Annotated in this window: 42 protein-coding genes; 21 read left to right on the plus strand and 21 right to left on the minus strand. The window is 71.5% G+C overall.

Features of this window, described 5'->3' with window-relative positions; translation table 11 throughout:
- Positions 1-137: 137 nt before the first annotated feature.
- The gene (locus tag ACFQO7_RS34620; RefSeq protein WP_376810345.1) at positions 138-371 is read right to left on the minus strand and encodes a hypothetical protein; all 234 of its coding nucleotides are present in this window, start codon (positions 369-371) and stop codon (positions 138-140) included.
- Between the two features lie 266 nt (positions 372-637).
- On the opposite strand from ACFQO7_RS34620, the gene ACFQO7_RS34625 reads away from it, so the two are divergent.
- Together ACFQO7_RS34625 and ACFQO7_RS34630 are read left to right on the plus strand one after the other, a co-directional pair.
- Positions 638-1,369: an XRE family transcriptional regulator gene (locus tag ACFQO7_RS34625; protein WP_376810346.1), complete on the plus strand. Its 732-nt coding sequence runs from the start codon at positions 638-640 to the stop codon at positions 1,367-1,369.
- 107 nt (positions 1,370-1,476) lie between these two features.
- Positions 1,477-2,226: a MerR family transcriptional regulator gene (locus tag ACFQO7_RS34630; protein WP_376810347.1), complete on the plus strand. Its 750-nt coding sequence runs from the start codon at positions 1,477-1,479 to the stop codon at positions 2,224-2,226.
- Positions 2,227-2,279: 53 nt separating this feature from the next.
- Here ACFQO7_RS34630 and ACFQO7_RS34635 read toward each other — a convergent pair whose 3' ends face one another.
- Complete coding sequence (locus ACFQO7_RS34635) at positions 2,280-2,624, minus strand: hypothetical protein (protein ID WP_376810348.1); 345 nt, start codon at positions 2,622-2,624, stop codon at positions 2,280-2,282.
- Between the two features lie 212 nt (positions 2,625-2,836).
- Between ACFQO7_RS34635 and ACFQO7_RS34640 the strand changes: the two genes are divergently transcribed.
- A complete protein-coding gene (locus ACFQO7_RS34640; protein WP_376810349.1) occupies positions 2,837-3,472 on the plus strand; it encodes a hypothetical protein in 636 nt (211 codons plus the stop codon).
- Between the two features lie 12 nt (positions 3,473-3,484).
- Here ACFQO7_RS34640 and ACFQO7_RS34645 read toward each other — a convergent pair whose 3' ends face one another.
- Complete coding sequence (locus tag ACFQO7_RS34645) at positions 3,485-4,249, minus strand: GNAT family N-acetyltransferase (protein WP_376810350.1); 765 nt, start codon at positions 4,247-4,249, stop codon at positions 3,485-3,487.
- Positions 4,250-4,286: 37 nt separating this feature from the next.
- A complete protein-coding gene (locus ACFQO7_RS34650) occupies positions 4,287-4,775 on the minus strand; it encodes an RrF2 family transcriptional regulator (RefSeq protein WP_376810351.1) in 489 nt (162 codons plus the stop codon).
- Between the two features lie 86 nt (positions 4,776-4,861).
- Here ACFQO7_RS34650 and ACFQO7_RS34655 point away from each other — a divergent pair, with 86 nt between their 5' ends.
- From ACFQO7_RS34655 to ACFQO7_RS34670, 4 genes are all read left to right on the plus strand, one after another.
- The gene (locus ACFQO7_RS34655; RefSeq protein ID WP_376810352.1) at positions 4,862-5,614 is read left to right on the plus strand and encodes an SDR family oxidoreductase; all 753 of its coding nucleotides are present in this window, start codon (positions 4,862-4,864) and stop codon (positions 5,612-5,614) included.
- Positions 5,615-5,694: 80 nt separating this feature from the next.
- A complete protein-coding gene (locus tag ACFQO7_RS34660; protein ID WP_376810353.1) occupies positions 5,695-6,456 on the plus strand; it encodes an SDR family NAD(P)-dependent oxidoreductase in 762 nt (253 codons plus the stop codon).
- A 17-nt stretch (positions 6,457-6,473) separates the two neighbouring features.
- A complete protein-coding gene (locus ACFQO7_RS34665) occupies positions 6,474-7,103 on the plus strand; it encodes a cysteine hydrolase family protein (protein WP_376810354.1) in 630 nt (209 codons plus the stop codon).
- Between the two features lie 77 nt (positions 7,104-7,180).
- Positions 7,181-8,425, plus strand: a complete 1,245-nt coding sequence (locus ACFQO7_RS34670; protein WP_376810355.1) for a WD40 repeat domain-containing protein — start codon at positions 7,181-7,183, stop codon at positions 8,423-8,425.
- A 121-nt stretch (positions 8,426-8,546) separates the two neighbouring features.
- On the opposite strand, the gene ACFQO7_RS34675 is transcribed toward ACFQO7_RS34670, so the two are convergent.
- On the minus strand, positions 8,547-10,691 hold the full coding sequence (locus tag ACFQO7_RS34675; protein ID WP_376810356.1) for a hypothetical protein: 2,145 nt from the start codon (positions 10,689-10,691) through the stop codon (positions 8,547-8,549).
- A 265-nt stretch (positions 10,692-10,956) separates the two neighbouring features.
- Positions 10,957-11,226 carry a GlsB/YeaQ/YmgE family stress response membrane protein gene (locus ACFQO7_RS34680; RefSeq protein WP_360541151.1) on the minus strand — a complete coding sequence of 90 codons (270 nt, stop codon included), beginning with the start codon at positions 11,224-11,226 and terminating at the stop codon, positions 10,957-10,959.
- Positions 11,227-11,482: 256 nt separating this feature from the next.
- On the opposite strand from ACFQO7_RS34680, the gene ACFQO7_RS34685 reads away from it, so the two are divergent.
- A complete protein-coding gene (locus ACFQO7_RS34685) occupies positions 11,483-12,304 on the plus strand; it encodes a hemerythrin domain-containing protein (RefSeq protein WP_376810357.1) in 822 nt (273 codons plus the stop codon).
- A 115-nt stretch (positions 12,305-12,419) separates the two neighbouring features.
- Here ACFQO7_RS34685 and ykgO read toward each other — a convergent pair whose 3' ends face one another.
- Entirely contained in the window at positions 12,420-12,542 is a 123-nt protein-coding gene (gene ykgO / locus ACFQO7_RS34690) for a type B 50S ribosomal protein L36 (RefSeq protein WP_203692278.1), read from the minus strand.
- Positions 12,543-12,719: 177 nt separating this feature from the next.
- Between ykgO and ACFQO7_RS34695 the strand changes: the two genes are divergently transcribed.
- Positions 12,720-13,247 (plus strand): general stress protein, encoded by a 528-nt coding sequence (locus ACFQO7_RS34695; protein ID WP_376810358.1) that lies wholly within the window; start codon positions 12,720-12,722, stop codon positions 13,245-13,247.
- An 8-nt stretch (positions 13,248-13,255) separates the two neighbouring features.
- Here the strand turns inward: ACFQO7_RS34695 and ACFQO7_RS34700 are convergent, their stop codons facing one another.
- The 3 genes from ACFQO7_RS34700 to ACFQO7_RS34710 all read right to left on the minus strand — a co-directional run bounded on the left by ACFQO7_RS34700 (position 13,256) and on the right by ACFQO7_RS34710 (position 18,874).
- A complete protein-coding gene (locus tag ACFQO7_RS34700) occupies positions 13,256-13,768 on the minus strand; it encodes a methylated-DNA--[protein]-cysteine S-methyltransferase (protein ID WP_376810359.1) in 513 nt (170 codons plus the stop codon).
- A 96-nt stretch (positions 13,769-13,864) separates the two neighbouring features.
- Positions 13,865-14,509, minus strand: coding sequence for a pyridoxine/pyridoxamine 5'-phosphate oxidase (locus ACFQO7_RS34705; RefSeq protein ID WP_376810360.1), 645 nt, complete (start codon positions 14,507-14,509; stop codon positions 13,865-13,867).
- A 66-nt stretch (positions 14,510-14,575) separates the two neighbouring features.
- Entirely contained in the window at positions 14,576-18,874 is a 4,299-nt protein-coding gene (locus ACFQO7_RS34710; protein ID WP_376810361.1) for a molybdopterin-dependent oxidoreductase, read from the minus strand.
- A gap of 330 nt (positions 18,875-19,204) precedes the next feature.
- Between ACFQO7_RS34710 and ACFQO7_RS34715 the strand changes: the two genes are divergently transcribed.
- From ACFQO7_RS34715 to ACFQO7_RS34725, 3 genes are all read left to right on the plus strand, one after another.
- Positions 19,205-21,343 (plus strand): cellulase family glycosylhydrolase, encoded by a 2,139-nt coding sequence (locus ACFQO7_RS34715; RefSeq protein ID WP_376810362.1) that lies wholly within the window; start codon positions 19,205-19,207, stop codon positions 21,341-21,343.
- Positions 21,344-21,459: 116 nt separating this feature from the next.
- Positions 21,460-23,289 (plus strand): choice-of-anchor B family protein, encoded by a 1,830-nt coding sequence (locus tag ACFQO7_RS34720; protein ID WP_376810363.1) that lies wholly within the window; start codon positions 21,460-21,462, stop codon positions 23,287-23,289.
- Positions 23,290-23,365: 76 nt separating this feature from the next.
- Complete coding sequence (locus ACFQO7_RS34725) at positions 23,366-24,220, plus strand: hypothetical protein (RefSeq protein ID WP_376810364.1); 855 nt, start codon at positions 23,366-23,368, stop codon at positions 24,218-24,220.
- A gap of 2 nt (positions 24,221-24,222) precedes the next feature.
- On the opposite strand, the gene ACFQO7_RS34730 is transcribed toward ACFQO7_RS34725, so the two are convergent.
- From ACFQO7_RS34730 to ACFQO7_RS34745, 4 genes are all read right to left on the minus strand, one after another.
- Positions 24,223-25,218: an Acg family FMN-binding oxidoreductase gene (locus ACFQO7_RS34730; protein WP_376810365.1), complete on the minus strand. Its 996-nt coding sequence runs from the start codon at positions 25,216-25,218 to the stop codon at positions 24,223-24,225.
- 228 nt (positions 25,219-25,446) lie between these two features.
- Positions 25,447-26,118: a cation efflux transmembrane domain-containing protein gene (locus ACFQO7_RS34735; RefSeq protein ID WP_376810366.1), complete on the minus strand. Its 672-nt coding sequence runs from the start codon at positions 26,116-26,118 to the stop codon at positions 25,447-25,449.
- The gene (locus ACFQO7_RS34740; protein ID WP_376810384.1) at positions 26,118-26,450 is read right to left on the minus strand and encodes an ArsR/SmtB family transcription factor; all 333 of its coding nucleotides are present in this window, start codon (positions 26,448-26,450) and stop codon (positions 26,118-26,120) included. Before ACFQO7_RS34740 ends, ACFQO7_RS34735 begins: the two co-directional genes overlap by 1 nt.
- 43 nt (positions 26,451-26,493) lie before the next feature.
- Entirely contained in the window at positions 26,494-27,444 is a 951-nt protein-coding gene (locus ACFQO7_RS34745; protein ID WP_376810367.1) for a cation diffusion facilitator family transporter, read from the minus strand.
- A 215-nt stretch (positions 27,445-27,659) separates the two neighbouring features.
- Between ACFQO7_RS34745 and ACFQO7_RS34750 the strand changes: the two genes are divergently transcribed.
- On the plus strand, positions 27,660-29,453 hold the full coding sequence (locus ACFQO7_RS34750; RefSeq protein WP_376810368.1) for an SIR2 family protein: 1,794 nt from the start codon (positions 27,660-27,662) through the stop codon (positions 29,451-29,453).
- Between the two features lie 18 nt (positions 29,454-29,471).
- Here the strand turns inward: ACFQO7_RS34750 and ACFQO7_RS34755 are convergent, their stop codons facing one another.
- The 3 genes from ACFQO7_RS34755 to ACFQO7_RS34765 form a co-directional block, all read right to left on the minus strand.
- Positions 29,472-30,227 carry a toll/interleukin-1 receptor domain-containing protein gene (locus ACFQO7_RS34755; RefSeq protein ID WP_376810369.1) on the minus strand — a complete coding sequence of 252 codons (756 nt, stop codon included), beginning with the start codon at positions 30,225-30,227 and terminating at the stop codon, positions 29,472-29,474.
- Positions 30,228-30,254: 27 nt separating this feature from the next.
- A complete protein-coding gene (locus ACFQO7_RS34760) occupies positions 30,255-31,526 on the minus strand; it encodes an MFS transporter (protein WP_376810370.1) in 1,272 nt (423 codons plus the stop codon).
- Positions 31,527-31,625: 99 nt separating this feature from the next.
- The gene (locus ACFQO7_RS34765; RefSeq protein ID WP_376810371.1) at positions 31,626-32,297 is read right to left on the minus strand and encodes a hypothetical protein; all 672 of its coding nucleotides are present in this window, start codon (positions 32,295-32,297) and stop codon (positions 31,626-31,628) included.
- 212 nt (positions 32,298-32,509) lie between these two features.
- Between ACFQO7_RS34765 and ACFQO7_RS34770 the strand changes: the two genes are divergently transcribed.
- Positions 32,510-33,409 (plus strand): aminotransferase class IV, encoded by a 900-nt coding sequence (locus ACFQO7_RS34770; RefSeq protein WP_376810372.1) that lies wholly within the window; start codon positions 32,510-32,512, stop codon positions 33,407-33,409.
- Positions 33,410-33,422: 13 nt separating this feature from the next.
- Here ACFQO7_RS34770 and ACFQO7_RS34775 read toward each other — a convergent pair whose 3' ends face one another.
- Positions 33,423-34,139 carry a sulfotransferase-like domain-containing protein gene (locus ACFQO7_RS34775; protein ID WP_376810373.1) on the minus strand — a complete coding sequence of 239 codons (717 nt, stop codon included), beginning with the start codon at positions 34,137-34,139 and terminating at the stop codon, positions 33,423-33,425.
- A 221-nt stretch (positions 34,140-34,360) separates the two neighbouring features.
- Between ACFQO7_RS34775 and ACFQO7_RS34780 the strand changes: the two genes are divergently transcribed.
- The 3 genes from ACFQO7_RS34780 to ACFQO7_RS34790 all read left to right on the plus strand — a co-directional run bounded on the left by ACFQO7_RS34780 (position 34,361) and on the right by ACFQO7_RS34790 (position 38,577).
- Positions 34,361-36,841 (plus strand): DUF7617 domain-containing protein, encoded by a 2,481-nt coding sequence (locus ACFQO7_RS34780; RefSeq protein WP_376810374.1) that lies wholly within the window; start codon positions 34,361-34,363, stop codon positions 36,839-36,841.
- Positions 36,842-37,171: 330 nt separating this feature from the next.
- The gene (locus tag ACFQO7_RS34785; protein ID WP_376810375.1) at positions 37,172-37,693 is read left to right on the plus strand and encodes a GNAT family N-acetyltransferase; all 522 of its coding nucleotides are present in this window, start codon (positions 37,172-37,174) and stop codon (positions 37,691-37,693) included.
- Between the two features lie 95 nt (positions 37,694-37,788).
- On the plus strand, positions 37,789-38,577 hold the full coding sequence (locus tag ACFQO7_RS34790) for a hypothetical protein (protein WP_376810376.1): 789 nt from the start codon (positions 37,789-37,791) through the stop codon (positions 38,575-38,577).
- Positions 38,578-38,667: 90 nt separating this feature from the next.
- On the opposite strand, the gene ACFQO7_RS34795 is transcribed toward ACFQO7_RS34790, so the two are convergent.
- Together ACFQO7_RS34795 and ACFQO7_RS34800 are read right to left on the minus strand one after the other, a co-directional pair.
- Positions 38,668-39,153: a hypothetical protein gene (locus ACFQO7_RS34795; RefSeq protein WP_376810377.1), complete on the minus strand. Its 486-nt coding sequence runs from the start codon at positions 39,151-39,153 to the stop codon at positions 38,668-38,670.
- A 69-nt stretch (positions 39,154-39,222) separates the two neighbouring features.
- Positions 39,223-40,512 carry an aldehyde dehydrogenase family protein gene (locus ACFQO7_RS34800; RefSeq protein WP_376810378.1) on the minus strand — a complete coding sequence of 430 codons (1,290 nt, stop codon included), beginning with the start codon at positions 40,510-40,512 and terminating at the stop codon, positions 39,223-39,225.
- A 62-nt stretch (positions 40,513-40,574) separates the two neighbouring features.
- Here ACFQO7_RS34800 and ACFQO7_RS34805 point away from each other — a divergent pair, with 62 nt between their 5' ends.
- The 3 genes from ACFQO7_RS34805 to ACFQO7_RS34815 all read left to right on the plus strand — a co-directional run bounded on the left by ACFQO7_RS34805 (position 40,575) and on the right by ACFQO7_RS34815 (position 43,275).
- Positions 40,575-41,027, plus strand: coding sequence for a Cif family virulence factor (locus tag ACFQO7_RS34805; RefSeq protein ID WP_376810379.1), 453 nt, complete (start codon positions 40,575-40,577; stop codon positions 41,025-41,027).
- Between the two features lie 106 nt (positions 41,028-41,133).
- Entirely contained in the window at positions 41,134-42,423 is a 1,290-nt protein-coding gene (locus tag ACFQO7_RS34810; RefSeq protein WP_376810380.1) for a S1 family peptidase, read from the plus strand.
- Between the two features lie 99 nt (positions 42,424-42,522).
- Entirely contained in the window at positions 42,523-43,275 is a 753-nt protein-coding gene (locus tag ACFQO7_RS34815; RefSeq protein ID WP_376810381.1) for a class I SAM-dependent DNA methyltransferase, read from the plus strand.
- Between the two features lie 88 nt (positions 43,276-43,363).
- Here ACFQO7_RS34815 and ACFQO7_RS34820 read toward each other — a convergent pair whose 3' ends face one another.
- Positions 43,364-43,534, minus strand: a complete 171-nt coding sequence (locus ACFQO7_RS34820) for a hypothetical protein (RefSeq protein ID WP_376810382.1) — start codon at positions 43,532-43,534, stop codon at positions 43,364-43,366.
- 224 nt (positions 43,535-43,758) lie between these two features.
- Here ACFQO7_RS34820 and ACFQO7_RS34825 point away from each other — a divergent pair, with 224 nt between their 5' ends.
- Entirely contained in the window at positions 43,759-45,024 is a 1,266-nt protein-coding gene (locus tag ACFQO7_RS34825; RefSeq protein WP_376810383.1) for an AI-2E family transporter, read from the plus strand.
- Positions 45,025-45,089 lie beyond the last annotated feature (65 nt).

A 45,089-nucleotide genomic window follows, 5' to 3' on the forward strand; every position in this document is an offset into this window, starting at 1 on the left:
GGCACTTTCGCTTTCAAGATCTACTATGCGGGCGAACCTTCGCGAAAGAGCGAGGTTAGCCCGCCGACCTCAAATGGGTGTGTCGTTTGGGACAGCCGACAATCGTGAGCAACGTGCTTATCTGGCACGGCGAGAAGTCACTGGCGCGCCGACCGAACGAGCAGCAGCACGTGGACGGGCCGAACGCCGATTCGAGTCCCCGCGTGCCTGCCCGCGGTCACCTCGACCACCGGCCAGCCGAGCGCGGTCACACCCACGATCGGACCAGCAGCGTCACGATCCAGCTCCAACGCAATCGGGTCCAGGGCCACGACATCGCCGAGCCGAACAGCACTCCCGTCCGCGGCGACCCAGAAGGTAGGGCTGCTCATCGGTCCCCTCCGAGATCTTGGCGCAGGAAGTCGGCAACGGTACACAGCACCCCCGTCGAGGCCGTCCACGCGTGTGCAGCGTTGAACTCGGCGACGTCGTACCTCAGCCGTTCAGCAAGGGTGAATTCGGCGGTGTCCTCGTCAGCCCATGTCGACCGACCTGACACCTCGCTCCATCGACTCATGGAAGAAATGCTGTGTCGCAAATGGAGACGTTCACGCCTCCGACGTGCCACGATCCAGGGACGTCTACGAAAGGTCCCCTCGTGGCTCGCAACGAAGCGCTCCGCACCGCGCTGGGCTCGGCCGGCCTCACAACGGTCGACCTTGCGACGACGCTCGCCGTCGATCCGAAGACCGTCGAACGGTGGGTGAGCAAGGGCAGGCTCCCCCATCCCCGGCACCGTGTTAAGACGGCCGAGGTCTTGAGGGAAGATGTAGGCATGTTGTGGCCCGAAGCGGTCCGCCGCTCGGTGAAGCTCGGCGCGGATCGGGAAATGATCGCGGTGTACCCGCGCCGCTTGGACCTGCCCCGATCGCTGTTCGGCGACCTCATCGGCTCCGCCACCAGCCGACTGTGGTTCGGCGGGTACACCTCCTACTTCGTCTGGCTCGATGTCGAGGGCGCAGGCCACGTGCTGGCAAGCAAGACCGCATCCGGCGCAGACGTACGCTTCCTCCTCGGCGACCCGAACAGCGTCGTCACCCGGCACCGCGAAGAGATCGAAGCCACTCCCCTGACGATCTCCACCCGCATCGCCATGACCCGCGCCGAGCTGACCAAGCACGAGGTGGGAGCAGCCGTCCGGCTCTCCGACCGCCACATCGCGATGTCGGTATGGGTATTCGACGACGACATGCTCGTCTCGACGCACATCGGCGACGGCCTGGGACAGGACTCCGTCACCATGCACCTGCGCCGACGCCAGACCGGCGGCGCATTCGACCGCTACGCCGACCACTTCGAGCAACTCTGGGCCGTCGCACCCGACGAATGACCCCAGGTTCCACAGCCACGCTCGTACCCAGTCACAAAAGCCGTTGACCTTGACGTTACGTCAACTTCTACCGTGGGCTCACCGACGAGATACGGGAGGCGCGGGCGATGGAGTGGTCGATCCAGGACGTGGCACGGCTGGCCGGAACGACGAGCCGGACCCTGCGCCACTATGGCGACCTGGGCCTGCTCACACCCAGCCGGGTCGGCGGCAACGGCTACCGCTACTTCGACCAGGACTGCCTGGTACGCCTGCAGCGCATCCTGCTGCTCCGCGAACTGGGCCTGAGCCTCCCGGTGATCGCCGAAGTGATCAACGGGGCGCAGCGGGACACCGTAGCCGCCCTCCGCACCCACCTGGACCTGCTCGAACAGGAACGCGAGCGGATCGGCCGCCAGATCGAGTCGGTGAAGACCACGCTGCGCAAGACAGAGGAAGGCGAGCAGCTCATGGCAGAGGAAGTATTCGACGGCTTCGACCACACGCAGTACGAGCAGGAGGTGACGCAGCGCTGGGGCCGCGAGGCCTACGAGCAGGGCGACCGCTGGTGGCGCTCGCTCAGCGACGCCGAGAAGGCCGCGTTCAAGCAGCAGCAGGTCTACATCGCGAAGGCCTTCGCAGCAGCCCACCTGGCCGGTTTGGCTGCCGACGGCGACGTGGTGCAGGCGATCACTCGGCGCCATTACGACTGGCTGTCGATCTCCCCGAGCCCCACCAAGGGCCACTTCATCGCGCTGGGCGAGATGTACGTCGACGACCCGCGCTTCACCGACGCGTACGACCGGCACGGCGCCGGCACGGCGATCCTGGTCCGTGACGCGATGAAGGTCTTCGCCGAGCGGAACCTCGACGACTGACAAAGACGCCGCCTGGCGGGACAGGGTCCAACCCTGGCCCGCCAGGCACAGCTTCAAACGCCGCCGTCGCGTTCGGTGTCGGCCCGGGTGAAGAACCAGGTCGGCAGGCGGGTGACTCCGGCGAAGGCGGCCGAGGCCGCGACCATGGCCACGCCCAGTCCGAAATGCAACGGAACGTCACACAAGTGGATCACCGCCAGCGCGACGACAAGTCCCACCAGCGCACCGCCGGCGGCCTGCCGATGATGCCGCACACGGGCGTTGAAGGACGGCAGCAACAGCCCGACCAGGACGAGCATCTGCCCGAAGCCGGTGTACCACTGCCATCGACCGTCGAACAACGACTGGATACCGCTGACCAGAACAGTCATGACCAGGTACAGCAGAGCGGTCTGCACCAGCAGCGGGTGAAATCCGACCGTCCCGGAGGGCGTCCTGCCGGAGCCGGCGAGTACCGAACGAAACCGCGTCCCCCGCGGCGTTGGCTGCATTCGCGCGAGAGTAGCCGACGTCGGCCACCCGGCGAAGGCCGTCAGGGCCACCGACGGTCTACGCGGCGGGGTAGGGTGCGTTCCCGCCCGCACAGCGATACCGGATAGGCACGCATACCTTGAACGAGCAGAGCAGCGACATCACAGCGGCGCGCCCGCCAAGGACTCGCCGCAAGATCTGGTACTTCGCGGCATTCGCGGTGCTCGTCGCGGTGGGGGTCGTCGCGGCGGTGTACGCCGGCCAAAGGCCCCTGGGTGAGGAACTCGCGACGGGCGCGGCGTCCGGCTGGTATGCCGCCAAGGATGTCGGCACGACGTTCACCGACGGCCTCAACATCATCACGGTGACTCCGCAGGCTCACGGGCCGCTGCGCCTCATCTCGGCCAAGCCGCTCATGGACGACGGCAAGACCCTGCGGGTGGTGGGGGTCCTGGCGCGTGTCATCCCACGCATGCTGCCGCCGAACTCCACGAGCGGCGGGCTTCAACAGTCCCCCGGCTTCCCTCCGACGCTGCCCGACGCGGCGGGCGGCGTACCCGTCGAAGGCCTCGTCGTGCAGCCACCCGAGCAGGGCGAAGACCTCTGGATCGAAATCCAGATCGGGTACGAGGTGATGGCGCCCGGCCGTTCCACGCGCCACGGCGTCGAGCTGGTCTACGAGTACGAGGGCGCCGAGCGCAAGGCGGTCATCCCCAGCTACCTCGCGATCTGCGCGCCCGCCACGGTCGCGTGCGACCCGGAGTACGACGAGTAGCCGCCGACCGCTTCAGTCGAGCGGCGGCAGGTCCACGGAGAGCACCCGGGCGCGCACCTGGAAACCGACGCTGTCGTACATCCTGCGGGCGGGGTTGCTGTCGGCGACCTCCAGCCCGAGCCGCCGCAGCCCCGCCGCGCGCGAACCGTGCATCGCGTGCACCAGCAGCGCCCGCCCGAGCCCCAGGCCCTGGGCCCGTGGCGCGACACCCAGGTTGAGGATCCAGGCGCATTCGTCCTCGGTCCACGGCACCGGCCCCGCGCACAGCACGTGGCCGGCGCTGCGACCGTCCGGCCCGACGACCCGCGCGCAGGCCTCGGCCAGCGGCGGCACCGGCTCACCGCGCTCGAACATGCCCCGGATCTCCTTGGTGTCACTGTCCTGCCACCGGCCGTCGGGATGCTCCGGGCCGTATGCGGCCGCGAGGCCTTCGGCCAGGTCGTCGTCCCAGCCGCCCTCCCGCAGCGACCAGCCCTCGGGCAGAGCCGGAAGAGGCGGGAGCACGGCGAGGTCGTGGCGCATGTCGGTGGCGGCCCGGCGCAGCCGCAACCCGCCGTCGACCAGCGCACGGGCGAGCGCGTCGTCGGGTGTGGTCAGCCGGCGTCCGGCCAGCTCACGGCGTGCCTGCGCGGCGACCTGGGCGAGGTCCGCGCCGGGCAGGGGCCGCACCCGCTCCGCGAGCAGGGTGCCGTCGTCGTCGCGCAAGCTCAGGTAAGCGAGCGGGGTGCCGTCGTCGGCGTGCAGCAGGGTGGCGTCGGTCTCGGTGCGCAGTGGCATCCGGGCACCCTATCCGGTTGATCTTCAGCGGTGCAGCTCAGTTTCGGCCGTCGGGGGCCGTCAGCCAGGCGCGGATGCCGTCGAAGGCGGTCGGGCCGTTGTCGTCGACGACGTCGCGGGCGAGGTCGGCGACGGTCGTCTCGCGCAGCGCGGCGCGCCAGGCGCGGTCGGCGACGCCCATGGCGCGGGAGATCGGGCAGGGCTTGGTGCAGGCCTCGGCGGGGGTGGCGAGCGGTCCGCGCTGGCGGATCTCGGTGCACAGGAAGGTGGGCTGCGCGCCGTCGACCGCTTCGACGATGTCGAGCAGCGTGATGTCCTCGGGTGCCCTGGTCAGGACGTATCCGCCCGATTTGCCCTGGACCGACCGCACCAGACCGGCCCGCGAAAGTCCCTGGAGCTGCTTCGCTAGATACGTGCCGGACACGTCGTGCAGCTCGGCCAGGCGCGCGGCGGGCACCGGGCGGTCTGCGGCGGTGAGCACGACGCAGCAGTGCAGGGCCCATTCGACGCCTGAGGACAATTTCACAACTCCCAGTGTACTTGACCCGGACACGTTTTATCCGAGTAGAGTCTCGGACAAGAATCATCCGAGTTTGCGAACGGAGAAGCACCATGAAGATCGTCATCATCGGCGGCACCGGCCTCATCGGCAGCAAGGTGGCCGAGCGGCTGCGCGCGGCAGGTCACGACGTGCTGGCCGCCTCGCCCAGCAGCGGCGTGGACACCATCACCGGCGCCGGTCTGGACGACGCGCTCAAGGGCGCGGACGTGGTCGTCGACGTGGCCAACGGGCCGAACTTCGAGGACAACGCGATCATGGAGTTCTTCCGGACCTCCACCGGCAACGTGATGGCCGCCGAGAAGGCCGCCGGGGTCGGGCAGCACGTGGCACTGTCGATCGTCGGCGCGGACCGCATCCCGGACAGCGGCTACATGCGCGCGAAGGTCGCCCAGGAGGACCTGGTAAAGGCCGCGGGCGTGCCGTACACCATCGTGCGGGCGACCCAGTTCTTCGAGTTCACCAGCGCGATCGCGCACGGCGGCAGCCGCGGCGAGGCGATCCACCTGCCCTCGGCGATGATGCAGTCGATCGCGGCCGACGACGTCGCCGCCGCCGTGGCCGACGCCGCGATGGCCGCCCCGGCCAACGGCACGTACGACATCGCCGGGCCGGACAAGATCCGCCAGGACGACATGGTGCGCCAGATGCTGGCCGCCGACGGCGATGCGCGCGAGGTGATCACCGACCCCTCGGCGACCTACTTCGGCGCGGCCGTGACCGACACGTCCCTGGTGCCGCTCGGCGACGCCCGCATCGGAAAGATCAACTACGCGGACTGGCTGGCCGCCCGCCCCGCCGCCTGAGAGCCCGCGCCGTGCGCACGCCGGTCCACCGGGCGTGCGCACGGCGGCTCATGAGAACACCGCAAGGAGCTGACATCGTCATGCCATCCACCGACCTCTCCTTCGCCGACCGGGTCGTCATCGTGACCGGGGCGGGATCGGGCATCGGCCGCGCCACGGCGCTCGCGTTCGCCGAGCACGGCGCGCACGTGCTCGGCGTTGGACGGCGCGCGCAGGCCCTGGAAGAGACGGCCCGCCAACATCCCGGCGTCGTGCCGCTGGCGATCGACGTGCGCGCCCCGCACGCCGCCGACACCGTCGCCGCGGCCGCCGCCGACCGGTGGGGACGGATCGACGTGCTGGTCAACAACGCGGGCATCACCGCGCTGATGCCGCTGGCGCAGGCGACCGCGGAGAGCATCACCGACCTGTTCGAGGTCAACGTCACCGCGCCGAGCCTGCTCGCCCGTGCCGCCCTGCCGCACCTGCGGGAACACCGCGGGTCGATCGTCAACGTCTCCAGCACGTACGGGCGGCGGCCGCTGGCGGGCGCGTCCCACTACGCCGCGACCAAGGCAGCCGTGGAGCAGCTCACCCGCAGCTGGGCGCTGGAGCTGGCGGCCGACGGCATCCGCGTCAACGCCGTCGCCCCCGGGCCCACCGAGAGCGAGGCGCTCGGCGCGGCCGGGCTGTCCCCCGAGATGCTCGCCCGGATCAAGCAGCAGGAGGCCGACACCATCCCGCTCGGCCGCCGGGGCGAGCCGCACGAGGTCGCCACGTGGATCCTGCGACTGGCCGACCCGAACGCGGTCTGGCTCACCGGTCAGATCCTGGCCGTCGACGGCGGCCTGGAACTCGTCTGAGCGCACCTGGAGGGATCATGCCTGGCGACGACTACACACCGGGACGCTGCGGGCTGCTGCTCATCGACACCGTCAACGAGGTGTTCGACCCCGGCGGCAAGGGCTACCCGCTGTACCAGGCCGAGTTCGAGCGGATCGGCACCTTCGGCAACCTGCGCCGGCTGCTGGCCGGGGCCCGGGAGCGGGACGTGCCGGTGTTCTTCTCGGGGATGTCCTACACCGAGCAGGAGTACGCGAGCTGGGGCCGCCTGACCGGCATCCACCGGGCGATGTTCGACAACCGGCTGTTCGAGGCCGGCAGCTGGAACACCGAGTTTCATCCCGACCTGTCGCCGGGGCCCGGTGAGGTCGCGCTCGCGCCGCACAAGAACATCGACGTGTTCGCCAGCACCGACCTGGACGCGCAGCTGCGCCACCACGGTGTGGAGTTCTTCGCCGTCGCCGGGATGATCGGCTCGATGTGCGTCGAGTCGACCGCCCGCAGCGCGATGGAACGCGGCTACCACGTGACGACCATTCCCGACGCCACCGCCTCCGACGCCGGGCCGGCCGCGTACGACGCCATGGTGGCGCGGTACCCGCTGTTCTCGCACGCGACGCTCACGGTTGACGAGTACCTGCGGGCGCTCGACGCGGCCCGCCGCTGACCCGGGCCCGTCCGGGCGCGGTGATACGGTCCGTGCCGCAGCGCGGCGGCAGTCCCGCGCCGGACGGCGGAGGCGGCATGGACGACGCGACCACACTGGACACGTTGCTGTCCGGTGAACCCTCGACCGAGGCATGGGCGCGGGCCGTGCCGCTGCTCGAACGCGCGTCCGCCGACGTCCTGGCTGAGGTGGCCGGGCGGTTGCTCGACTGGCCCGCGCGGTGCCGGCCGATGCCCGATCACTGGTGGGACGAGCAGCGCGCCGGGCGGCATCGGCCCTGGCATCGAACGGCGGCCTGGCGTGAACTCGGCGACCTCGACCATGTGCAGACCGGCGGTTCCCCGCGATTCCCTGCCGAAGTCGACGACTTCGCGAGCTTCGGCGAGGGGGCTGTGTCGGTGGCCTGCCCACCCGACCCGGCCTGGCTGGTGCTGGGCGCGGCAGCCGAGTGGCACCACAACGGCGGCGACATCGTGGTCTGGGGAACCGGCCCACAGGTTCCCAGCCGGATGCTCCTCGACGGCAGCGCTTTCCATGACGAGGCGCTGGACGTGCAGGTGAGCCCGGACGGCTCGGTCGCGGTCGCGTCGGTCGAGGGCCGCCTGCACGCCTGGCGGACCCCCGCCGGCGACGAGCTGTGGCAGCTCGACCTCGGTCCGGCACAGGAGTCGGTCGACAGCTTCGACATGGTCGGCATGACGACCCGGATCGGCTTCAGCGGCGACGGCCGCCGCGTCGCGGCCGGATCCGTGGCCCGCGGGCTGCGCGTGATCGACACCGCGACCGGGCACGTCCTGCTCACGCAGGAGGTCGCCGACTGCGGCCCGGTGGCCCTCGACCACGCGGGACGGCTGCTGGCCCATGCCGGCGAAGCCGGCGCGATCGTGGTACGCGACACCGCCTCCGGCGCGTTCACCAGCCACGACACGGGACTGTCGACGGTGAACGCGGTGGCGTTTGCGGTGGACGGCAGCGGACTGCTCGCCGCAGGCAGCGACGCGGCAGCGGACGCCGTGGCCGCGGTGCTGCTCACCCTCGACGGAGACCGGGTCGTCGAGAGCCGGCTCATCCGGCCGGAAGGCCTGCCGGCGGACATGTCCGCGCGGTCGCCGCTGGCCGCGATATGCACCCGGTGCGTGTGGGGCGGGCACGGCCCCCTGGTCCTCGCCGTCGACGACGGCTCCGCGGTGCTGTTCGACAACCGCGGCCGTCTCCTGTGGACCGAGCCCGGCCAGGTCGCCGGGGGCTTCTCCCCCACCGGCGAAGTGCTGACGCTCGTCGGTGACACCGTGACCGCGGTGTTCCTCGACGGGCTCCGGTGACGCGAGGCGGCCACGGTCCGGATCGACAGCGAGCTGTCGAGCACTCCGAACCGTGGCCGCCTGCCGGGGGTGGCGGGACACCCGCGCCACCCCCGGTCACCGACCGGCCGTCAGCCGATCGTCAGTTCTTCTTCCACACGAAAAACCGGATGGTGCTGGTGTTGTTGTCCGGGTTCGGGTCCGGCGTGGTGCTGGACACCGTGGCGGTGTTGACCAGCTCGCCCTCGGCGCGCACCTTCAGCTTGATCGGGAGGACGAGCGTGCTGCCCGCCGCCAGGCTGTCGGCCGTACACGTGATGACGTGGTCCTGGCCCGAGTCGTAGGTGCAGGCGGACGGCAGCGACTCCACCCCGACCTTGTCGGGGCGCAGCGGCAGCGAGTCGAGCACCGTGATGTTCTGCGCGTCCGACGGGCCGAGGTTGCGGACCGTCAGCGTGAGCAGCACGATGGTGCCCTTGTCCTTCTTGTCGCCGCTGAGCGCGGCCGCCTCCTGCTGCCAGGTCTGCGTCGCCGCGGCCTCGATGGCGAGGTCCGCGGAGGTCTCCACCGCGGTCGTCGTGGTGAAAGTGTTGTTGTCGGTGTTCGGGTCTGGGGTCGGCGAGGACACCACCACCGTGTTGGTCAGCGTGCCGTCCGGCACGTCCGCGCCGACCGCCACGGTCAGCGTGAACTGCCGCTCGCCCTGCGGGAACGTGCCGAGCGCGCAGACCACCTCACCGGGCTCGTCCGCGGTGCACACGGCGTCGCCGCTGCTGCTCACGAACGTCGTGCCGGCCGGCAGCGTGTCGGTCACCACGACCGCCTGCGCGTCCGACGGGCCCGCGTTGGCGACGGTGACGGTGTACTTCAGCTCGTCGCCTGCGGTCACCGGGTCCGGCGTGCCGGACTTGGTCACCGACAGGTCGGCCGAGGCGGTCACCTCGGTGGGCACGCTCGCCCGCACGTCGCTGTTGTCCGGATCGGCGGTCGCCCCGGACACGATGGCCTCGTTGAACAGGATCGTGCCCGGCACCAGGTCCGCGGCGACGTGGCCGACGACGGTGATGGTCGCGCTCGCGCCGCTGGCGAGGTTGCCCAGGCCGCACTCCAGCCGGCCGCCGTTGGGCTGGCCGTTGGTGCAGGAGCCGACCGAGGGCGACACCGAGACGAAGGTGACCCCGGCGGGCATGGTGTCCCGCACGACCACGTCACGAGCCGTCGACGGGCCGCTGTTGGTCACCGTGATGAGGTAGGTGAGGTCGGTGCCCGCGTCGGCGGTCGCGTCGCCGGTCTTGGTCAGGCTCAGGTCCGCCGAGCCGACGAAGTCGACGCGGCCGGTCGCCTGGTTGTTGCCCTTCTCCGGGTCTGCGGTCGTGCTGCGTACCGTGGCGACGTCGTTGATCTGGGCCACGTCCGCCGCCGTCACGACGACCCGCACGACGCCCCGCGTGCCGGCCGGGACCGTGCCCAGCGTGCAGTTGAGGGTGAGGTCGCGGATCGGCCCCGTCGGCGTCGCCGAGCAGGTCCCCGGGCTCACTCGCACCCGGGACACCTCGAACGGCGCGGCGGAGGTGAGCACGTCGGTCAGCGTCACGTTCTGGGCGTCCGACGGGCCCAGGTTGTCGACGTAGATGTCGCAGTAGCCCTCGGTGTTCGCCGGGGCGGGCACGTCGGGCTTGCAGATCTTGGTGACCGACAGGTCGGCGGCAGTGGCGACCCGCGTCGTGACGGTCGCGGTGCTGTCCGTCTCGTCCTGCGGGCTGGTGACCGTCGCCGTATTGGTGAGGGTGAGACCGGTGAAGCTCGCGGGGACGCGGACCTGGATGACGAGCTGGATCGTCTGGCCGGTGGCCATCGGGCCCAGGCCGCAGGTCAGCGTGCCCGCGTTGTTCTGGCACGGGATCGAGCTGGCCAGGAACTCCACGCCCGTGGGCAGCACGTCCGTGACGCCTACCCGGAGCGCGGGGGCCCCGCTGTTGGTGACGGTGATCGTGTAGGTGATCTCCTCACCGGCGAGGACCGTTTCCGGCGTACCCACCTTCGTGATGGCCAGGTCGGCCAGTTGCGCCCGGGCGACGGCGCGCGTGGTGCCCGCGCCCTTGCTGATGATGGTCATCGCGTGCGGCAGGCCGCGTACCGGCACGGACCGGTCGACTCCCGCCTGCTGGTTCGCGACCGCGCGACCGGTCGGGCCGGCGCCCGACGCGGCCGCTGGTGCGGCGAGCACCGCGAGTCCGCCGGCCATGGCCAGCGCGACGTGCGCGGTGATGAGACGTCTACGAGACAACGGTGTCCCCCTGTCCTGGTTGATCTGGGTGCGTCACCCAATTCATCAACGCGCCAGGGTTACTTTGCGTAAGGGGTTAACTACTTTATGAAGCCGAATGGCGGGCGCGTACCAGCCTGTCGGCCCTATGCCGACGGTCGTTGCCTGCGGCCGGCTTCGAGCAGCTCGATCATCTCGGCGATCCGCTGCGGGCGCTGCTCCGGCCGGCGCAGAGGAAGCGGGCCCCGGACGATCGCCGTCCGGGGCCCGCTTCACGCCGTGGCGGTCACACCGTGCCGCGGCCTCGCACGCCGGCGATCAGCGCGACGCCGAGGGCGGCCAGGCCGACCTGGAAGACGAGTTCGATCCAGTCGATGCCGTCCGTGACGGCGACGCCGACGGCCTGCGCGATCGCGGTGCCGATGATGGCGGCGACGATGCCGACCACAATGGTCAGCCAGATCGGCAGGCTCTGCCGGCCGGGCACGACCAGGCGGCCGAGCGCGCCGATGACGAGGCCGACGATGATGGCCGAGATGATACCGGCGACGGTCATGGTGTGCTCCTCTATGCGCGAGTCGGGGGTTGCTCCGCGTCACTTGGCTGCCCCGATCTCCGCCGCGCCAAACCTCGCCCCGCCCGGCGGGCTCCGGGGTGCCGAGGTTCGCCAACCCGGCCCGCGGCCATGCCGTTTCCATCAGGATGGGGGGTGGCTCCACGGGGGTGGGGGTCGAGCTGGAGGAAGGGACGACACGATGGCGGAGCACATGAGCAGCGGGAGCCCGGCCGGCCGAGGGCACGACCACTCGGACATGGCCGGCGATATCGACACGATGACCGTCAACCAGCTCCGCGGCTGGCTCAAGGACCACGGCGTGACCGGGACCTCGGGCATGCGCAAGGAGGAGCTGGTCAAGGCGGCGGTGAAGACCATGCGTTCCGACCAGGGCACCATGTCGGCGAGCATCGCCACCGGCAAGAAGAGCACCGGTGCGAGCCCGGCGAGCGGCGCGGCCCACAAGACCGGCGGCAAGAAGACGGCCCAGCCCGGCACGACGGCGCGCGCCGAAAGCTCCGGCCGGGCGGGCGAGACGGCCTGGGAAGGCCGCCACGACGACGTGATCGACCTGCTGCTGAGCCACCACGAGCAGATCAAGCAGCTGTTCGGGCAGGTCGGCCGTACGCAGGGCGAGCAGAAGCAGCAGGCCTGGCAGCAGCTGGTGCGCCTGCTGGTGATCCACGAGAACATCGAGCAGCAGCTGGTGCACCCGCTGGCCGCTCGGCGGCTGCCCGACGGCGAGGACCTGATCGAGTCGCGGCTGCAGGAGGAGCAGCAGGCCACCGAGGACCTGTCCCAGCTGTACGAGATGGGCGTCGACCACCCGCAGTTCGACGACCGCCTGATCGAGCTGCGCGACGCGGTCATCGAGCACGCCGAGCTCGAAGAGGACGAGGAGTTCGGCTACCTGCGCGAGAACATGCCCGTCGAGCAGCTGATCGGGATCGCCGCCACGGCCCGCGCGGCCGAGCGGGTCGGACCGGCGTCGCCGGACGCGCACCCGTCGCGCCAGAACGGCTCACCGGCCGCCATCGCCAACCGGGTGCGCGACGCCCTGCGCGACGCCGCGAAGTGACCCGTTCCACCTCGATCGTCTGAATTGCCAGGCACCTGTGCGTATCTTGAGACCTCGTACGCCCAGGTGCCTGGCAAGTCTGCTGATCCTGCGTGGCACGCGCAGGGGGCGGGACTCAGCCCTGGCGGGCCTTCTGGCGCGGGTCGGACTTGTTGATCACAAAGACTGCGCCGTGGCGACGCACCACGATCGAGTTCTGCCGGTTCTTGAGACTGCGCAGTGAGCTTCTGACCTTCATCTGGCACCTGCCCTTTCTGTTCGCCCCATCGACAACCGCCACGATCCGCTCGGCATTCCCGCAGTTCAGGTGGGTACATCGGCTGCTGCGGACGACAAAAGCGGCAAAACGGCATGTTCGGCCGGCGTGGCGCGCGATGATCAGGACTGACGAGACAAAACCGAACGAGGGAGCATCATGAGCACATCGTCCGCGGCGGCAGGCGGCTTCGCCGGACAGCCGGTGCCCGTACAGCCCGTCGACCCCAGCCGGGCGATGGTCGCCGTCACCACCTACCCGGAGTACGGCGACGCCCAGCGCGCCGTGGACTTCCTGTCCGACAACAAGTTCCCCGTCGAGCACGCCGCCATCGTGGGCACCAACCTGCGCATGGTGGAGCAGGTGCTCGGCCGCATGACCACCGGCCGGGCCACGCTGTACGGCGCGGCCGGCGGCGCCTGGTTCGGCCTGTTCATCGGCCTGCTGTTCGGCATCTTCGTGCCGACGAACTGGCTGGCCGTCGTGCTGACCGCGGTGGTGATCGCCGCGATCTGGGGCGCCATCTTCGGCGCGATCGCGCACGCCATGACCCGCGGCAAGCGCGACTTCACGTCCAGCCGTTCACTGCAGGCGAGCGAGTACGCGGTCAGCGTCTCGGCGGAGTACGCCGACCAGGCCCGCCAGGTGCTCGCCCGGCTCACCCCGCCGACGGCCACGGCGGCCTGAGCCGGAGATCAGAACAGCCTGCCCGCCTTGACCTCGGCCGGCTCCTCCAGTTCGAGGAGGAACTGCTTGCGCCGCAGGCCGCCCGCGAATCCGGTGAGGCTGCCGTCGCTGCCGACGACCCGGTGACAGGGCACGATCACCGAGACCGGGTTGCGGCCGACGGCCTGCCCGACCCGCTGCGCCAGGGCCGGGTTGCCCAGCTGCGCGGCGAGCGCGCCGTACGTCGTGGTCTCCCCGTGCGGGATCTCGCGCAGCAGCGCCCACACCCGCTGCTGGAAGTCGTCGCCGTGCAGGGCCACGGGCACGTCGAACGTAGTGCGCCGCCCGTCGAGGTACTCGGCCAGCTCCTCGGCCGTCCTGGCGAAGACCGGATCAGCGGCCGCCTCGACGAACGGGCCGATGGCATCCGCCTTCGGCGGGTACCAGTGCCCGGGGAAGTACAACCCGATCAGGGTGTCGCCGTCGGCGACCACCGTCAGCTCGCCGAGCGCAGTGCCGATCCGGGTGTGCCGTGCGGTCATCGCTCCTGCCTCCGTCCTCGCTCGCCTCAGCCGATCATGTCACCGGGACCGGACGGCAGGCTGGCGGGAAAACGACATCGCGTCCACCCGGCCAGGTCACGGCCACAGGCGATCGGTGCGCCAGCCGTCGTCGGTGCGGCGGTACCGCAGGCGGATGTGCCGCCGCTCGGGGTCGGCCTGCCAGAACTCCACACTCATCGGCTTGAGCAGGTACACGGTGTGGTGCTCGGCGACCAGCCCCGGGTCGGCCTCCAGCCGGGCCTGCGCGGCGGCCAGCTCCGCGGCGAGGTCGGCGGGGTCGTGCAGCACGGTGCTCTGCCGTCCGATCAGGCTCGCCGTACGCGATCCGATCGGCCTGGCCAGGAAGTCCTGGGCGCTGACCTCGGGAACCGCGGGCTGCACCGGCCCCCGGACCCGGATCTGGCGACCCTGCTCGCGCCAGTAGAAGCCGAGCGCGGCCTGCGGGTTGACGCCGAGCTGGGCGCCCTTGGCGCTGATCGACTCGGTGGCGAAGTACAGGCCCTCGGCGTCGAGGTCCTTGAGGATCAGCACCCGCACGTCCGGCAGGCCGTCCGGCCCCGCGGTGGCCAGGGTCATCGCGTGGGGCTCGGACACCCCGGCCGTGATGGCCTCCTGCAGCCAGGCGGCGAGCAGGTCGGCCGGGTCCGGCGCGGCGGCGGCCGGGTCGAAGACGGGCAGCGGACGGGCGAAGACCGGCAGTCCCCGCAGAAGATCACGCATGGACACGAGGTCATTGTCGCGGATCACCCCCGCCGACCAGGGCCCGGGTTCGACGCGGCCACCCGGTCAGTACACGTCCCGCAGGTAGCGCCGGTCCGCCGCCAGCTGCTTGACGTACGCGGCGGCCGCGGCCGGATCGAGCCGGCCGTGCAGTCCGGCGATCTCCCGCAGCGCCGCGTCGACGTCCTTGGCCATCCGGGCGGCGTCACCGCAGACGTAGAAGTGCGCGCCCTCCTGCAGCCACGCCCACAGCTGGGCGCCGTGCTCGCGCATGCGGTCCTGGACGTACACCTTGCTCCGCTGATCCCGCGAAAATGCCAGGTCGAGCCGGGTGAGCACGCCGTCCTCGACGAGTTCGGCCAGCTCGTCGGCGTAGTAGAAGTCGGTGGCCCGGCGCTGCTCGCCGAAGAACAGCCAATTGCGTCCGCGTGCGCCCGTCGCCCGCCGCTGCTGCAGGAACGCCACGAACGGGGCGACGCCGGTGCCCGGACCCACCATGATCATGGGGGTGGCTCCGTCGGCCGGGGGCCGGAAGTGCGGCGTACGCTGCAGGAACACCGGCACGGGCGTGTCCGGCGCGGCATCTGCCAGATAAGACGAGCAGACGCCCTTGCGTGGCTGCCCGCGGTGGTTGCCGAAGCGCACCACCGACACGGTGAGGCTGACCCGGGCCGGGTCCAGCAGCGGCGACGAGGAGATCGAATAGAGCCGGGGCTGCAGGCGCGGCAGGACCGCGACCCAGTCCGCCGCCGCGGCCCGCACGGCGTGCCCGGCCACGACGTCGACGGCCTGCCGGTCCCACGTCCACTTCGCCAGCTCGCCCTTGTTGTCGGGGCGCAGCAGGGTCTTCAGGTGGGCGTCGTGGCTGCGCTCGGCGACGAAGCGCAGCAGGCCGGGCGTGACCCGGGTGATGTCCAACCGCCGCAGCAGCGCCTCGGCCAGCGGCACCGGCCCGCCCACGTCGACGGCCTCGTCCGGGTGCAGCCCGGTCACCGCCAGCCACTCGGTGACCAGGTCGGCGCAGTTGGTCGGCCACACCCCCAGAGCGTCGCCCGCTTCGTAGGCCAGCGCGCCCGCGCTCGTGTCGAAAGTGAAACGGCGCACTTCCTTGGCCGAACCGGCCAGGCTGAGCAGCCGGTTGCCGACCAGCACCGCGGTCAGCGGCTTGGCCTTGCTCGGCGCGGCGTCCGGTCGCGGCGGCGCGTCCAGCACCCCCACCGCCGACCTCCCGGCACGACTGTCCGGCTGCGCGGCCCGAACCGGGCCGCGACGGCTCGTGCCACGCCCGCCCGGCCGGGTGCCGCCAGCGTGGTGGCCCGGTGCCGGACCAGTGCCCGGTGCCGGACCAGTGCCCGGTGTCAGGCCCGTGCCCGGTGCCGTGAAGGCGGCCGGTGCCGTTGCCACGGCCGGCGCCGGACCGCTGGCCGGTGGCCCCGGATCAGCGGCGAGCGCCGCGACGACCAGGTCGAGCCAGGCCAGCGCGGCGGCGTCGTAGTCGGGCTCGCAGTCGACGCGCTCGGCCAGGCGCACCCCGCCGAGCTCGCTCAGCCTGCCGTCGAGGCGGCGGCCGTGGCCGCAGAACTCGGCATAGGACGAATCACCGAACCCGAGCACCGCGTACCGGCGGCCGTCGAGCCGAGGGGCGTCCGGCCGGTCCAGGAAGTCCCAGAAACCGGCCCCGTTGTCCGGGGCGTCGCCGTCGCCGAACGTACTCGTGATCACCAGCAGCGGAGCGTCGCCGGCCGTCAGGTCCGGGGCCGGGCCGTCCATCCCGCGCAGTCGCGCCTGCCAGCCCGCCTCGGCCAGCCGCTGCGCGACCGTCGTCGCGAAGCCTTCGGCGTTGCCGGTCTGCGACGCCCACAGCACCTGCACGTCCCGCGCGGCCGGCAGCGCCCGCTCCGGACCGGCCTGCGACGCCAGTGACAAGGTGCGGGAGAACCTGCCCGCCAGGAAGCCGTTGAGCCACAGCGCCTGGTCGGGGTCGAACGGCGCGTCGCCCGGCAGGCACGGCACCGATCCCGCCCCCGGCGGCGCGGTGTCGACGCCGGACAGGAACCCGGCCAGGTAACGCCGCTGTTCCCGGCTGAACACGGGCGGAGCGAGATCGTCGGCGGCCAGCAGCGAACTCGCGGCGACGTCGGACGGCAGTTCGGTCACCACGTCGTCGGGCAGCCCCTCCCCCGACTCCGGCACGGCCGGGGCGGCCACCTTCGTCAGCGCGACGGCGCAGACCTTCAGCTCCGGCTGGAACGAGAGCGGGTCCACCGCGTCGCTGGTCACGGCGTTGACGCTGAGGTACTCGCCGTAGAGGTCGTTCCAGTGGAACGGGGCGAAGCAGCTGCCGGGCAGGACCCGTGCGGTGACCACGGCCGGGAGCACGGCCCGGCCCCGGCGGGAGGCGACCTCGATCAGGTCTCCGTCGTGCACGTCGAGGTCCGCGGCGTCGGCCGGGTGCAGCTCGACGAACGGCGCGGGATTGAGCCTGCCGAGTTTGGCGACCTTGCCGGTCTTGGTCAGGGTGTGCCACTGGTGCTGGAGCCGGCCGGTGTTCAGCACGAACGGGTAGTCGTCGTCGGGCAGCTCCGCCGCGGGCAGGTGCGGGCGCGGGTGGAACACCGCCCGGCCGCTCGCCGTCGGGAACCTCAGGCGCGGCCGGGTTCCGTCCGCCGTGGGCGGCCCGTCCAGGTAGCGCACCGGGTTGCGGGCCGGGCCGTCCGGGGTGGCGGGCCACTGCACCGGGCTCTGCCGGAGCCGCTCGTAGGTGACGCCGCTCAGGTCGTATCCGGTCTGCGGGTTGGCGAACGCGCGCAGCTCGGCGAAGACCTCCTCGGCGCTGGCGTAGTCGAACGCGTCGGCGTAGCCCATCTCGGCGGCGACGCGCGCGATGAGCTGCCAGTCCGGCAGCGCCTGCCCCGGCGGCGGCACGGCCGCGGACACCAGGGTCAGATTGCGCTCTGAATTGATCATGATGCCGTCGGTCTCGGACCAGGTCGCCGCGGGCAGCACCACGTCGGCGTACGCGTTGGTCTCCGTCTCGGCGTACGCGTCCTGGGTGACGACCAGCTCGGCCGCTTCGAGGCCGGCGATGACGGTGCGCCGGTTGCCGACCGACGCGACCGGGTTCGTGCACATGATCCAGCACGCCTTGATCTGCCCGTCGGCCATCCGCGAGAACATCTCCACGGTGCCCTTGCCGACCTCGGTGCGCAGCGTGCCCGGCGTCAGGCCCCACTGCCGCTCGGTGAACTCCCGGTCGGCCGCGACCAGCACCGAACGCTGGCCCGGCAGCCCCGGCCCCATGTAGCCCATCTCGCGGCCGCCCATCGCGTTCGGCTGACCGGTGAGCGAGAACGGCCCGCTGCCCCGGCGGCCGATCGCGCCGGTCGCCAGGTGCAGGTTGCACAGGGCGTTGGTGTTCCAGGTGCCGTGGGTGCTCTGGTTGAGCCCCATCGTCCAGCAGCTCATCCACTCGCCCGCCGCGCCGATCAGCGCTGCGGCGGCGCGGATGTCCGCCTCCGCCAGGCCGGTGATCCGGGCGACCTCGGCGGGCGGGTAGTCGGCCAGGAACTCCGGCATCGCCGCCCAGCCCTCGGTCTGCTCGGCGATGAAGCGCTCGTCGACGTCACCGGCCTCGACCAGCAGGTGCAGCAGGCCGTTGAGCAGCGCCAGATCGGTGCCCGGGGCGACCTGCAGGAACAGGTCGGCCTTGTCGGCCGTCGCAGTGCGGCGCGGGTCGACCACGATCAGCTTCGCGCCGGCCTTGACCCGGTCCATCATCCGCAGGAACAGGATCGGGTGGCAGTCGGCCATGTTCGAGCCGATGACGAAGAACAGGTCGGCGTGGTCGAAGTCGTCATAGGAGCCGGGCGGGCCGTCCGCGCCCAGCGACAGCTTGTACCCGGTGCCGGCGCTGGCCATGCACAGCCGCGAGTTCGACTCGATCTGGTTGGTGCCGATGAACCCCTTGGCCAGCTTGTTCGCCAGGTACTGCGCCTCCAACGTGAGCTGGCCCGACACGTACAGCGCCACGGCGTCCGGTCCGTGCTCGTCGATGATCCGTCGCAGCCCCTGCGCAGTGCGGCTGATCGCCTCGTCCACGCCCGTGTCCACCGGCTCGGCCCCGCGCGCCGGGCGCACCCGTGCCGCCGCCAGCCGGCCCGGCGCGGCCAGCATCTCGGCGCTGGTGGCGCCCTTGGTGCACAGCCTGCCGTGGTTGGCGGGGTGCTCGCGGTCGCCGGAGACCTTGAGCACGCGGCGTTCGCCGCCGGGGCCCTGCCCGATGTGCAGGATCATCCCGCAGCCGACGCCGCAGTACGAGCACACTGTCCTGATCTGGGACGTCCCAGCACGATCGGTGGACGTCATGCCTGTTCCTCCACGTGTCGGCGAAGGCACCCGGGCGACGCCCCGTGATGCCTCCCGACGGTAGGAACCCACCGTTACCGAGGCGTCACGCCACCCGCCCCTGGACATTACGCGCGCCACACATCCGCAACCAGCTATGTGTGAGTGAGGGTCGCGCACACGACGGCCAAAACGTCGCACAAGCGGTGTGTGTACCACCCGAGGCACATCGCATCGCCCTACACCGATTGACAAAGTTTATAGTCAAAACTAATGTCCATTGATCATCAGCGGTGTCCTGGCGGCCTTGCCGCGCACCGCATCCGGTCGCGCCCACGACTCAGGAGCATCATGTCTGAACAATCGAGCACAGCACGCAGGAGACGATGGCGGGCAGGTCTGGCCGCGGTGGCGAGCGCCGCCGTGGTGACGGGTCTCGGCATGGTCGCGACGGCCAACGCGTACGCCGCGTCCGGATGCCGCGTCGCCTACGCCGCCCCGAGCCAGTGGCCCGGCGGCTTCACCGCCAACGTCGACGTCACCAACCTCGGCGACCCGATCAGCGGCTGGTCCCTGGTCTGGACGTTCCCCTCCGGCCAGCAGGTCACGCAGGCGTGGAACGCCACCGTCACCTCCTCCGGCAGCCAGGTCACCGCGACCAACGTCGGCTACAACGGCACGATCGCGACCAACGGCACCGTCTCGTTCGGCTTCAACGGCTCCTGGTCGGGCACGAACACCAACCCGACCGCGTTCACGCTCAACGGCGTCGCCTGCACCGGCAGCGTCGGCGGCAGCACCCCGCCGCCGTCGAGCCCGAGCCCGTCGCGCAGCACCTCCCCGTCTCCGTCGGTCTCCCCGTCGGCCTCGCCCTCGCCGTCCGGTCCGCCGGCCGTGAACGCGATGGCCGCCGTGGCCGCGATGCAGCCCGGCTGGAACCTCGGCAACTCGTTCGACGCCACCGGCGCCGACGAGACCTCCTGGGGTAACCCGCAGGTCACCGAAGCGCTGCTGGACAAGGTCAAGGCGGAGGGCTTCAAGAGCATCCGCATCCCGGTGACCTGGGGCCAGCACCACGGTTCCGCGCCGAACTACACCATCGACGCCACGTGGCTCGCCCGCGTCAAGCAGGTGGTGGACTGGGCTCTCGCCGACGGCTTGTACGTGATGATCAACATTCACCACGACTCGTGGCAGTGGATCGCCAACATGCCGAGCGACCGCACCACCGTGCTCAACCGGTACAACGCGCTCTGGACGCAGCTGGCAGCCGCGTTCCGGGACTCGTCGACGAAGCTGACCTTCGAGAGCGTCAACGAGCCGCAGTTCACCGGCAGCTCCGGCGACGCGCAGAACGCGCAGCTGCTCAACGAGCTGAACACGTCGTTCCACCGCATCGTGCGCCAGTCCGGCGGCGGCAACGCCACCCGCCTGCTGGTCCTGCCGACCCTGCACACCTCGGCCGACCAGGCCCGCATCGACGAGCTGACCAGCACGTTCACCCAGCTCAACGACCCGAACCTGATCGCCACCGTGCACTTCTACGGCTACTGGCCCTTCAGCGTGAACGTCGCGGGCGGCACCCGGTTCGACGCCACCACCCAGGCCGACCTGGTCGGGCAGTTCGACCGCGTGTACAACGCGTTCGTCGCCCGGAACATCCCGGTGATCATCGGCGAGTACGGCCTGCTCGGCTTCGATCGGCACACCGGCACCATCCAGCAGGGCGAGAAGCTGAAGTTCTTCGAGTACCTCGGCTACTACGCCCGGTCCAAGCAGCTGACCACCATGCTCTGGGACAACGGCCAGCACCTGGGACGCACCTCGCTGGTGTGGAGCGACCCGGAGCTGTTCGCCCAGATCAAGTCGAGCTGGACGACGCGCTCCGGCACCGCGTACGCCGACCAGGTCTTCGTGCCGAAGGCGAGCACGATCACCGCCAAGACACTCGCGCTGAACATGAACGGCACCACGTTCCAGGGCCTGCGCCAGGGCAGCACCGACCTGGTCAGCGGCACCGACTACACGGTGTCCGGGAGCACCCTGACGCTGACCGCGTCCGCGCTGACCCGCCTGGTCGGCAGCCGGGCGTACGGCGTCAACGCGACGCTGCACGCCAGGTTCTCCCAGGGTGTGCCGTGGCGGATCAACATCGTCACGAACGACCCGCCGATCGTGTCCAACGCGACCGGCACCACGGCGTCGTTCGCGGTGCCGACGCAGTTCCGCGGCGACCAGCTCGCCACCATGGAGGCCAAGTACGCCGACGGCACCTTCGCCGGACCGCACAACTGGACCTCGTTCAAGGAGTTCGACGTCACGTTCGCGCCGAACTACACGGCGAACACGATCACGCTGAAGCCCGAGTTCTTCGCCGAGGTCAACGCGGGCTCCCGGGTGACGCTGACGTTCCACTTCTGGAGCGGCACGACCGTCACCTACTACGTCACCAAGGCGACCAGCGGTTCCGTAACCGGCACCACCAGCTGAAACCCCCGCCCCTCCGAACGGCCGGTGGCCCTGCGCCACCGGCCGTTCACCGTCTCATTGCCCTTGAAACATTTGCATGTGACGATGACTGCACCGTCGAGGGGAGAGACCGCGCCATGCGAAAGACCTTGCGAACAGCTGGGCTCGTAGCGGGAGTACTGGCACTGACACTGGCCGCAGGTGGGGCCTGGGCACACGACCCGAACAGCGCCGAAGGCCGCGAGGAAGTGCGGCGCATCATGCAGGACTACGAAGCGCCCGTACGCGCCGAGGCCGCCGCGCTCGCCGCGACCCCGTGCGTCGGCGGCTTCGCCGGGACCTACCCGTGCAGCAACGTCGACCTGCTCAGCGTGTTGCCGCTGGGCTCGATCGGCGGCGGCAACGGCAACAGCATGTGGGGCTGGACGGACACCACGACCGGCAAGGAGTACATCATCTTCGGCCGGTCCACCGGCGCGTCCTTCATCGACGTCACCGTGCCGACCGCACCCGTCTACCTGGGCAACCTGCCGTCCTACAACGGCACGTCGAGTTCCTGGCGCGACATCAAGGTGTACGCCAACCATGCCTACATCGGCGCGGACTCCATCAGCTCGCACGGCATGCAGGTCTTCGACCTGACCCGGCTGCGTAGCGTCACCACGCCGCAGACGTTCGCCGCCGACGCCCGCTACACCGGCTTCGGCAACTCGCACACCCTGGCGGTCAACGAGCAGACCGGGTTCATCTACGCCGTCGGCACCAACACGTGCAGCGGCGGCGTGCACATGGTCAACGTGCAGAACCCGAAGGTCCCGGTCAACGCGGGCTGCGTCAGCAACGACGGCTACGTGCACGAGAACCAGTGCGTGGTCTACCACGGCCCCGACGTCGCTTACCAGAACCACGAAATCTGCTTCAACTACAACGTGGACACGCTGACCATCGTGGACGTGACCAACAAGGCCGCGCCGGTGCAGCTGTCGCGCACCGGGTACGTCGGTGTCGGGTACACCCACCAGGGCTGGCTGACCGAGGACCACGCCCGGCTGCTGATGGACGACGAGACCGACTCAGACCTGCCCGGCACCAAGACCTTCATCTGGAACGTGTCCGACCTCAACGCCCCGGTCAACACCGGCGTGCACGTGTCGCCGACGATCCAGGCCACCGACCACAACCTGTACATCATCGGCACCAAGGCCTACCAGGCCAGCTACCGGGCCGGGCTGCGCATCCTGGACATCACCGGGATCGCCTCGAACGCGCTGAGCGAGATCGCCTACTTCGACATCTACCCGGCGTCGAACAACACCGGCTTCAACGGGGCCTGGAACGTGTACCCGTTCTTCGCCAGCGCCACCATCGCGATCAGCGGCATCGAGCAGGGCCTGGTGCTGGTCAAGCACAACCCGGGCGTGCCGCCGACCACGGTGTGGAGCGACACCTTCGAGACCGCCACCGGCTGGACGGTCAACCCGACCGGCGTCGACACCGCCACCGCGGGCGCGTGGGAACGCGGCGACCCGGCCGCCACGACCTCCAGCGGGGCCAAGCAGCTCGGCACCACCGTGAGCGGCGTGAACGACCTGGTCACCGGCCGCCTGGCCGGCTCGGCAGCGGGCGACTACGACGTCGACGGCGGCGTCACCAGCGTGCGCTCCCCGTCGGTCACCCTGCCCGCCACCGGCACCCTGCGCCTGAACCTGTCCTGGTATCTCGCCCACGGCAGCAACTCCAGCAGCTCCGACTACTTCCGGATCTCCGTGGTGCACTCCGGCGGCACGACCCAGCTGTTCAACCAGCCCGGCGCCGCGTCCAACCGCAACGGCGCCTGGACCGCCGGCAGCTGGGACCTGACCCCGTACGTCGGCCAGTCCGTCCAGATCCTCATCTCCGCCGCCGACCTCTCCACCGCCAGCCTCCTGGAGGCGGGCGTGGACGACGTCACCATCACCCGTAGCTAGGAAAGGAAGGGCACCTTCACATCGCCATGCGATGTAGAAGGTGCCCTTCCCATCGCCGCCCTGGGAGGGACCTGCTGTGACTGTCGGCAAGTGGCGTCGGCTGCTGCCCTACCTCGTGCTGATCACCGCCGGCGCGATCACCATCGGCTACGTGCTGAACGAGCTGCCCGCAGCCCCGTCCGGGGCCGCGCCCGCCCCGTCGCCGTCGCCCACCCCGTTCATGCACAGCGACGGGCTGTCCGACAGCCACGACGGCTACCTCATCCAGCCGGTGACGATGCCGGCCAAGCGCGGCAAAGCCGTCCCGGTCGCGTTCCGCATCATCGGCCCGGACGGGCTGCCGCTGCGCGACTACGAGACGATCCAGACCAAGCAGTTGCACCTGTACCTGGTCCGCGACGACGCCAGCGGCTACCGCCACCTGCACCCCGAGTTCGCCGACGACACCTGGTCCACGAAGGTCGACGTCACCGACGGCGGCTCCTACCGCTTCTACGCCGAGTTCGTGCCGCGCGGCAAGGACGCCCTGGGCCATCCGACGGTGCTCGGTCTGCCCTTCCTCATCACCGGTGACACCGGGCTGGCCCCGCTGCCCGCGCCCGCCCCGACCGCGACGGCCGACGGCTTCACCCTGACCAGGCTGGACGGGGTCACCCACCTGCGTGCCGGACGGGGCGAGCTGCTGCGCTTCCAGGTCTCCTCGGCCGCCGGGCCGCCCGTGCTCGAACCGCACCTGGGCGCGATGGCGCACCTGTCGGCATTCGAGGTGCGCACCCTCGGGCTGACCCACGCGCACGCGGCCGCCGAGGCCCCGGACGCGACGCTGGCCTTCCACGTCGAGTTCGCCAACCGCGGCGAGCAGCGCCTGTACCTGGAGTTCAAGGTCGCCGGCCAGGTGCACCGGACGGCGTTCACGGTCTTCGTGACCTGACGCTACGCGGGGTCGACGGTGGCGGTGGCGTCGAACGGCAGCCGGGGCGTGTGGCCGGGCAGCGGGTGGTCCGGGTCGGCGACCCCGAGCCGCAGCACGATGTACGCGTACCCCAGGTTCGACAGGATGCGGCGCATCATCGCGCGGCTGCCGTCGATCTCGATGACCTGGCTGTACGGCAGCACCGCGAGCCCCAGCCCGGTCGCGTGCAGCCACACCGCGGACAGCGCTTGCCCCGCTCGCAGCCAGGCGGCGCGGTCGTCGTCGCCGCCGAACAGCACCACGTAGGTCGAGGACTTGTCGTGGCCGCCGCCGACAGGCAGCGCGCCACGCGCGGTGAAGTCGCGCTCGCCCACGTCGGTCTCGGGACGCTTGTCCGGAATGAACTCCGGCGGCACCCCCGCGCCGGCGGGGCGGTCGGGGCCGGTCCAGGCGGCGGTCTCCGCCCGCAGGGTCGGCTCCCCCGCCGCGGCGTCCTCGGCGCGGGACACCGCCACCGCCAGCTCGCTGACCTGCGGGGGCGTGAGCCGGTGCAGGTGCACGCCGTACTCGCCCGCGATCCGGCGCAGCTCGTCGACCTGCTCCGGAGCGACCGGCGTGTCCACGGTCGGGCGGCGGTCGGTGTGCCGCAGCTGAAGGGCCTGCACCAGGCGTACGGCGTCCGCGGTCACCGGCGTGTCCCCGCTGATCGTGAGCACGGCCAGGTGATGCGGCTCAGCGGGGTCGGGCAGCGTGCGTGTGTCGACGGTGTGGCCCTGCGCCGCCAGCGCGACCTGTGCGTGGTGCAGCGCCGCTCCGCAGCTGACCAGCAGCATGCGCTCGTCGGGGTCGGTGCCCGGCAGCGCCCGGGTGGTGTCGGCGTACAGGTCGAGGCGGTCGGGGTGGACCTGCCAGTGCCAGGGCTGGGTGTTGTGGATCGAGGGAGCGCGGCCTGCCGTCTCGGCCGCCTGGGCGTACGCGGCCGCGGGCGGCCGGTGCTGCTCTGCGGCGGTGTCCATGCTCGCGCCTCCCGAAGGTGCCTCGTCAGCCCGCGACCGAGGTGAGCGCGCGCTCCCGCCCGGCCACGTCGGCCCTGCTCCCCTACGATCACCCACCGGGACCGCCGTGTGCAGGAGGTTAGCACTATCCGCGCAAACAAGAGCCCCGCCGCACGGTCTTCAGACGCGTACAGCGAGGCGACCTCAGTGTAAGGGGCGGCCTGCGCCCACCGCGACGGCAGCCCGGAATCAGTCGCCGCAGCAGCCGTCGGCGCAGGCGTTATCGCGTTCCCCGGTCGAGGGCACAGTGGCGCAGCAGGTGTCGCCCCGCCACGCGCCGACGCCCTCCCTGACCGCGACCGCGGCGATGGCCAGGGCCGCGACCGGGTCGGCCCACCACCAGCCGAACAGGCTGTTGGCGGCCAGCCCGAGCAGCACCACCGCGGACAGGTAGGTGCACAGCAGGGTCTGCTTCGAATCCGCGACGGCGCTGCGGGAGCCCAGCTCGGCGCCCGCCCGCCGCTGCGCGTACGACAGCGCGGGCATGATCGCCAGTGAGGCCGCGGCCAGCACGATCCCGACCGTCGAGTGATCCGGGCGGTGCCCGGCGAGCAGCGCCTGCCCGGCCTCGACGGTGACGTAGGCGGCGAGCGCGAAGAAGGACAGCGCGATGACCCGTAGCGCGACCCGTTCCCGGCGCTCGTGGTCGGTGGCGGAGAACTGCCAGGCCACCGCGAGAGCCGACGACACCTCGATGACCGAATCCAGGCCGAACCCGATGAGCGCGGTCGACCCGGCGGCGCGCCCGGCGGCGATGGCGACGACCGCCTCCACCACGTTGTACGTGATCGTGGCCGCGACCAGCAACCTGATCCTGCGTACGAGGCGCGATCGGCGGGCGACCGGCAGACCGACGCTCATCAGCAGCAGTCTTCGGTCTCCGCGGCGGCGCAGGCGGTCGGGTCGACCGCCAGCACCACGCCGAGCAGGTCACCGAGGGCGTGCGCGAGACGCGGGTCGGACAGCTCGTAACGCGAGCGGCGGCCTTCGGGCACGGCGACGACCAGGCCGCAGCCGCGCAGGCAGGCGAGGTGGTTGGACATGTTCTGCCGGCTGACCTGGAGCAGGTCGGCCAGCTCCGCCGGGTAGGCCGGGCCGTCGCGCAGGGCGAGCAGCAGGCGGGCGCGGGTCGGGTCGGACAGCGCGTGCCCGAAGCGGGCCAGCACCTGCCCGTAGGTCGGCGGCGAGGCGATCGTGTCCACGCGACGATAGTACACGATTCGCTGAACTAAGCTTTCATCGGCGGTGGACCTGGCCGTGCGCGGATTCGCAGTGCTCGTCGGCGCTCTCCCGGACCTGGTGGTCGACCTGCAGCGTGGTGTGGGTGATCGAGTGCGACGCCGCGAGCACCCGCTCCAGTTCCCGGCGCACCAGGTGGCAGTCGGCGGGCTCGTCGACGAGCACGTGCGCCGACAGCGCCGCCTGTCCGGAGTCGATCGTCCATACATGCAGGTCGTGGACCTCGACGACACCCTCGGCCGCGAGCATGTCCACGCCGATCGCCTCGGGGCGCACCCCGGCGGGCGCGGCGTTGAGCAGCACCCGGGCGGACTCGCGCAGCAGCACCCAGCCGCCCCTGATCATCAGTACGACCACGACCAGCGTGGCGACCGCGTCGGCACGCGCCCAGCCGGTCAGCAGCACCACCAGGCCCGCGGCCGTCGCGGCGACCGAGGCGAACATGTCCATCAGCACGTGCTGGTAGGCGCCCTGGACGTTGAGGCTGGACCGGTTGGCCTTGCCGATGGCCCACGCCGCCAGCACGTTGACGGCCAGGCCGAGCAGTCCGGTCACGACGACCATCCACCCGGTGACCTCGGCGGGATCGGCCAGCCGGACGATCGCCTCGTAGCCCAGCCAGCCCGCGAGCAGCAGCAGGCTCAGCCCGTTGGCCGCGGCGGACAGGATCTCCGCGCGGGCCAGGCCGAAGGTGTAGCGCCCACCGGCGGGGCGGGCGGCGAAACGCATGGCGACCAGCGCGAGCACGATCGCGGCGGCGTCGGTGAGCATGTGCGCGGCATCGGAGATCAGGGCCAGCGACTGCGCGAGCACGCCGACGACGACCTCGACCGCCATGAACGCGGCGATGACCCCCAGCGCTATCGCCAGCCAGCGCCGGTCGGCGTCGCGGCTCACGCCGTGCGGGTGCCCGTCATGGCCGTGCCCGTGCTCATGGTCGTCATGCATGGTCGTCCACCTCGTGCCCGGAATGCTGACATCGTGCGCCCCAGCAGGGGAAATGGCAGCCACGACGCGCGCAGCACGCCGACGGTACAGCCAATCATGAATTCATTGCAACATGAACATGGGAACGGATGTCATCGCCGCAGAACGTGACCGTGCACTGTCGGCCCGTGGACGCGCCCTCCCCTGCGTCGCCACGGATGTCTATGGTTGCCGCCATGGACGACCTCCTCGCCACCCGCCGCCCCGTCTTCGACGCCCGGATCAGCCTCGCCACCGCCGTGCACGCGCAGCCCGGGGTGTACGCCCTGCTGCTCGGCTCCGGCACGTCCACGGCGGTCGGCGTGCCCACGGGCTGGGGTGTCGTGACGGCGCTGGTCGCGAAGGTCGCCGCGGCCGCGGGCGAGGCCGTGCCCACCGACGCCGAACTGGAGCAGTGGTGGACCAAACACGGCGACGGCGCGCCGCTGGGCTACTCCGCACTGCTGGAATCGCTGGCCAGCACACCCGCCGCGCGGCGCGCGCTGCTGGCGTCCTTCTTCGAGCCCACCGCCGAGGAACGCCAGCAGGGCATCAAGGTCCCCGGCGCGGCCCACCGCGCCATCGCGGCACTCGTCGCCCGCGGCGCGGTACGCGTCATCGTCACCACCAACTTCGACCGGCTCATCGAGCAGGCGCTCGAAGCCGAAGGCATCTTCCCGCAGGTCATCGCCAGCCCCGCCGCGATCGAGGGCATGGAACCGCTGCCCCACGCCCGCTGCACCGTCATCAAGCTGCACGGCGACTACGCCCGCACCGACCAGCTCAACACCTTCGAGGAGCTGAGCGCCTACCGCGCCCCGTGGCAGCGGCTGCTGGAACGCGTCCTCGACGAGTACGGCCTGATCGTCAACGGCTGGTCCGGCGACTGGGACCACGGCCTGGTCGCCGCCCTCGAAGGCACCCGGTCGCGGCGCTACCCGCTGTTCTGGGCGTCCCGCGGCGAGCTGGGCCAGATCGCCAAACGCCTCGTCGCGCAGCACCGCGCCCACGTCATCACCGGGGCCGCCGCCGAGCAGTTCTTCCCCGACCTGGTCAACCGGCTGGAAGCGCTCGACGACCTCGCCGACCCGCCGCTGACCAAGGCGATGGCGGTGGCCCGGCTCAAACGACTGCTGCCCGACCCGGTCAAGCACATCGAGGTCGCCGACCTGTTCGACACCGAGATCCGCCGGCTGCGCGACTACCTGCGCGCCATGCCCGCGGCACCCCCGGCCCAGGACCCGGCCGCCCTCCAGCGCGCCCACGACGACGTGCGCGCCCGCTGCGACACCCTGATGCGGCTGCTCGCGCACGGGGTCTACCTCGACCGCGACCGCCAGCACACCGCGCTCTGGGTGCGCGTCATCGAGCAGGTCATGCGCTGCCGGCGGCGGCCCGAGGACGAACCGGACCCACGCTGGGCGAACCTGCAGCACTACCCGGCGCTGCTGGCGCTGAAGACGGCGAGCCTGGCCGCGGTCGCGTCCTACCACGACGACGTGCTGCTGCGGCTGCTGCGCCGGCCGACCTGGCGGATCCGGGCCGGCAACGGCCACCGGCCGGTCGCCGCGATGGACGCGCTGCACGACTGCCGGGTGCTCGACTTCGACACCGTCAACGCGTTCCCCCGCTGGCACGGCACCACGTGGCAGTATCCGCAGAGCCGCCTGCTGCGCGAGGAGACCATGCCGGTGCTGCTGCCGCTGGTCGGCGACGAGGACTCGTTCCTCCAGCTGTACCACCGCACCGAGTACCGCACCGCGCTGGCGCAGTCGCTGTTCGGGGTCAGCGACGGGCTGGGGCCCGCGCCGGGCGGCTTCGCCGTGGACTCGCAGTGGGCGGCCGACGGGACGCTGTACTGGGAGACGGACTTCCGGGAGAACGCCGACCGCGACATCTGGGAGCGCACGCCGCTGGGCCGCCGCGACGGCGAGGCATACGGCCGCAGGCTCGCCGCCCTGGCCACGCAACTGCGCACCCCGCAGGCGTGACGGGGCCGCGACACCGGGTCACAGCAGGCGGACCGGCACCTCGCGCCCGTCGGCCTGCACGGCGGTGAGCCGGAACACCCCGGTGTGCTCCACCCGCAACGTCACACCGATCTGCGGCGTCCCGGCCGGGGCGGGCTCCAGCAGCAGCTCGTACACGCCGAGCGACCGATTGTCGGCGACGGTCGGGCGGTCGCCGTGATACACCCGCACCCTGAGGACGGGCTGGCCGTCGTCGGCGGTGGTGAACAGCTGGGTGGACGCGCACGGCACCACCGTGCCGGCCTCGATCAGCGGCAGGAACGCCCCGCCACCGACCTCGATGCCGACCGCCGTCCCGGTCACGCCACCCCGGACCGGGACGGCGAAACCGCTGTCCGGGGCCTCCACGGCGGCCGGAACCCCGCCGGTCGCCGCTCGCAGCCGCCGGGCGAAGTCCGACCCGGGGAGGCCCCCTCCGGTCACGTCCTCGTGCTCGGCCACCCCCGGCCAGGGCCTGCCATCCAGCAGCAGCGGCAACACCGGGCGACCGAGTCGTCTGGCGTGCTCGATCTCGCGGGCGACCCAGCCGTCGCGCTGTGCGGCGGGAGTCATCACCAGGATCACCGCCGAGCAGCCGTCGAGCTGCGAGCGGGTGTAGGCGGACCACCAACTGTCCGTCACCGGCTGGGTGTCGTACAGGATGGGCAGTCCGGAAGCGACCAGATGGGTGGCCAGCCGCCGGGCGTACGGCGCGTCGTGCTCACGGCTGAAACAGATGAACACCGGTCCGCTCATGCGCGGATGGTATCGGGGGCACGCCCGTCAGGCGGCCGCGGTCGCGGGCTCGTCGTCAGTCATCTCGCGCAGGCGGCGGATGCGGCTGGACCACACCACCGCCACCGCGGCGAGCGCGGCGGCGCAGCCGACGGCCAGTCCCGCACGCGGCTCAGCCAGCTCGGCGACGGTGCCCGCGCACAGCGCGCCGACCGGGATGGCGCTCCACGACACGAAGCGCACCGACGCCATGACCCGCGACAGCAGCTCGGGCGGCGACGCGGTCTGGCGGTGGGTGCGGGTGACCACGGACAGCACGCACACGCCCGCGCCGAACCCCGCCAGCCCGAACCCGAAGACGTACGGCGCCCAGCCGCCCCGGGCCAGGGGCATGGCGAGCGCGAGCAGTGCCGCGGCGACCACGGCCAGCAGCACCGCACGGGCCCCGCCGAACCTGCGGGCGAGCCGGGCCGTCAGCGCCGCGCCGACGATGGTGCCCAGCCCGTCGAGCGCGAGCACCAGACCGACCGCCGACGGCGGCAGGCCCAGGGTGCGTACGAGGAACGTCGGGGTCGCCGCGAAGACGGCCCCGTTGGCGAAGTTGACGGCCGTGGCGGCCAGACACGAGGGCCGCATGACCGGGTGGCGGAAGACGAAGCGCATACCCACGGCGATCTGCCGGAAGAAGGGCTCGGCCTGCGCGGGCCGGGCGGGGGCGCCCGGCGACGGAATGCCCGCGAGCAGCACCGCCGAGACCACGTAGGTGAACGCGTCGACGATCAGCCCCGCGACCGCGCCCGCGGCCTGCACCAGCAGGCCGCCTGCGGCCGGTCCGGCCAGGTGGGTCGTGGCGGAGGTGCCCGACAGCAGCCCGTTGCGGGCGATGAGGTCCTCGCGCGAGACGATCCGCGGCAGGAACGTGGCATTGGCTACGTCGAACAGGTTGCTCGCCAGGCCGACGAAGAAGGTCACCACCAGCAGGTGCGCCAGCGTGAGCACGTCGAACCACGCCGCCACCGGCACGGTCAGCACCGCGATCGCACGGAACGTGTCCATGGCGACCTGCAGGGCCTTGAGTTCGTACCGCTGCACGATGATGCCGGCGGGCAGCCCGATGAGGACCACCGCCGCGTATCCGGCGGCGGTGAGCAGACCTACCTCGAAATTGGACGCGCCGAGCACGGTCAGCGCGACCAGCGGCAGGGCCACCGTGGTGACACCGGCCCCGAAGGTGCTGGTCGCCGAGGCCGCCCAGTAGCGCCAGAAGGCGGCGTTCGCGCGCGCGGGCAACGGCTGGGCGGCATACGAATCGCCGGTCATGGTTGTTCCTCCCCCGTTCAACCGGGAGGAACGCTACCGGCCAACCCGATAGCTGTCCGGCCCGGTGCGGATCGTCGCGGGCCGGACAGCGCCGGTGGGTCAGCTGAGGACGGTCTCGCCGCCCGGGTAGGCGAAGGAGGCCCGCGGGGCGTAGAAGCCCCAGGTGATCTCCAGCGGGTTGGCCGGGCGCAGCGCGTACACCGAATGGGTCTTGTCGAGGAACTCCAGCTTCTCGACCTCGAAGTCGGCGACGGGCTCGGAGATGAACGGGTAGTTGCCCGCCACGAAGTCACCGCCGACCTCGGTCAGGTAGCGCAGCTGACCGCGGGCGGTCTCGCCGAGCTTGTGGCCGACCCGCACGGTGGTGCGGATGACGGGCACGCCGTCGGCGGTGGTCGTCGCGGTGAGCTTCTTGCCGTGGATCTCGATGGTGGTGGTGCCGACACTGGCCGGCACGCCCCGCGCGGAGGCGTACTCGCGCACCACCGGGCTGGAGTTGAAGTAGTGGGTCCACCAGCGGCCGGGGGTGACGCCGTCGGGCGCGTACGCGTCCTCCAGGTCGGGGCCGATGTAGGTGAGCGAGTACGCGCCGAAGCCGGAGGTCTGTTCCGGGGAGTCCACCACGTACTGGTTCATGAAGACCTGGCGGTTGGCCATGGGCTTCAAACCCGCCGGGACCAGTGCCGCGACCGCGTCGGGGTCGGCGGGCACCCAGCCGAAGTAGAGCATCCGGCTGTTGACGACGAGCTGAGGGGCTTGGAGCTGGGTCATCGAGCTCTCTCTCCTGGACATTGCTGTGTGTAGCCAGCAAGCTACGAGCAGCTCGCCTCAGGCGGCAATCCAATATCGACTTTTGTCGACATCTTGACGATCCGGTGTTGTCGTGCGTCACAGATCGACGGCGTGGCCGAAACGGTGGGTCCCCTCGACCCGCGACCGGCAGACATGATCTCCTTGGGCGTCGACTCCGGGAGGGTTCCGCCATGCTTCAGCGCTACGACCAGCGCAACGCCGACCTGAAGTACTGGGTCAACGGCGTGCTGCGCCACCGCGACGAGCCGGGGATCTCCCCGTTCGACTCCGTCGTGCAGGGCGGCGACGCGGTATGGGAGGGGCTGCGGCTGTATCAGGGCCGGATCTTCGCCCTGGACGCCCACCTGGCGCGGCTGCGCCGCTCGGCGGCCGCGCTCGGCTTCGCGGCCGTGCCCTCCGACGCCGAGATCACCGCCGCGCTGACCGAGACGCTGCGCGCCAACCAGATGACCGACGGCGTGCACGTGCGGCTCACCCTGACCCGCGGCGTGAAGGTCACCAGCGGCATGGACCCGCGGCTCAACCAGGCCGGCTGCACCCTGATCGTGCTCGCCGAACACAAGGCCCCGGTGTACGACACCGGCGGCCTGAAGCTCGCCACCTCCAGCGTGCGCCGCCCCGGCGCGGACGTGCTCGACCCGAAGATCCACCACAACAACCTGATCAACTCGATCCTGGCGAAGATGGAGGCCACCCTCGCCGGGGCCGACGACGCGCTGATGCTCGACGGGCGCGGTTTCGTCGCCGAGACCAACGCCACGCACCTGTTCGCGGTGATCCGCGGGCGGCTGGCCACCCCGCGGACCGTCGCCTGCCCCGAGGGCGTCACCCGGGAGACGGTGCTGGCCCTGGCCGCCGAGGCGGGCATCGACGTCGAGGTGCGCGACATCTCGCTGGCCGAGATGCACTCCGCCGACGAGGTGTTCTGCACCGGCACCATGGGCGAGATCGCCGGCGTGGTGCTGATCGACGGCCGGACCATCGGCGACGGCGGGATCGGGCCGATCACCAAGCGCATCGCCGACATCTACCTCGCGCAGGCACGCGCCACGGGCACCCAGGTGGTCTGACCCCGTTTGAAGGTCAGGCCGCGGTGGTCAGGCGGTGGGCGTGCAGCTCGTCGTAGTACGGCTGGGCGGCGTCGACCAGGTGGCGCAAGCGGTCGGGGACCGCGGCCGGGGACGGGTCGTAGGCGGCGAAGCCGGTCGAGGACTCGACGTTGGCGTACCAGTGCGGGGCCCACACGCCGTCGGTGTCGCGCGGGCCGGCCGGCCAGCTCAGCATCGCCGGGTCCCAGCCGATGCCCAGCGCGGCGCACAGTTTCGCCAGCACCCCGGCGGGGTCCCGGAGCAGGTCGGCGGCGTCGACCACCGGGCCGCCGTACGCCCGGAAGATCTCGGCCTGCTGGGTGAAGCCGAGGTCGGCCAGGGTCGGCTCGCCGCGCACCTTCGCGTACGACGCCACCACGTGCGCCGGGTCGCGGATCAGGTACGCGTTGGCCAGCTCGCCCAGCCACTCACGGCCGATGTCCGGCAGCAGGTGGTGGGTCATGTGCTTCTGGTAGTGCACGTCGATCCCGGAGGGCAGCGGGCCGGTGAGCGCCGCGGCGACGTCCTGCCAGCGCCGGGGCTGGCTCGCCAGGATCTCGACCCGGCCCGGGTGGTCCAGGCCGGTGACCTCGAGGTAGTGCGCGTACAGCGGCTCGTCCACGACCTGCGTGTCCGCCCGCGCGCCGAAACTGCGCATGAGCGCCGTCGACACGTTGCGCGGCCCCGACCACATCGCCACCCGAGTCACCATCGCCGCCTCCTCGTGACGCAGCGTACCCGCAAATGATCACGTGTGGGCGGTGGACGCCACGCCGGACAGGACACCCGAAACGGTGAAGAGCGCGGCCATTCATGATCTCATTCATCAATCCACACATTTAAGCGGGTTACGGTCGGCGTCCACCACCTGGCGCTGCGTGACGGGCCACCGCCCGCACCCGTGCCACGGTCTCCGTCCAGAGAGGCGTCACCGTGCGACGACCACGAATCGCTACCCGGCCCATCCTGCTCCTGGCCACGGCGCTGGCCCTGACGTTCGCACCGCCGGCGGTGACGGCGGCTGCCGACCCGCCACCGCTCGCACCGGGCACATTGGTCAAATCAGTGCAGAACGTCACCGATTCCGGGTCGAATCCCGCCGACCACGGCGACGTCGTCAACTGGGTGATGTCCTACGACGACCCCGGCGCGGGCGGCTCGGTGACCATCACCGACCCGATCAGCGCGGGTCAGGCCCTCGTTCCCGGATCACTGAAGGTGCCGCCGGACTGGGTGAAGTCCTGGTCCACCGACGGGACGACGTTCTCGACCACCGAGCCGGCCTCGGGCACGGTCGCGGTGCGGGCCACCAACCCCGACCTGCAGCCCGGCGGCACCAGCCTGACCCGGCTGCTGCTGCCCCCGGTGCAGCCCACCACCACCGCCACCGGCGGCGACGGGTTCACCCCGGTGCTGTACCGGTCGGCCAACGGCGCGATCGAGTCGTGGAACATCTACCACCACCTCGTCCCGACGGCCCCCAAGGTGGTCTGCATCAACCTGCTGACCGCCCAGCCCTGCGCGGGCGGCCCCTGGCCGCGGCCGCTGAACAGCACCGCCGGGCCGCTCGGCACGGGCAACACCGGCGACCTGGGCAGCCCGATGGCTCCGCAGTTCGTCTTCGACCCGAACCGTCCCGGCACGGTCTACTACCCCGCCCACACCGCGGCCGCGCTCGGCGTCGCCTGCCTCGACCTGGACGCCCGCGCCAACTGCGGCTTCGTCCCGCTCACCCCCACCGGCGGCAGCCCGTCGGCCAGCAACAACATCGCCGGGCTCGCCCACGTCGACGGCAACCTGTACGCCGCCTCGACCAACGGATCGGTGCTCTGCCTGACCATGGCCACGCAGACACCGTGCGCCGGGCAGCCGTACACCGGGATCGTCGCACCGCACAGCGACACCTCGCCCAACACCGCCTCGCAGTACTTCGGCTCCACCACCCTCGCCGACGGCAAGATCTTCATCTCGTCCTCGCCGAGCACCGGCGCGAAGCTCGCCTGCTTCGACCCGGCCACCAACGCCGCATGCACCGGCTGGGCGACGCCGAAGGCCGCCGGACCCGCCGGCCTGATCACCTACGGGGTGTTCACCACGTACACCACCACCGGTGACGAGGAGGGCGTCTGCGTGCCACCCGCGGGCGGCGTCTACCAGCTGCACTGCTACACGATCGCGGGCGCTTCCCTGACCCCGCCCGCGTTCCCGGCGATGCCCAACGGGGTGCTGACCTTCAACCCGAAGGTGATCACCGGGCCGGACGGGCACCTGCGCAGCTACTTCCCGTTCTGGGGCGGGCCGATCCTCGGCGCGACCGGCTGCTGGGACTGGAACACCGACGCGGCCTGCGTCGGCATGGCCTTCCCGAAGACCCACCCGGGTGTCGGCGGCAGCGGCGCCACCCGCGACTACGGCTACGACTACGACCAGGCCGGCGAGTGCTTGCTCGGACTCGGTGACGCGGGCCTGCTGTTCTCCATGGACCCGATCACCGGCGCGTCGCCGTGCTTCCGCGCGGGGGCGTCGCTCAATCTGACCGCGCCCGACTTCTACTGCGACGGGGCCTCCGGGCACATCACCGGATACCAGGACGCGCGCCTGGTCGACATCGACATCGCCAACATCGACCTGGCCAACTCCGCCGCGACCATCAGCAAGCCGGACAACACCGTGATCGCGACCCTGCCGTTCGCGCCCGACGGCAGCGTCGACCTGTCCGGCATCTCGCCTAGCACGCATCCGGCGCTGGTCATCGAGGCCAGCCTGCGGCTGCTCAACGTCGACGACTTCGGCGGCGGCAACGAGCCGCACCTGGTCGCCGGCTTCGACGGCGACCCGCCGCAGATCTGCTTCCAGACCAAGCTGAGCAGCGACTGCGGCGTGTACTCGGTGTCCAACACCGCCACCGGCACCGACGCCGGGGGCGCGCTGACCTCCAACACCGTCCAGCAGCCCATCAACCCCGGGGCGGCCTGCCAGCCGAACATCACGGTCAACAAGGAGATCTGCAAGGACACCCGCGCCTCGCGGTGCGGGCCGGGCGGCGCCGGGCCCTGGGGCAAGACCAGCCCGGCCGGGCTGCTCGGGGTCCTCGGCACGGCGTACTGGCGGATCACGGTGACCAACACCGGCCTGGTCGACGCGGTGGGAGTGACCGTGAACGACTCGGTCGCGCCGGGCTGCGTCACGGCGGGGGGCACGTTCACCCTGGCCGCCGGGGCGAGCAAGCAGATCCACTGCTCGACGTTCCTGCTGCTGCTGCCGCTGACCAACACGGCCAGCGTCAACTACAGCGCGGCAGGCGCGCCGCAGGGCACACCACCGAGCACGTCCGGCACGTCCTCGGCGACGGCCTGCTCGCTGCTGTGCATCCTCGGCTCCCCCGACCGGGCCGCGGAACTGCGCGAACGCTGATCCCGCCGCTGCTCGCCACCGGTGGTCCCCTGGGGTGAGCAGCGCGGACACGGCGCGCAGTCACGAGTCGCGGCACCCGTCCGGGTGCCGCGACTCCTTTTGTGGCACAGATCACAAGGTCGACTCGGTTTCCGCCTCGACGGGCGATGGTCCCGTGTCGACCGAACCAGCTTTCCAGGAATCTGGTGCCGCCGAGAATGGCCCGCCGCGGCGCGCTCGTACTCCCCCAAACGGAACGGCAGAACCGCGGGCAGAGGCGGCCCCTGGGCATGATCCACAGGCGCGCGGAGCGGGTCGCCGACCGGCTCGGCCGTGGCTACGGTGACCCGCATGCCTTCACTGATCGCACCCACGACCAGCCTCTTCACCGCGTTTCAGGAATGCCGCGACGACTGGGGACCCGGTCTGCACGAGGACGGCTTCGGCATCCACGCCGACGACGACCTCGACTCGCCGGAAGGCTTCGCCGACTGGGTCGGCCGACGCCTGCACCTCGACCACGGGGCCGGAGCCCTCTGCCCCGCCGAGCGGCACGCCTCCTGCCGCTGGATCGTCGAGGACGGCCAGGTGCTCGGGGGTATCGCCCTGCGGCACCGGTACGACGACGACCTCGGCCAGATCGGCTACGGCGTACGCCCGTCGGCGCGCCGCCGGGACCTGGCCAGCTGGGCGCTGGGCGAGATGCTCCGCGAGGCTCGTACCGTGCTGGGCCTGCACCGGGTGCTCATCCCCTGCCTGGTGGACAACCTCGCCTCCGCCCGCACCATCGAGAGCCAGGGCGGCGTGCTCGAAGGCGTCCGCGACGCCGGGCACGTCCGGGTGCGCCGCTACTGGATCGACCTGGATCGCTGAGCGCACCCTGCCCCGGGCCGCCCCCGTGGTGGCCGCCACCACAGGCGCGGCGGGGGGTCAGCGCGACTGGCGTCCGCGCGATACCTTCACCGGCCATGAGATCACGATTGCTGATCGCCGGGGCCCTGGCCGGTGCGCTGATGACCATGGCCTGCTCCGTCAGATGGAACACCGGCGCCGAGGATGTCGCGCCCTCGCCTGTCCCCGTCGTCAGCGCCGACGCCGCGACGACCGCCTCCGTGGTCGAGCTGCTGCGCGCGGGCACGAAGTTCATCGACGAGACGAGCTTCCGCACCGACGTCGACGTCTCCGGCGGGCAGATCACCACCCGCTCGCACATGGACAACACCCGCAAACGCGGCGACGCGCTGATCTCGTTCGCGGGCAAGGCCACCGAGGTCAGGATGATCGGCGACGCCGTGTACATGAAGTCGCAGCAGATGCAGGGCGTCGGCGACGGCTGGCTGAGCCTCGACCCGGCCAAGGTCCCGGCGAGCTTCGAGCTGACCTTCGCCGCGGGCAAGAACGATCCGGGCGGCTCCGCCCGTCTGATCAACGCCATCGTCTCGGCCGAGATCGACGGTGCCGTGACCAGCGGCACCGAGATCAAGGGCGCCATCGACCTGAGCAAGGTCGGCACCGGCAACGGCATCAGCTTCCGGCTCACGCAGGGCCAGGAGTTCCCCGACAGCATGAAGCGCCATCCGTTCAGCGCGTCGCTGGACGCCCAGGGCCGCCTGGTCGGTTTCACGATCCCCGCGGCCGGCGGGGCGCCGAGCGCCTCGCTGCGATACAGCGACTTCGGCGCGCCGGTGACGGTGTCCGCACCGCCGGGCGCGAAGCCCGCGCCGGACGCCCTCTACGCCCAACTCGGCCTGCAGTAACCCCAGGCAGCGGCCGTCGGCCGTTGGGAAGGGCACCTTCTTATACGCGCAGCGATAAGAAGGTGCCCTTCCTTCGTTCCAAGCGGGTGGTCAGCCGGCCGTGGGGCACTGGGCGAGTTCGGAGTGGTCGTACGTCCAGAACCCGAAGAATCCCGAGCTCTCCCACCGGTACACGTGCCAGTACCGGTAGTCGGACTCGACCGGGAACGGAAGACCGGGTAGGAGCGCGGCCCGCTCACCGACGTACCGGTACTGGCTGGTCGTGGTCGTGCCGCAGCGGTCGCCGCCGGTGGCGGTGACGGTCAGGTCGGCCGACGCGGCGATCGCGCCGCCACTGCACCGCACGACGTAGCTGCGCTGGTAGTAGTCCGTGGTCGCCCCCACCACCTGCCAGTAGCGGTAGCTGCCCACCGTTGCGACGAGCCAGAACGTCTTCGGCGTGCCGTTCACATAACGGCTGTAACTGCCCGCCGCGGAGCAGGCCAGGTCGTCCGGTGCGGCGTCGGCCGCGGCCGGGGCGACGAACACGGATGCCAGCGCCGCGACGGTGGCGACTAATGCGAATCGGAGTCTCATACCCCGGGACGGTAGGACCGGTCGCGCTCGGAGGCGCGTCGGCGACGCCATCCCGACACGTGGACCCGGCTACGGCAACAGGTCGGCCGGCAGCCCCTGCAGTGCGACCGGCCGGCGGAAGCGTTCGACCGCCTCGGTGCCGACCGACGTGGACCACGACGCCGACGTCGCCGGCCATGGGCCGCCGTGCTGCATCGCGTCACAGATTGCGACTCCGGTGGGCACGCCGTTCCAGACGATGCGCCCGGCCCGCGCCAGCAGGCCCGGCAGCAGCGCACGAGCCGCTTCCCGGTCGTCGTCTCCGCCGAACACCGAAGCGGTCAGCGAACCCGCCAGCCGCGACGGCACCTCGTCGGCCGCGCCGACGGCGATCACCACCGACGGCCCGAAGTGCTCCTCCAGCAGCTCCCCGGCCAGCTCGTCCACGCCCACGACCACCGCGAACGGCGCGGGCGAGCCGGCACCGGCGACGACCCGGTGCGCCGTGGCCGCGTGTGCCTGCCAGCTCCCGTGCGCCTGCGCCATGCCCTCGGTCAGCATCCGGTGCACCGGCACCGCCGCCACAGCCTGGGCCAGCTCCTCCGCGAACGCCGCGGAACCCGTCACGACCAGGCCCGGTTTGGTGCAGAGCTGGCCCGCTGAGCCGGTGACGGCCGCGGCCAGCGCGGACACGGTCGCCGGGACGGCCGCGCCGGGCAGCACCAGCACCGGGTTGAGTGAACCCATCTCGGCGTACACCGGAATCGGGTCGGGCCGTGCCGCCGCCGCGTCCATCAGCGCCCGGCCGCCGGTCAGCGACCCGGTGAAGCCGACGGCCCGGACGCCGGGCGCCCGCACCAGGTCGAGCGACACCTCCGGACCTCCCGCGACCAGTGAGAACGCGCCGTCGGGCAGGGTGCGGGCGAGGATCTGCCCGAGCAGCTCACCGGTCCGCGGCTGCGCCGGATGCGCCTTGACCACCACCGGGCACCCGGCGGCCAGCGCCGACGCGGTGTCGCCGCCGCTCACGCCGAACGCGAGCGGGAAGTTCGACGCCGCGAACACCGCGACCGGACCGACCGGCACCGGCACGGTCACCACGTCGCCACCGCCGGCGGCGACCCCGGCCGACACCCGCCGCCACGGCTTGGCCGCGTGGTCGCCGAGCAGCCGCAGCTGGCCGGTGGTGCGGTCCAGCTCGCCGCGCAGCCGGGCCTCGGTCAGGCCGGTCTCGGCCAGCGCGGTCGCGACGATCTCGTCGCCCGCCGCGGCGAGCGCCTCCGCGCACGCGTGCAGCATGGCGCGGCGCAGCTCGCCGCTGAGCGACGCCAGAGCCGGGGCGGCTGCCACGGCCTGTGACACGGCGGTGGACACGTTCACGAGCGGAACTCCTCAAGACTCTGGATCTGCAAGTGGTGCAAGGACAAGTTAGCGTCCCAGCCATGACCGCCGACACCTCCGAAACAATTCGGGCGGACCGCGCCGCGATCGAGGAGATCGTGCGCGTGTTCTTCGCCGCCTTCGTCTCCGGCCCGGACGGCACCGCCCGCCTCGACGCGCTGCGCGGCCTGTTCCTGCCCGGCGCGGTCATCGTGAAGACCTGCGGCGGCGAGCCGACGGTGTACGACGTCGACGGCTTCATCGCACCCCGCCAGGCGCTGCTGGCAGGCGGGGCGCTGACCGACTTCCGGGAGTGGGAGCTGTCCGGACGCACCGAGGTCTTCGGCGACATCGCCCAGCACTTCTGCTCCTACGCCAAGTCCGGTGTGCAGGACGGGACAGCCTTCACCGGCCGGGGCATGAAGACGATGCAGTTCGCACGCACCTGCGCCGGCTGGCGGATCAGCGCAGCCGCCTGGGACGACGAGCGGGAAGGCCTGGTCGTCACCGCCTGACACCGCTGTTGCGTGCCCGACAGTCGCAAGCACGACGTGCGATGGCACGGGATCTCCGGCCCGGACATGGTGAGGGCTCGATTTCCCCTGCCTGAGGAGTACACGAATGGTGCGATGGAAGCAGGCCGCCCTCAGCGCGTGCGCGCTCGGCCTGGCCGTGGCGCTGCTGCCGCCCGGATCCGCCGCCGCGCGGCCCACGGCCGAGGCGAGTCCCGCCGGCGTCGACTGGTTCGCCGAGGAGGCGGCCGGTTTCGCCAAGGAGCGCGGCATCTCCGAGGCCGAGGCCCGCGAACGCATGGCCTGGCAGCTGGTGGCTCCGGACCTCGACGAGCTGCTGCAGAAAGACCTCGGCGCGCGATACGGCGCGGTATGGGTCGACGTGCGCGACGGAGACCGGGTCAAGGTCGGTGTCACCGGCGGCGTCGACGAGCCCGCGCGGGGCGTCGTCAAGGCCGCGGCGCAGGTGGTGGGCCTGACCGGCGGCTACGACCTGGTGTCGGTGAAGCGCTCGGCGGCACGCCTGGCCGCCGACAACGACTGGCTGGGCGAGGAGGTCATCCGGGTCAACCGCGACGCGACCGTGTTCCTGAGCGCGGGCCTGCGCCCCGATCTGAACGCGGTGCAGCTCGGCGTGCCCCGCAAGGGCGGGCTGACGGCCGCGCAGGAGGCCCTGGTGAAGGCGGCGCAGGACCGGATGGGCGACGGCGTGGTGCTGGCCGCGACGTCCGGCGGCTACCGCCCCTTCCTCGGCTGCGACTCGCCGTACTGCGACGCGCCGCTGCGGGGCGGCGTGAAGATCAACCATCCGGACACGTCGTGCACCTCCGGGTTCATCGCGCAGAGCAAGGTCGACAGCAAGAAGTACGTCGTCACCGCCGGCCACTGCGCCATGGACAACCTCGGCACCTGGAGCAGCAAGAACGCCGCGCTCACCGTCAAGGCCATCGGGCCGGTGCACCGCTGGATCTTCGACACGTACATCGGGGACATGGCGATCATCCGGATCAGCGACACCTCGATCGCGACCGGCTGGGACCCGCGGCCCTGGGTGCTGGTCACCTACAGCCCGCAGACCAATCAGAACACGACCTACCACATCGCCGAGGACAAGATGAGCCTGCTCGGCATGCGCATCTGCACCACCGGCATGGCCACCCGGATGACCAACTGCGGTCACGTCACCGAACTCGGCCTCACCGCCAACCTCGGCGGGCTGTCCATGCGCAACCTGGGCCGCACCTCCAACTGCAGCAAGCCCGGCGACAGCGGCGCGCCGATGTTCGCCAGCCACGTCGCGTACGGCATCCTCGTCGGCGGCGTCGAGGACGACTGCGACACCGTCTACCAGGGCATCCGTACCGCCGAACGCGAACTGAACGTCAACATCCTGCACTGAGCCTCGGGGCGGCGCGCACGTCGGCGACGGCGTACGCGCCGCCCCGGTGGCGGCGTAAATGGCTGGCACGAGCGGGTCGAGGTGGGCAGGCTCGTGCCCATGACGAGTAGCGATCTTTGGGACGAAGCCACCGCGGCACGGTACGACGACACCTCCGCCGAGATGTTCGCACCCGACGTGCTCGATCCGGCCGTGGACTTCCTCGCCCGGCTGGCCGGGCCGGGTCCGGCACTGGAGTTCGCGATCGGCACCGGGCGGGTGGCGGTGCCGCTCGCCGCCCGCGGCGTGCGGGTCAGCGGGATCGAGCTGTCGCAGCCGATGGTGGACCAGTTGCGACGCAAGGTCTCCGCGCAGGAGATACCGGTCGCCGTCGGCGACATGGCCACCACCACGGTGGCCGGCGAGTTCTCGCTGGTGTACGTGGTGTGGAACAGCATCGGCAACGTCCGCACCCAGGACGAGCAGGTGGAATGCTTCCGCAACGCCGCCCGGCACCTGGCGCCGGGCGGCCGGTTCGTGATCGAGCTGTGGATCCCGGGCATCCGGCGGATGCCCCCGGGCCAGTCGGCGGTGCCGTTCTCGGTGACCGACCGGCACGTCGGCTTCGACACGTACGACATGGTCACCCAGCAGGGGACCTCGCACCACTACCGAAAGCTCGACGACGGCAGCACCCGCTACGGCGCGAGCAACTTCCGCTACATCTGGCCGGCCGAGTGCGACCTGATGGCGCGGCTGGCGGGCATGGAGCTCGAACAGCGGACGGCTGACTGGCAGGGCGCGCCGTTCACCTCCGACAGCGAGAGCCACGTCTCGGTGTGGCGCAAACCGACGGCCGCCTCTGCCGGCTGACCGCCGCCGAGGGCGGCGAGCCGCTCACCGGTGGATCTAGATGGTCTGTGGTCGTTCCCGCGACCACAGACCATCTAGATCCAGAAGGTCAGGCGTTGGCGCGGGTGTCCGTGGAGCCGGGCACGGCGAACGGGTCGACGACGACCGGGCGGGACACGGCGGCGTCACGGGACTCGGGGCGGGGCTCTTCCGGCGCGCTGAAGACGAGGGCGGCCGGCGGCGTGCGCCGAGCGGGGTTGTGGGCTGAGGCAGCGGACAACGCGGGCTCCAAGTGGCACAACGGGACGGCACCCGAGGTCCGGGCACCTGGCGACGACGGTACCCGGCAGAGGCGACATATAACAGCGAGTAACGAAAACCTCTGGCCCGGCGAGCACCGGTTTGCCGTCCCCGGCGCCGGGTATCCGCAGACCTGCCGGTCCCGGCCCCGTCACCAGGCCCGTCCGGCATCGACCCCTCGCGCCGTCGCCCCGGAGGCCCGCCATGTCGCTGCCCGAACCCGCCACCGCCCCGCCACCGCCCGCGATCGAGGCAGCCCGGTGGTGGTCCGGCCTGCGTGCGGCTCGGCAGCGGATCGATGCGGCCCGTACGCCCGGCCCGCTGTGGCTGCCCGCCGACGTGGACCCGCCGGACGCCCCGGACGAGCCGCACCAGGACGCCGACCACGCGGTCGCGTACTGGCTGCGGGTCGCCGCCGCGTGGGGCTGGCGCTTCCTGGTGCTGGCCGGGGTGGGCTGGGTGCTGCTGTCGCTGGCCGGGCGGCTCGCCCAGGTGCTGGTGCCGCTCGCCATCGCGCTGCTGCTGGCGGCGCTGCTCGCGCCGATGGTGCGCATCCTGCGGGAACGCCTACGGCTGCCCGCCTCGCTGGCCACCGCGATCGTGCTGTTCGGCGGGGTGCTGCTGACGGTCGGCTTCCTCACCCTGCTGGTCACGCAACTCGTCGACGGCATGCCGGGCCTGGCCGAGAACGCCGCCGCCGGCCTGCAGCAGGTCCGCGAGTGGCTGCGCACCGGCCCGCTGCACCTGTCGACCAGCCAGCTCGACAGCACGTTCGACGCGGCCGGCGCCTGGGTCCGCGACAACCGGCAGAACCTCACCAGCGGCCTGTTCGCCACGGCGGGAGCGGGGTTCGAGGTGTTGATCACCGCGATGCTGATCATCGTCGTGACGTTCTTCTTCCTGCGGGACGGGCGCAGGCTGTGGCACCTGTCGATGATCGCGCTGCCGCGCCGGGCGCGCCGCCGCGTGCTGGAGGCGGGCGACGCCGGGTGGCTGACCCTGGTCGCGTACGTACGCGCCACCGTGATCGTCGCGTTCATCGACGCCGTCGGCATCGGGCTGGCCCTGGTGCTGCTGCGGGTCGAGTTCGCGTTCCTGCTGGCGGCGCTGGTGTTCCTGGCGTCGTTCATCCCGATCGTCGGCGCGACGGTCTCCGGGGCGGTGGCGGTGCTGGTCGCCCTGGTCGACGAAGGCCCGCTGACGGCCCTGATCGTGCTGGCGGCGGTGATCGTGGTGCAACAGGTGGAGGGCCATGTGCTCCAGCCGCTGATCATGGGCCGGGCGGTCGCGATCCACCCCCTGGCGGTGATCGTCGCGCTGGCCGCCGGTGTCGCCGTCGCCGGGATCATCGGCGCGCTGGTGTCGGTGCCGCTCGTCGCGGTCCTCAACACCGCCCTGCGCCACCTCACCCACTACCAGCCCCCACCCGCCCCCGAGGCGGTCGTCGTCAGCGCCGACCCGGTCGCCTGAGGCGCAACCGCGGCGGGCGGGACGGCATGCCGTCCCGCCCGCCGCTGACGCCGGCCCGGTCACCC

Origin of the sequence: Catellatospora aurea, from assembly GCF_042663325.1 — a bacterium.
Taxonomy (GTDB): domain Bacteria; phylum Actinomycetota; class Actinomycetes; order Mycobacteriales; family Micromonosporaceae; genus Catellatospora; species Catellatospora aurea.

Excerpts from the sequence above, each read along its gene's own strand:
- ACFQO7_RS34620 (WP_376810345.1), bottom strand. The coding sequence starts at position 371 with ATGAGCAGCCCTACCTTCTGGGTCGCCGCGGACGGGAGTGCTGTTCGG.
- ACFQO7_RS34630 (WP_376810347.1), top strand. The coding sequence starts at position 1,477 with ATGGAGTGGTCGATCCAGGACGTGGCACGGCTGGCCGGAACGACGAGC.
- ACFQO7_RS34645 (WP_376810350.1), bottom strand. The coding sequence starts at position 4,249 with ATGCCACTGCGCACCGAGACCGACGCCACCCTGCTGCACGCCGACGAC.
- ACFQO7_RS34655 (WP_376810352.1), top strand. The coding sequence starts at position 4,862 with ATGAAGATCGTCATCATCGGCGGCACCGGCCTCATCGGCAGCAAGGTG.
- ACFQO7_RS34660 (WP_376810353.1), top strand. The coding sequence starts at position 5,695 with ATGCCATCCACCGACCTCTCCTTCGCCGACCGGGTCGTCATCGTGACC.
- ACFQO7_RS34665 (WP_376810354.1), top strand. The coding sequence starts at position 6,474 with ATGCCTGGCGACGACTACACACCGGGACGCTGCGGGCTGCTGCTCATC.
- ACFQO7_RS34670 (WP_376810355.1), top strand. The coding sequence starts at position 7,181 with ATGGACGACGCGACCACACTGGACACGTTGCTGTCCGGTGAACCCTCG.
- ACFQO7_RS34680 (WP_360541151.1), bottom strand. The coding sequence starts at position 11,226 with ATGACCGTCGCCGGTATCATCTCGGCCATCATCGTCGGCCTCGTCATC.
- ACFQO7_RS34685 (WP_376810357.1), top strand. The coding sequence starts at position 11,483 with ATGGCCGGCGATATCGACACGATGACCGTCAACCAGCTCCGCGGCTGG.
- ykgO (WP_203692278.1), bottom strand. The coding sequence starts at position 12,542 with ATGAAGGTCAGAAGCTCACTGCGCAGTCTCAAGAACCGGCAGAACTCG.
- ACFQO7_RS34695 (WP_376810358.1), top strand. The coding sequence starts at position 12,720 with ATGAGCACATCGTCCGCGGCGGCAGGCGGCTTCGCCGGACAGCCGGTG.
- ACFQO7_RS34700 (WP_376810359.1), bottom strand. The coding sequence starts at position 13,768 with ATGACCGCACGGCACACCCGGATCGGCACTGCGCTCGGCGAGCTGACG.
- ACFQO7_RS34705 (WP_376810360.1), bottom strand. The coding sequence starts at position 14,509 with ATGCGTGATCTTCTGCGGGGACTGCCGGTCTTCGCCCGTCCGCTGCCC.
- ACFQO7_RS34710 (WP_376810361.1), bottom strand. The coding sequence starts at position 18,874 with ATGACGTCCACCGATCGTGCTGGGACGTCCCAGATCAGGACAGTGTGC.
- ACFQO7_RS34715 (WP_376810362.1), top strand. The coding sequence starts at position 19,205 with ATGTCTGAACAATCGAGCACAGCACGCAGGAGACGATGGCGGGCAGGT.
- ACFQO7_RS34720 (WP_376810363.1), top strand. The coding sequence starts at position 21,460 with ATGCGAAAGACCTTGCGAACAGCTGGGCTCGTAGCGGGAGTACTGGCA.
- ACFQO7_RS34730 (WP_376810365.1), bottom strand. The coding sequence starts at position 25,218 with ATGGACACCGCCGCAGAGCAGCACCGGCCGCCCGCGGCCGCGTACGCC.
- ACFQO7_RS34735 (WP_376810366.1), bottom strand. The coding sequence starts at position 26,118 with ATGAGCGTCGGTCTGCCGGTCGCCCGCCGATCGCGCCTCGTACGCAGG.
- ACFQO7_RS34745 (WP_376810367.1), bottom strand. The coding sequence starts at position 27,444 with ATGCATGACGACCATGAGCACGGGCACGGCCATGACGGGCACCCGCAC.
- ACFQO7_RS34750 (WP_376810368.1), top strand. The coding sequence starts at position 27,660 with ATGGACGACCTCCTCGCCACCCGCCGCCCCGTCTTCGACGCCCGGATC.
- ACFQO7_RS34755 (WP_376810369.1), bottom strand. The coding sequence starts at position 30,227 with ATGAGCGGACCGGTGTTCATCTGTTTCAGCCGTGAGCACGACGCGCCG.
- ACFQO7_RS34760 (WP_376810370.1), bottom strand. The coding sequence starts at position 31,526 with ATGACCGGCGATTCGTATGCCGCCCAGCCGTTGCCCGCGCGCGCGAAC.
- ACFQO7_RS34765 (WP_376810371.1), bottom strand. The coding sequence starts at position 32,297 with ATGACCCAGCTCCAAGCCCCTCAGCTCGTCGTCAACAGCCGGATGCTC.
- ACFQO7_RS34770 (WP_376810372.1), top strand. The coding sequence starts at position 32,510 with ATGCTTCAGCGCTACGACCAGCGCAACGCCGACCTGAAGTACTGGGTC.
- ACFQO7_RS34775 (WP_376810373.1), bottom strand. The coding sequence starts at position 34,139 with ATGGTGACTCGGGTGGCGATGTGGTCGGGGCCGCGCAACGTGTCGACG.
- ACFQO7_RS34785 (WP_376810375.1), top strand. The coding sequence starts at position 37,172 with ATGCCTTCACTGATCGCACCCACGACCAGCCTCTTCACCGCGTTTCAG.
- ACFQO7_RS34790 (WP_376810376.1), top strand. The coding sequence starts at position 37,789 with ATGAGATCACGATTGCTGATCGCCGGGGCCCTGGCCGGTGCGCTGATG.
- ACFQO7_RS34795 (WP_376810377.1), bottom strand. The coding sequence starts at position 39,153 with ATGAGACTCCGATTCGCATTAGTCGCCACCGTCGCGGCGCTGGCATCC.
- ACFQO7_RS34805 (WP_376810379.1), top strand. The coding sequence starts at position 40,575 with ATGACCGCCGACACCTCCGAAACAATTCGGGCGGACCGCGCCGCGATC.
- ACFQO7_RS34810 (WP_376810380.1), top strand. The coding sequence starts at position 41,134 with ATGGTGCGATGGAAGCAGGCCGCCCTCAGCGCGTGCGCGCTCGGCCTG.
- ACFQO7_RS34815 (WP_376810381.1), top strand. The coding sequence starts at position 42,523 with ATGACGAGTAGCGATCTTTGGGACGAAGCCACCGCGGCACGGTACGAC.
- ACFQO7_RS34825 (WP_376810383.1), top strand. The coding sequence starts at position 43,759 with ATGTCGCTGCCCGAACCCGCCACCGCCCCGCCACCGCCCGCGATCGAG.